Origin of the sequence: Arthrobacter sp. R4, assembly GCF_051365025.1 — a bacterium.
GTDB lineage: Bacteria > Actinomycetota > Actinomycetes > Actinomycetales > Micrococcaceae > Arthrobacter.
Genome location: NZ_JBLWIJ010000010.1, coordinates 395,218 through 452,888, shown reverse-complemented (window position 1 = coordinate 452,888; position 57,671 = coordinate 395,218). Strand labels below are relative to the sequence as shown.

49 protein-coding genes (2 of these 49 only partly in view) are annotated in these 57,671 nt (G+C 64.8%); 34 read left to right on the top strand and 15 right to left on the bottom strand.

Annotation, left to right across the window (positions count from 1 at the left end):
* Window positions 1-571, bottom strand: partial view of an amino acid transporter gene (locus tag ACLKOZ_RS07935; protein WP_436474109.1) — the 5' end (the start) only. The gene continues 1,406 nt to the left of window position 1, outside the view; 571 of the gene's 1,977 nt are visible here — the first part of the coding sequence; it begins with the start codon at window positions 569-571; its stop codon lies beyond the left edge, outside the window.
* A 178-nt stretch (window positions 572-749) separates the two neighbouring features.
* Between ACLKOZ_RS07935 and ACLKOZ_RS07930 the strand changes: the two genes are divergently transcribed.
* The 8 genes from ACLKOZ_RS07930 (at window position 750) to ACLKOZ_RS07895 (ending at window position 7,533) form a co-directional block, all read left to right on the top strand.
* The gene (locus ACLKOZ_RS07930) at window positions 750-2,708 is read left to right on the top strand and encodes a DUF4118 domain-containing protein (protein WP_436474107.1); all 1,959 of its coding nucleotides are present in this window, start codon (window positions 750-752) and stop codon (window positions 2,706-2,708) included.
* Complete coding sequence (locus ACLKOZ_RS07925) at window positions 2,705-3,424, top strand: response regulator (protein WP_436474105.1); 720 nt, start codon at window positions 2,705-2,707, stop codon at window positions 3,422-3,424. The genes ACLKOZ_RS07930 and ACLKOZ_RS07925 overlap by 4 nt, the downstream gene beginning before the upstream one ends.
* Before the next feature lie 121 nt (window positions 3,425-3,545).
* Window positions 3,546-3,977: a VOC family protein gene (locus ACLKOZ_RS07920; RefSeq protein ID WP_337352502.1), complete on the top strand. Its 432-nt coding sequence runs from the start codon at window positions 3,546-3,548 to the stop codon at window positions 3,975-3,977.
* A 57-nt stretch (window positions 3,978-4,034) separates the two neighbouring features.
* Complete coding sequence (locus ACLKOZ_RS07915) at window positions 4,035-4,718, top strand: hypothetical protein (RefSeq protein ID WP_436474102.1); 684 nt, start codon at window positions 4,035-4,037, stop codon at window positions 4,716-4,718.
* A 15-nt stretch (window positions 4,719-4,733) separates the two neighbouring features.
* Complete coding sequence (locus tag ACLKOZ_RS07910) at window positions 4,734-5,243, top strand: HAD domain-containing protein (protein ID WP_436474100.1); 510 nt, start codon at window positions 4,734-4,736, stop codon at window positions 5,241-5,243.
* Between the two features lie 152 nt (window positions 5,244-5,395).
* On the top strand, window positions 5,396-6,649 hold the full coding sequence (locus tag ACLKOZ_RS07905) for an anion permease (RefSeq protein ID WP_436474099.1): 1,254 nt from the start codon (window positions 5,396-5,398) through the stop codon (window positions 6,647-6,649).
* A complete protein-coding gene (locus tag ACLKOZ_RS07900) occupies window positions 6,646-6,867 on the top strand; it encodes a hypothetical protein (RefSeq protein ID WP_436474098.1) in 222 nt (73 codons plus the stop codon). Before ACLKOZ_RS07905 ends, ACLKOZ_RS07900 begins: the two co-directional genes overlap by 4 nt.
* A 108-nt stretch (window positions 6,868-6,975) precedes the next feature.
* Window positions 6,976-7,533 (top strand): dihydrofolate reductase family protein, encoded by a 558-nt coding sequence (locus tag ACLKOZ_RS07895; protein WP_436474096.1) that lies wholly within the window; start codon window positions 6,976-6,978, stop codon window positions 7,531-7,533.
* 14 nt (window positions 7,534-7,547) lie between these two features.
* Here ACLKOZ_RS07895 and ACLKOZ_RS07890 read toward each other — a convergent pair whose 3' ends face one another.
* On the bottom strand, window positions 7,548-8,027 hold the full coding sequence (locus tag ACLKOZ_RS07890) for a PaaI family thioesterase (protein WP_436474094.1): 480 nt from the start codon (window positions 8,025-8,027) through the stop codon (window positions 7,548-7,550).
* A 193-nt stretch (window positions 8,028-8,220) separates the two neighbouring features.
* Between ACLKOZ_RS07890 and polA the strand changes: the two genes are divergently transcribed.
* The 5 genes from polA to rpsA all read left to right on the top strand — a co-directional run bounded on the left by polA (window position 8,221) and on the right by rpsA (window position 15,531).
* Window positions 8,221-10,863, top strand: a complete 2,643-nt coding sequence (gene polA / locus ACLKOZ_RS07885) for a DNA polymerase I (protein ID WP_436474271.1) — start codon at window positions 8,221-8,223, stop codon at window positions 10,861-10,863.
* Window positions 10,864-10,978: 115 nt separating this feature from the next.
* Complete coding sequence (locus ACLKOZ_RS07880; protein ID WP_436474092.1) at window positions 10,979-11,524, top strand: GyrI-like domain-containing protein; 546 nt, start codon at window positions 10,979-10,981, stop codon at window positions 11,522-11,524.
* A 72-nt stretch (window positions 11,525-11,596) separates the two neighbouring features.
* Window positions 11,597-12,883 (top strand): GNAT family N-acetyltransferase, encoded by a 1,287-nt coding sequence (locus tag ACLKOZ_RS07875; protein ID WP_436474269.1) that lies wholly within the window; start codon window positions 11,597-11,599, stop codon window positions 12,881-12,883.
* Window positions 12,884-13,157: 274 nt separating this feature from the next.
* The gene (locus ACLKOZ_RS07870; protein WP_436474090.1) at window positions 13,158-13,874 is read left to right on the top strand and encodes a polysaccharide deacetylase family protein; all 717 of its coding nucleotides are present in this window, start codon (window positions 13,158-13,160) and stop codon (window positions 13,872-13,874) included.
* Window positions 13,875-14,055: 181 nt separating this feature from the next.
* On the top strand, window positions 14,056-15,531 hold the full coding sequence (gene rpsA, locus ACLKOZ_RS07865; protein WP_305940977.1) for a 30S ribosomal protein S1: 1,476 nt from the start codon (window positions 14,056-14,058) through the stop codon (window positions 15,529-15,531).
* 189 nt (window positions 15,532-15,720) lie between these two features.
* Here the strand turns inward: rpsA and ACLKOZ_RS07860 are convergent, their stop codons facing one another.
* Both ACLKOZ_RS07860 and ACLKOZ_RS07855 read right to left on the bottom strand, forming a co-directional pair.
* On the bottom strand, window positions 15,721-16,215 hold the full coding sequence (locus tag ACLKOZ_RS07860; RefSeq protein ID WP_436474088.1) for a GNAT family N-acetyltransferase: 495 nt from the start codon (window positions 16,213-16,215) through the stop codon (window positions 15,721-15,723).
* Entirely contained in the window at window positions 16,199-16,891 is a 693-nt protein-coding gene (locus tag ACLKOZ_RS07855) for an IMPACT family protein (RefSeq protein WP_436474087.1), read from the bottom strand. The genes ACLKOZ_RS07860 and ACLKOZ_RS07855 overlap by 17 nt, the downstream gene beginning before the upstream one ends.
* Before the next feature lie 86 nt (window positions 16,892-16,977).
* On the opposite strand from ACLKOZ_RS07855, the gene coaE reads away from it, so the two are divergent.
* From coaE to ACLKOZ_RS07835, 4 genes are all read left to right on the top strand, one after another.
* On the top strand, window positions 16,978-18,216 hold the full coding sequence (coaE, locus tag ACLKOZ_RS07850) for a dephospho-CoA kinase (RefSeq protein ID WP_436474085.1): 1,239 nt from the start codon (window positions 16,978-16,980) through the stop codon (window positions 18,214-18,216).
* 44 nt (window positions 18,217-18,260) lie between these two features.
* Window positions 18,261-20,360 carry an excinuclease ABC subunit UvrB gene (gene uvrB, locus ACLKOZ_RS07845; protein WP_436474083.1) on the top strand — a complete coding sequence of 700 codons (2,100 nt, stop codon included), beginning with the start codon at window positions 18,261-18,263 and terminating at the stop codon, window positions 20,358-20,360.
* Between the two features lie 224 nt (window positions 20,361-20,584).
* Entirely contained in the window at window positions 20,585-21,628 is a 1,044-nt protein-coding gene (locus ACLKOZ_RS07840) for a TerC family protein (RefSeq protein WP_436474081.1), read from the top strand.
* A 110-nt stretch (window positions 21,629-21,738) separates the two neighbouring features.
* Complete coding sequence (locus ACLKOZ_RS07835; protein ID WP_436474080.1) at window positions 21,739-23,079, top strand: MFS transporter; 1,341 nt, start codon at window positions 21,739-21,741, stop codon at window positions 23,077-23,079.
* Here ACLKOZ_RS07835 and ACLKOZ_RS07830 read toward each other — a convergent pair.
* From ACLKOZ_RS07830 to ACLKOZ_RS07820, 3 genes are read right to left on the bottom strand one after another with little or no spacing between them, the layout of a single operon-like run.
* Complete coding sequence (locus ACLKOZ_RS07830; protein WP_436474078.1) at window positions 23,065-24,453, bottom strand: alpha/beta fold hydrolase; 1,389 nt, start codon at window positions 24,451-24,453, stop codon at window positions 23,065-23,067. The genes ACLKOZ_RS07835 and ACLKOZ_RS07830 overlap by 15 nt on opposite strands.
* The gene (locus ACLKOZ_RS07825; RefSeq protein WP_436474076.1) at window positions 24,446-24,946 is read right to left on the bottom strand and encodes an N-acetyltransferase family protein; all 501 of its coding nucleotides are present in this window, start codon (window positions 24,944-24,946) and stop codon (window positions 24,446-24,448) included. The genes ACLKOZ_RS07830 and ACLKOZ_RS07825 overlap by 8 nt, the downstream gene beginning before the upstream one ends.
* Before the next feature lie 20 nt (window positions 24,947-24,966).
* Window positions 24,967-27,513 (bottom strand): DEAD/DEAH box helicase, encoded by a 2,547-nt coding sequence (locus ACLKOZ_RS07820; RefSeq protein WP_436474074.1) that lies wholly within the window; start codon window positions 27,511-27,513, stop codon window positions 24,967-24,969.
* A 356-nt stretch (window positions 27,514-27,869) separates the two neighbouring features.
* Here ACLKOZ_RS07820 and ACLKOZ_RS07815 point away from each other — a divergent pair, with 356 nt between their 5' ends.
* The 16 genes from ACLKOZ_RS07815 to ACLKOZ_RS07740 all read left to right on the top strand — a co-directional run bounded on the left by ACLKOZ_RS07815 (window position 27,870) and on the right by ACLKOZ_RS07740 (window position 46,384).
* Window positions 27,870-29,603, top strand: a complete 1,734-nt coding sequence (locus ACLKOZ_RS07815; protein ID WP_436474267.1) for an ABC transporter ATP-binding protein — start codon at window positions 27,870-27,872, stop codon at window positions 29,601-29,603.
* Entirely contained in the window at window positions 29,600-31,495 is a 1,896-nt protein-coding gene (locus ACLKOZ_RS07810; RefSeq protein ID WP_436474072.1) for an ABC transporter ATP-binding protein, read from the top strand. The genes ACLKOZ_RS07815 and ACLKOZ_RS07810 overlap by 4 nt, the downstream gene beginning before the upstream one ends.
* Window positions 31,492-31,872 (top strand): GntR family transcriptional regulator, encoded by a 381-nt coding sequence (locus tag ACLKOZ_RS07805; protein WP_436474070.1) that lies wholly within the window; start codon window positions 31,492-31,494, stop codon window positions 31,870-31,872. Before ACLKOZ_RS07810 ends, ACLKOZ_RS07805 begins: the two co-directional genes overlap by 4 nt.
* 45 nt (window positions 31,873-31,917) lie before the next feature.
* The gene (uvrA, locus tag ACLKOZ_RS07800) at window positions 31,918-34,845 is read left to right on the top strand and encodes an excinuclease ABC subunit UvrA (protein ID WP_337347299.1); all 2,928 of its coding nucleotides are present in this window, start codon (window positions 31,918-31,920) and stop codon (window positions 34,843-34,845) included.
* Between the two features lie 90 nt (window positions 34,846-34,935).
* Window positions 34,936-35,652: an HAD hydrolase-like protein gene (locus ACLKOZ_RS07795; RefSeq protein ID WP_436474067.1), complete on the top strand. Its 717-nt coding sequence runs from the start codon at window positions 34,936-34,938 to the stop codon at window positions 35,650-35,652.
* On the top strand, window positions 35,639-36,307 hold the full coding sequence (locus ACLKOZ_RS07790) for a lysophospholipid acyltransferase family protein (protein WP_337347301.1): 669 nt from the start codon (window positions 35,639-35,641) through the stop codon (window positions 36,305-36,307). The genes ACLKOZ_RS07795 and ACLKOZ_RS07790 overlap by 14 nt, the downstream gene beginning before the upstream one ends.
* A gap of 55 nt (window positions 36,308-36,362) precedes the next feature.
* Window positions 36,363-38,369 (top strand): excinuclease ABC subunit UvrC, encoded by a 2,007-nt coding sequence (gene uvrC, locus ACLKOZ_RS07785; protein WP_436474064.1) that lies wholly within the window; start codon window positions 36,363-36,365, stop codon window positions 38,367-38,369.
* A 71-nt stretch (window positions 38,370-38,440) separates the two neighbouring features.
* Window positions 38,441-39,364 carry an RNase adapter RapZ gene (gene rapZ, locus ACLKOZ_RS07780; RefSeq protein WP_436474062.1) on the top strand — a complete coding sequence of 308 codons (924 nt, stop codon included), beginning with the start codon at window positions 38,441-38,443 and terminating at the stop codon, window positions 39,362-39,364.
* On the top strand, window positions 39,364-40,383 hold the full coding sequence (locus ACLKOZ_RS07775) for a gluconeogenesis factor YvcK family protein (protein WP_436474060.1): 1,020 nt from the start codon (window positions 39,364-39,366) through the stop codon (window positions 40,381-40,383). The genes rapZ and ACLKOZ_RS07775 overlap by 1 nt, the downstream gene beginning before the upstream one ends.
* A gap of 9 nt (window positions 40,384-40,392) precedes the next feature.
* Entirely contained in the window at window positions 40,393-41,373 is a 981-nt protein-coding gene (gene whiA, locus ACLKOZ_RS07770) for a DNA-binding protein WhiA (RefSeq protein WP_066284919.1), read from the top strand.
* Window positions 41,374-41,511: 138 nt separating this feature from the next.
* The gene (locus ACLKOZ_RS07765) at window positions 41,512-42,138 is read left to right on the top strand and encodes a superoxide dismutase (RefSeq protein WP_056339769.1); all 627 of its coding nucleotides are present in this window, start codon (window positions 41,512-41,514) and stop codon (window positions 42,136-42,138) included.
* A 262-nt stretch (window positions 42,139-42,400) separates the two neighbouring features.
* Window positions 42,401-43,411: a type I glyceraldehyde-3-phosphate dehydrogenase gene (gene gap, locus ACLKOZ_RS07760; protein WP_436474057.1), complete on the top strand. Its 1,011-nt coding sequence runs from the start codon at window positions 42,401-42,403 to the stop codon at window positions 43,409-43,411.
* Between the two features lie 10 nt (window positions 43,412-43,421).
* Window positions 43,422-44,648 (top strand): phosphoglycerate kinase, encoded by a 1,227-nt coding sequence (locus tag ACLKOZ_RS07755; protein WP_436474055.1) that lies wholly within the window; start codon window positions 43,422-43,424, stop codon window positions 44,646-44,648.
* Between the two features lie 101 nt (window positions 44,649-44,749).
* Complete coding sequence (gene tpiA, locus ACLKOZ_RS07750; RefSeq protein ID WP_337347307.1) at window positions 44,750-45,565, top strand: triose-phosphate isomerase; 816 nt, start codon at window positions 44,750-44,752, stop codon at window positions 45,563-45,565.
* Between the two features lie 51 nt (window positions 45,566-45,616).
* Entirely contained in the window at window positions 45,617-45,874 is a 258-nt protein-coding gene (gene secG, locus ACLKOZ_RS07745) for a preprotein translocase subunit SecG (RefSeq protein WP_337347308.1), read from the top strand.
* Window positions 45,875-45,988: 114 nt separating this feature from the next.
* Entirely contained in the window at window positions 45,989-46,384 is a 396-nt protein-coding gene (locus ACLKOZ_RS07740) for an RNA polymerase-binding protein RbpA (protein WP_337352484.1), read from the top strand.
* On the opposite strand, the gene pgl is transcribed toward ACLKOZ_RS07740, so the two are convergent.
* Genes pgl through tkt form a run of 6 tightly spaced genes read right to left on the bottom strand, consistent with a single transcriptional unit; the run spans window position 46,337 to window position 54,577 of the window.
* Window positions 46,337-47,155: a 6-phosphogluconolactonase gene (gene pgl / locus ACLKOZ_RS07735; protein ID WP_337352483.1), complete on the bottom strand. Its 819-nt coding sequence runs from the start codon at window positions 47,153-47,155 to the stop codon at window positions 46,337-46,339. The genes ACLKOZ_RS07740 and pgl overlap by 48 nt on opposite strands.
* A complete protein-coding gene (locus ACLKOZ_RS07730) occupies window positions 47,145-48,086 on the bottom strand; it encodes a glucose-6-phosphate dehydrogenase assembly protein OpcA (RefSeq protein WP_436474051.1) in 942 nt (313 codons plus the stop codon). The genes pgl and ACLKOZ_RS07730 overlap by 11 nt, the downstream gene beginning before the upstream one ends.
* Entirely contained in the window at window positions 48,083-49,654 is a 1,572-nt protein-coding gene (zwf, locus tag ACLKOZ_RS07725) for a glucose-6-phosphate dehydrogenase (RefSeq protein ID WP_436474049.1), read from the bottom strand. The genes ACLKOZ_RS07730 and zwf overlap by 4 nt, the downstream gene beginning before the upstream one ends.
* Window positions 49,655-49,669: 15 nt before the next feature.
* The gene (locus tag ACLKOZ_RS07720) at window positions 49,670-51,304 is read right to left on the bottom strand and encodes a glucose-6-phosphate isomerase (protein ID WP_436474047.1); all 1,635 of its coding nucleotides are present in this window, start codon (window positions 51,302-51,304) and stop codon (window positions 49,670-49,672) included.
* A 6-nt stretch (window positions 51,305-51,310) separates the two neighbouring features.
* Window positions 51,311-52,426, bottom strand: a complete 1,116-nt coding sequence (gene tal, locus ACLKOZ_RS07715; RefSeq protein ID WP_337351255.1) for a transaldolase — start codon at window positions 52,424-52,426, stop codon at window positions 51,311-51,313.
* Window positions 52,427-52,450: 24 nt separating this feature from the next.
* Window positions 52,451-54,577 carry a transketolase gene (gene tkt, locus ACLKOZ_RS07710; protein ID WP_436474044.1) on the bottom strand — a complete coding sequence of 709 codons (2,127 nt, stop codon included), beginning with the start codon at window positions 54,575-54,577 and terminating at the stop codon, window positions 52,451-52,453.
* 512 nt (window positions 54,578-55,089) lie between these two features.
* Between tkt and ACLKOZ_RS07705 the strand changes: the two genes are divergently transcribed.
* Window positions 55,090-56,052, top strand: coding sequence for a heme o synthase (locus ACLKOZ_RS07705; RefSeq protein ID WP_337348336.1), 963 nt, complete (start codon window positions 55,090-55,092; stop codon window positions 56,050-56,052).
* Window positions 56,053-56,338: 286 nt separating this feature from the next.
* On the opposite strand, the gene ACLKOZ_RS07700 is transcribed toward ACLKOZ_RS07705, so the two are convergent.
* Both ACLKOZ_RS07700 and ACLKOZ_RS07695 read right to left on the bottom strand, forming a co-directional pair.
* Window positions 56,339-57,283 carry a COX15/CtaA family protein gene (locus tag ACLKOZ_RS07700; RefSeq protein ID WP_436474042.1) on the bottom strand — a complete coding sequence of 315 codons (945 nt, stop codon included), beginning with the start codon at window positions 57,281-57,283 and terminating at the stop codon, window positions 56,339-56,341.
* Window positions 57,284-57,290: 7 nt separating this feature from the next.
* Window positions 57,291-57,671, bottom strand: partial view of an ABC transporter permease gene (locus ACLKOZ_RS07695; RefSeq protein ID WP_436474040.1) — the final stretch only. 390 nt of this gene lie beyond the right edge of the window; the window shows 381 of its 771 coding nt (coding positions 391-771); its start codon lies off the right edge, out of view — the gene reads right to left on this strand; the stop codon is at window positions 57,291-57,293.

The window sequence follows — 57,671 nt, the reverse complement described above, 5'->3', positions numbered from 1 at the left end:
ACCCGCGAAGGAAGACAGCGGCGAGCAACGCAAGCAGCACCAGCGTCACTGCCACCTCCTGGCCGTGCAGGAACTCTGGAGCAAACGGGTTTTCGATCAGGTGCGCGGTGGCATCGGCAGCGGAGAGGGTCATGGTGATCATGAAGTCCGTCGCGGCAAAACCGAGCAGCACCAGCACCAGCAGCTTTCCGCCCCACCGGGGCAGCAGCCGTTCCAGCATCGCGATGGACCCCTCACCGCGGGGGCTCTCTCCCGCCACCCTCCGATAAACCGGCAGGGCCCCCAGCAAGGTCACAGCAACCAGGACCAGCGTGGCCAGGGGAGAGATGGCACCGGCCGCCAGTGCCGCGATGGCCGGCTGGTACCCGAGGGTAGAGAAGTAGTCCACGCCCGTCAGGCACATCACCTGCCACCAGTGGTGCTTCTTCTCCTCATCCGCCGCGACGCCACCTGGGCCCTGGTGTGCGCCCTTGGAGTCCTGCAGTCCGAACAGCAGCCAGCTGCCAAGGGCCGCCTTCCGCGTCGGGCGGAGGGCCGACGGGTCGGCCGGGGGCCTGCTCATGGTGGTCATGTAAGCCTTTCAGTCCGCAGCACGGCGCCGCGGGCACAGCCGAATCTAGTACCGGCCAGAGCCACGGGACCCGGATTCCCCAGCATCTTGACGCATCCTTAACACCGCTATGACCAACACCACAGCGCGTGCGGCCGGACGGTGAAGGCGTGCAGGATCCTGGTGGGAGAATGGCCGCATGGCACGGGAACGGATAGTCATTGGCCTCAACGGCAGCGACGATGCAGAACTGCTCGTCCGCCGCGCCGCCAGGATCCTGGAAAGGAGCGACGGCGGCGAACTGGTGGCCGTCCACGTCCGCACCGCAGAGGATGCGCCGGGAGAATCGCCGCAGGCGCTGGAGGCCCAGCGGCGGCTGGTCGTCGAACTGGGCGGAAGCTACCACACGCTCTCGGCACCTGACCCGGCATCGGCCCTGCTCGACTACGCCCGCAAGTCCGATGCAACCCACATCGTGGTCGGCCAGTCCCGCCGCAGGCCGTTGGCCGGCCAGCTGTCCGGGCTCCTGTCCGGCGGCAGCGTGGAAACCAGGGTGGTCCGCGGCGCGGGGGACATTGACGTCCAGGTAGTGCCCCGCTCCGCGCCCGTGCACGCCCCACGGCGCAGGACGCCCACCCTTGGCCGGGCCAGGGCCGGCGCCGGCTTTGCGCTCGCAGCTGCCCTTCCGGTCCTGTTGCAGGTGCTGCTGGCCGCGTTTGACCACAGCGTTGCCACCGCCGTCCTGATCCAGCTTGCGGGCGCCGTCGCGGTGGCGCTGGTGGGCGGTTTGTGGCCCGCCGTCGTCGGCGCGCTGTGGAGCAGCGTGCTCGTGAACTATTTTTCGACGCCGCCGATGGGGGATCTCGCCATCAGTGATCCGCAGGACTTCCTCTCCCTGGGCATCTTTGTCGGCGTGTCCGTGGCTGTCGCCGGTGTGGTGGACAGATCCGCCCGCCGGTCCAAGGAAGCCGCCCGGGCCCAGGCCGAGGCCGCCACGCTGGGTGATCTCGCCTTGGGCGCCTCCCGCTCGGAGGACACCCTGGAAGGCCTGCTGGCAGAAGCCCTGGACGTTTTCAGTGCAACCGGCGCCGGCGTGTTCAGCAGCCACGCCGGGAAAGCGGAAGGCGCTGGACCGGCGTCGGAACTTTCAAGGGGCGGGGGCCCGGACGCTGACGGCCGGGTATGGCGGTTGGTGGCCGGTGCCGGGGACACGGCCGGGTGGGAGCCGGGTGTTGCCGGCGCGCCGGGCAGCACTGCAGAGCCGGTCGACGCCGATACCCGGCTCGTGCTTTTCGGCCGGCAGGTGCCGGCGTCGGAAAGCAGGCTGCTGGGTGCCTTTGCGGTCCATGTCAAAGCCCAGCTGGAGCGCCGCCAGTTGGCCGTAAGTCGCCGCGAGGTGATGCGCCTGGCCGAAGGGAACACCATGCGCACTGCCATCCTGCGGGCTGTTTCCCACGATCTGCGGACGCCCCTGGCCGGAATCAAGCTCGCCGCAGGTGGACTGCTGCAACGGACAGTCACTTATACCGCTGCTGAGGAGAGGGAGTTGCTGGAAACCATCGATGAGTGCACCGACCGGCTGGACCAGCTAGTTGATAACTTGCTGGATATGTCAAGGATTACCGCCGATTCGGTGATGCCCACGCTTGGGCCGGTTCGGTGGAGCGACGTTGTTTCCCCGGCCCTCCGTGGGCTGCCGGAGGGAACCGTCCGGGTTGAGCTGCCGGCCAACATGCCTGCCGTGGAAGCCGATCCGGTGCTGCTGGAACGCGTCATCGCCAACATCGTCGAAAACGCCGTCAAGTACGCGCCCGGATCCGGTATCACCATCACCGGCGCTTCTGACGGAATGGGTGCAGACACCCTGGATGGCTATCCCTCCGGTGAGTTGCGGATCATCGACCACGGCGTCGGCATACCCGCCCAAAAAGTGCTGGATATGTTCCGGCCGTTCCAGCGGCTCCACGACCTTCCCCAATCCACGGGCGTGGGCCTGGGCCTGGCCGTCGCGGACGGATTCATCAAGGCCATGGGCGGCACGCTGAGCGCACAGGAGACTGCCGGCGGGGGATTGACTATGGTCATCACGTTGGCTCTTTCCACCGGCGAAGCGGGCGCGCGCCATGCTGCAGGCCAGCCGCGGCAGGATGCCACGTGAACGCGGCCCAGACACACTCTTCCGGCACGCATCGGGGCCAACGGACCAGCGTCCTCGTGGTGGACGACGACCCCCACCTGCTGAAGGCGCTCCGGATCACGCTCCAGGCCCATGGTTATGCCGTGGATACAGCGGCCGACGGCGGCAGCGCCTTGCGTGCCGCATCGCACCGGCCGCCGGACCTGATGGTTTTGGACCTCGGGCTGCCGGACCTGGACGGAGCGGAGGTACTCCGGGAACTCCGCCGCTGGAGCAGCCTGCCGGTGCTGGTGCTGTCCGCCCGCCATGGCTCTTCGGATAAAGTGGACGCCCTCGACGCCGGCGCGGATGACTACATCACCAAACCCTTCGGTCTGGACGAACTCCTCGCCCGGCTGCGCGCGCTGCTCCGCCGTGTCCCCGAGCCCGAATCGGCACCCACCGTGGCGGCCTCTTCCTTCACTGTGGACCTTGCCCAGCGGCGCGTCACCAGGGATGGCGACGCTGTGCGGCTGACACCCACCGAATGGAGCATCCTGGAGTTGCTGGTCCGGAACCCGGCCCGGCTGGTAACTCAGCAGCAGCTCCTGCTGGACGTCTGGGGGCCTGCTTACCAGAAGGAAGCAAACTACCTGCGCGTGTACATGGCGCAGCTTCGCCGGAAGCTGGAGACCGACCCCGGAAACCCGCGCCACCTGCTCACCGAACCCGGCGTGGGGTACCGGTTCGTGCCTTGAGCCACGCCGTCGGCCAACAGGGAAACCGGCGGCCAGGGAACCCTATGAAGCCGGGTGGAATTGGGGCAGTATGTTGACTGTTCCTTTCCGATTCCGTTCCGTACCGCAAGGAGATTTGTCCATGCCAACGACGCTCAACCCCTACCTTGGATTCCGCGACAACGCCCGGGAGGCGATGACCTTTTACCAGTCCGTGTTCGGCGGCGACCTTGCCCTGAGCACGTTCGGCGAATTCCAGGCCAGCGAAGATCCGGCAGAGGCCGACAAAATCATGCATGGCATGCTGACCACCGATAAGGGCCTGGTACTGATGGGGGCAGACACCCCCAACGGCATGGACCTCGCGCAGGGCAGCTCCATCTCGGTTTCCCTCAGCGGCGATGACGAAGCAGAGCTCCGCGGCTACTGGGACAAGCTGTCCGGCGACGGCGGCTCTGTGACCGTTCCGCTGGAACCGGCACCTTGGGGCGACATCTTCGGCATGTGCACGGACAAATTCGGTACCGCCTGGTTGGTAAACGTCAATAACCCCCTGGCGGCTCCCGCGTCCTAGGCAGGCCCGAAGCCATAGTCCTTGAGCAGCTGCCTCGCGCGGTGCGACGATAGAAGCGTGCAGCCCATCCTGGATTTTATGGCCCATTACTGGTGGCTGGTCTTTCCGCTCAGTGGTGTCATGGGCGGTTGGGCCAAGGCGTGGCAGAACTCCACCGAGCGCAGGCACCAGCGCCGGGTGGAGCTCTACAAGCTGAGGAATCTGACGCTGCAGGCAGAGCAGGTAGCCGAGACCGAAGTGGCCATGCTGATGGCCAGCCACGACGCCGTGAACAAACGCTGGCTGGACTACGAGCTCGATGTAGGCAAGCTGATCGATTTTCCCTTGATGACTGATGTCCGCGAACCCCTGACCGTGGCGTTCCTGCGGGCGAAACGCGAAGCCGACGGGCTTCGGCCTGCCGCGGCTAAAGAACTCACGATGCCCTCCCGGCTCGAGGCGTACCGCTCGGCCGTCAACGGCTATGAAGTAGCTTTTTCCGTAGCCGAACGCGAGGCCAGGCGCATCAAGGATTCGAACTTTTCAGGCCCTGAGCGTGAACGGCTGGCTACAGCCAGGAAGCTGCTTCGTCTCGCGGAAGACAGCGCAGCCACGCCGGCAGAGCGTCAGGCAGCGTACAAGCGGGCTCGCCGCGAACTGGACGGTCTGATTGTCCTTCCCGACGCCACGGTGACAGCTCTCGAGGAGAAAGTGGCGCCCATGCTGGACTCCGGCCACGCCCCGGACTACCCACAACGCTAGAGCTGCGGTGCGGCTGTGCGGAACGTCACCCTCTACTTGGATGTGGACGGAGTCATCTGCCCTTTCGGCCCCGCCGGCAGGAGCGAATGGGGCAGCGAATGGTGCCAGGCGGATGCCGGTTTGCTGCCCGTGGCCTATGCACAGGAACTGGTGGACGGGCTCAATGACCTCGCCGCGAGGCCGGACGTTGCGTGCATTTGGCTTACCAGCTGGGAGGAGATGGCGCCGGAATACCTGTGCCCCGCCATTGGACTGGACGGCGGCCGATGGCCATACCTGACCGCTGACGGTGGCAATACGGGGGAGCGGTGGTGGAAGCTTGCGGCTCTCCAGGCGGACCTGGAACGTAGTAGCCCGGACCGCATTGTCTGGATCGACGACCAGCTCCGGTTCGAGAAAGAGGCACAGCAATGGGCCCGGTTCCTCGGCGCTCGGATCCTCCTGGTCTCGCCCGATCCACGGCTGGGAATTTCGCCCGCGGAACTCGAATCCGTCAGCTCCTTTTTGATACCGCCGCTGTTTTGACCTGATGCCCGGTACGCGTACGATCGATAAGGTTTCACGCCGGTTGTGTTAACGCCACAGGTCATTCCACGCGAACAGCTGGTGAATTATGCTGTGCAAGGCAGCCGGGGGAAAGAAACTGCTGAACGTCGACTCTGCAGATTGGGCAACAGGTGGATATCACCTTCATGGTGGCGCTGGTCATCGCACTGGCACTATTTTTCGACTTCACGAACGGCTTCCATGACACCGCGAATGCGATGGCCACGCCTATCGCCACAGGTGCCATCAAGCCAAAAACGGCGGTGACACTCGCCGCTGTCCTGAACCTCGTGGGCGCATTCCTGTCAACGGAGGTCGCCAAGACAGTTTCCGGCGGCATCATCAGGGAAGGCTCCGACGGCGTCCAGATCACCCCGGACATCATCTTCGCCGGCCTGATGGGCGCCATCCTGTGGAACATGATCACCTGGCTCAAAGGCCTGCCGTCCAGTTCGTCCCATGCACTGTTCGGCGGACTGATCGGCGCGGCCATCGCGGGGATCGGGTTCAACTCCGTCAATCTGGAGACACTCCTGCAGAAGGTCATCCTGCCGGCCATCTTCGCCCCCCTCATCGCTGGGATTGTGGCCTACATCTGCACCAGGCTCGCCTATGCCCTGACCGCCCGCCACGACCCCGAAACGGGCAGCAAGCTCACGCAGAAGCGCGGCGGATTCCGCACCGGCCAGATCTTTACCTCCAGCCTGGTGGCACTGGCGCACGGCACCAATGACGCGCAGAAGACCATGGGCATCATCACCCTGGTCCTGATTGCCGCAGGAACCCAGGCGCCAGGCTCCGGCCCGCAGTTCTGGGTCATCGCCGCATGCGCCATTGCGATTGCCGTAGGCACCTATGCAGGCGGCTGGCGCATCATCCGCACCATGGGCTCCGGACTCACCGAGGTTAAGCCCGCCCAGGGTTTCGCGGCCGAGACCAGCACCGCTTCGGCCATCCTGGCCTCCTCCCACCTGGGCTTCGCCCTTTCCACAACGCAGGTTGCGTCCGGATCGGTCATCGGCTCCGGCATGGGACGCAAGGGCACCACCGTCCGCTGGAACATGGTGGGCAAGATCGCCCTGGGCTGGCTGTTCACACTCCCGGCCGCGGGCATTGTGGGTGCCTTGACGGCATTGCTCGTCAAGACCGGCGTGGTGGGTGTACTGATTGCCGCCGTAGCTGGTACGGCTGCCGTGCTGTTTATGTTCTTCTACTCCCGTAAGTCCCACGTTGGCCACCACAACGCCGTGGAGGTCGAGGAAGCCGGGCAGGCCGTCCGCTTCGCCAAGAAGAAAGCCCTCGTGCGGGCCCGCGCCCGCACCAAGGACAAGACCGCAGCTGAAGCCCCAGCCGAAGCGTCTGAGCAGAAGGATACGCAGCGATGAAGTGGTTGGAACTCCTGACCGTAGGCGGCGCCACCTTGGTGGCTGCCGTGACCGTAGTAGTCCTGTACTCGCTTGGCGTCCGGCTGACCGCCATCGCCGGTGATGCCCAGCAGGCCTCGCCGCGCGCCAAACGCTCCCTCGCGTATATCTGTTTCGGCCTCTGCGGTGTTGCCGTGCTGTTTGGTCTGTACCTGATCATCCCGTACTTCAGCAAGTAGTTTTTCTGGCGGATAGGCTCCGGCGGGGGAATAGCTAAGACTGTTGCGACGAGCCCGGACTGCGGGTGGAGTATGGGAACCCGGAGTCGAAATGACTACGCTTGAGCCATGTCCCGCTTCCAGTACTTCGTGGCCGCGTCCCTGGACGGCTTCATCGCCACCGCACATGACGACCTCACCTGGCTCCTGCAATTCGACGGCTTCGACGGCGGGCAGGACAGCTACGACACCTTCATGGAGGGCGTGGGCTGCATCGTCATGGGCGGGGAAACCTACGCCTGGCTGATGAAGCACGAACCCGGCAAATGGCCCTACCCGTCCACGCCCTGCTACGTCTTCACCCGGCACGAGCACACGGCGCCGGCCGGTTCAGACGTCACATTTGTCCGCGGCCCGGTCCGGGAATTCGTACAGGATTTCAAGGACGACGCCGGCGGGAAGAACGTGTGGGTGGTGGGCGGCGGCAACCTGGCAGCCCAGTTCGCCGCTGCGGGGTACCTGGATGAACTCATCCTCTCGGTCATCCCGGTGGTGCTGGGCGACGGCAAGCGGTTGTTGCCGCTGGAAGGCCCGACGGCGCCACTGGAGCTGACTGCTTCGCGCACCATGGGGCGGGGGGTAGTTGAGCTGCGCTACAACCTCAACCCTGAGGACACGGCTGGCTAGGATCCCCTGGCGGACTAGTCTCCCTTTTTCGCGGGCCCTTTGTCCCTGAGCATGTTTGTGATGCGGGCCGTTGACAGCCGCCTGCCCTTGTCATCGGTCATGACAACCTCGTGCGTGGTCAGCGTCCCGCCGAGGTGGACTGCGGTGCACGTACCGGTGACGGTGCCGGCCGCGACGGACCGGTGGTGGGTGGCGTTGACCTCAATGCCCACGGCATGCCTGCCGGCGCCGGCGTGCATGCCCGCCGCAAAGGATCCCAGTGTTTCGGCCAGCACAACGTGGGCTCCGCCATGCAGGATGCCTGCCACCTGGGTGTTGCCTTCCACCGGCATGGTGGCCACCGTCCGCTCGGGACTCATCTCCAGGAAGTGGATGCCCATCTTGAGCACCAGGGCACCGATTCCATATCCGCTGAGCCACTCATGCAGCTGTTCAGGGACGCCGGCTGTGACCAACTCCTCAGTAAAGGGGCCGGGCGTGAAATTGTCCATCATGGGAACTAGGCTGGCACCTGTGAGTGAAACTACCAAACCGGCCCCCTTCCCTTCCGAAACCGTTGCCCTTGAGGCTGACGCCGCCCTGCAGGACATCAAGGTCCCGCCGGCCGGGGGCCGGGTTTCCGCTACCGAGGCTCCTGTCATTCCTATTACCAGCCAGCCGCGCCTCCTGGTGCTGGACGGGCATTCGATGGCGTTCCGGGCGTTCTTCGCGCTGCCCGCCGACAAGTTTTCCACCGCCAACGGACAGCACACCAACGCGATCCACGGCTTTACCTCCATGCTGATCAACCTGATCAAGGAACAACAGCCCACGCACATCGCCGTCGCCTTCGATGTCTCAGACGAGACCACGCACCGCAAAGCCGAGTACAGCGACTACAAAGGTGGCCGCAACGAAACGCCCCGGGAGATGAGCGGCCAGATCGACCTCATCGACAAGGTCATGCAGGCATGGGGCATCAAGACCATCAAGCTGCCCGGCTACGAAGCGGACGACATCCTGGCAACGCTGTCCGTGATGGGGGAGAAGGCCGGCTACGAAGTCCTCCTGGTCACCGGCGACCGCGATGCGTTCCAGCTCATCACCGACAACGTTTTTGTGTTGTACCCCCGCAAGGGTGTCAGCGACATCCCCCGGCTGGACGCCGCGGCCATCCAGGAGAAGTACTTTGTCACGCCGCCGCAGTACTCCGACCTCGCCGCACTGGTGGGGGAGTCCTCCGATAACCTGCCCGGTGTTCCGGGTGTCGGGCCCAAGACCGCCGCGAAGTGGATCAACCTTTACGGCGGACTCGAAGGTGTCCTTGAGCACGTGGATGCGATTGGCGGCAAGGTGGGCGACGCCCTCCGGGAAAACATCGAGGACGTTAAGCGCAATCGCCGTCTGAACCGGCTCCACACAGACCTCGAACTGCCGGTGACCCTGGAAGACCTTGCGGACCCGCGGCCGGACGAAGCTGCACTTGAGCAGTTGTTCGACGAGTTGGAGTTCAAAACCATCCGTGCCCGGCTCTTCGCGCTGTACGGCAGCGAGGACCTGGAACCGGCGGAGCGCGAGAACGTCGAAGTGCCGGAGTATAAAACCCCGTCCAACGCAGCAGAATTGGGTGCTTTCCTCGCTGCCGGTGCCGGGAAACGCTCGGCCGTCGCCGTTGACCTTGTTCCCGGCCGGATCGGCGAAGACGCCGCAGCCATTGCCATTGTCCGTGACGATGCCGCTGTATACATCGACCTCGCCGGCCAGGACGCCGCAGCCGAAAACGTCCTTGCGGACTGGCTGCGGGACGCGTCGTCGCCCAAGGTCATGCACGGCTACAAGGCTGCCCTGAAGGCGCTGTCCAGCCGCGGCCTGGGTCTGGAAGGGGTGGTGGATGACACGTCCATCTCCGGCTACCTCATCCAGCCGGACCGCCGCACCTATGAACTGGCCGAGCTCGCCCAGCACCACCTGAACGTCAGCATCTCCTCCGAGACTGCCAAGGCAGGCCAGCTTGAACTGTCGTTCGACGGCGATGACGCCGCCGCCGCTGACGCACTGGTCCAGGTGGCCGCCGTCGTCCAGGCGCTGAGCCGATACTTCGAATCGGAACTTGCCGAACGCCAGGCCGCGGACTTGCTGGCCACCCTGGAATTGCCTGTCAGCAGGGTGCTGGCCGACATGGAGCTCGCCGGCATCGCCATCGATATGCACCGCATGGATGAGCAGCTCGCTGACCTCGCCAAGGTAATTGACAACGCCCAGGAACTCGCGTTCGCGGCGATCGGCCACGAGGTCAACCTCGGTTCGCCCAAGCAGCTCCAGACTGTTCTGTTCGAGGAACTGCAGTTGCCGAAGACCAAGAAGATCAAATCGGGCTACACCACCGATGCCGCGTCGCTGAAGAACCTGTTGGAAAAAACCGGGCATGAATTCCTGGTCCAGCTCATGGCCCACCGCGAGTCCTCGAAGCTGCGCCAAATGCTGGAGTCGCTGAAGAAGTCCGTCACGGAAGACGGCCGGATCCACACCACCTACGCGCAGAACGTCGCAGCCACGGGCCGGATCTCTTCCAATAACCCCAACTTGCAGAACATCCCCATCCGCAGCGAGGAAGGCCGGCGAGTCCGCGGCATCTTTGTGGTCAGCGAAGGCTATGACTGCCTGCTGTCCGCCGACTACTCGCAGATCGAAATGCGCATCATGGCGCACCTTTCGGGGGACGCCGGCCTGATCCAGGCCTACAAGGACGGCGAGGACCTCCACCGCTTTGTGGGCTCCAACATCTTCCACGTCCCCACCGACCAAGTCACCAGCGCCATGCGTTCGAAGGTCAAGGCCATGTCGTACGGCCTCGCCTACGGCCTGACGTCCTTTGGCCTCTCCAAGCAGCTGGAAATTTCCGTCGACGAGGCCCGGACACTCATGAAGGACTACTTCGACCGGTTCGGCGCCGTTCGCGACTACCTCCGCGGGGTGGTGGACCAGGCCCGGATTGACGGCTACACCGCCACCATCGAGGGCCGCCGCCGCTACCTCCCGGACCTCACCAGCACGGATCGCCAGCTTCGCGAGAACGCAGAACGCATCGCGCTGAACTCGCCCATCCAGGGCTCGGCGGCGGACATCATCAAACGCGCCATGCTGGGTGTGCACGAGGAACTGGCCGCCCAGGGCCTGAAGTCCCGTATGCTCCTCCAGGTCCATGACGAACTGGTGCTCGAAGTGGCTACCGGCGAGCGGGAAGTGGTGGAGAAACTCGTCACCGAACAGATGGCCGGCGCCGCGGACCTCAGCGTCCCACTCGACGTACAGATCGGCGTGGGTCCGAGCTGGTACGACGCCGGGCACTAGGAACGCCAGCGGCACAGGCCAGGGGCAGGGGACCGAAGGGCGGGGCGCGATGGACAAGTACGACGTCAGGAAATAGTTCAAGGAACTGTACGCGCCCCGCGCCCGGGACTTCGCGGTGGTTACCGTACCCCCGCTGAACTACCTGATGCTGGACGGCCAAGGTAACCCCGGAACTGCGCCCGAGTACGCCGCTGCCCTGGAAGCGCTGTACTCGGTCTCCTATGCCGTGAAGTTTGCCAGCAAGCACGCAGGCCGGGACTACGCCGTCGGGCCGCTGGAGGGTCTATGGATGGCCGACGATCCCGGGGCCTTCACCCGCGGCGACAAGGACAGTTGGAAGTGGACCATGATGATCCCGCAGCCCGACTGGATCGGACCCGCCGACCTCCAGGACGGCATCGCAAAGGCCGCTGCGAAGAAGGTGCCGCGGCTGGACCGGCTCCGGCTTGAGACGCTCGACGAAGGGCTTTCGGTGCAGATCCTGCACATCGGCAGCTACGACGACGAGGCTCCCACCCTGCACCGCCTGCACCATGAGTTCATGCTGGCCAACGGCTTCGGGTTCGCCGGGCCGCACCACGAGATCTACCTCAGCGACGCCCGGAGGGTGGCGCCGGAAAAGCTCAAAACTATCCTCCGCCAGCCCGTGCGGAGGATCTGACCCACCTCGCGACCGTGTGTTGTTGCTGGCCAGGGGCCCGATGGGTTGGTTAGGCTCGGCAATGTGGCTGAACTGAGTGGAAACTACGAAATCCGGCGCTTCGACGCCGTCTCCAAAGATGAGCACGGATACGCCGAAGCGGAAAAGTGGGTCAGGGCAGTGGCCTTTGGCTTCCACGAGTCCACCCGGAGCCCGGAGCACGTGGCGAAGTCCCTGGCGACCTACCAGGCTGACCGCCGTGTCCTGACCGGCGCATACCAAACGGGGGAGGTGGCTCCCGGTTCCCTCCCCGCGGATGTCCCGGTCGCCACCTTCGGGACGCTCCGCAAGACCCTCAACATCGGCTTCGGCCGGATGCTGGAAACCCAGATGGTGACCGCCGTGACCGTGCGCACCTCGCATCGGCGCCGCGGCCTGCTGCGGAGGATGATGTCCGAGGACCTGGACCTGGCCCGCCGCGACGGCATCGCGATGGCCGCCCTGACCGCCTCTGAAGGGTCTATCTACGGACGGTTCGGCTACGGCGTGGCCAGCTTCGAACGCACCGTAAAAGTGGACACAACCGTGCGGTTTCAACTGAACCACCAGGCTGCCGGCACTGTGGAAGTCGCCGAACCCACAGTGCTGCTGGACGTGGCACCGCAAATCTTCGACCGTGTCCACCGCGTGACGCCGGGATCGATCGGCCGCCAGGAGTGGTACCGCCAGCTGGCTTCGGGGTCCCTTGGCCGCGACGGAAAGGAGGATCCGGCTGTCAAGGTGGCGTTGCACTACGGTCCTGGTTCCACCGTGGACGGCTATGTCTCCTACAAATTCCTGGGCTGGGATACAACGCCCTACACCGTCGAGGTGGTGGACCTCGTGGCCGCCACCAACGAGGCGTACCTCGAACTCTGGCAGTTCCTGGGCGCCATCGACCTGGTGGAACGGGTCACCTGGGCGGAGGCGCCGATGGATGATCCGCTGGCCTGGGCGCTGGCCGATCCCCGCTGCATCGAGTCCTCGGACGGCCGGGACATGCTCTGGCTCCGTATCCTGAATGTTCCTGCGGCACTTGAAGCCCGGCATTATCCCGTGGACGGCAGGCTGGTCCTGGACGTCCTTGATCCGCTTGGCCTCACGGCTGGGACGTACGCCTTGGAAGTCACAGGCGGCGAGGCCGCCGTCGTACGCCTTGAGGAGGAAGAGGCAGACCTGACGCTGGATGTCTCCGCCCTGTCATCAATTTACCTCGGCGGGGTCTGCCCGGTTACGCTGTCGGCGGCTGGGCGGATCCGCGAACACAAGCAGGGCGCGGCGCTCCAGGCTCGTGGCATGTTTGCGGTTGAGCGGTCCACGCATTGCCTGACCCACTTCTAGGGGCTCCTGCCGGATTCAAGGACAATTCATGGGGGATATTGGGGCGCCGGGGCTGACAGGCCGCCGGGCACTTTTGCTTGGCGTTACGTCGGGCGTTTTCGCGGCGGTTTCGGCATGTGCCGCGCCGTCCGCAACCGTGACCGGCGGAGCGGCCAGTCCGGTTCAAGCACAGAACCTGGCCGCGGCAGCCTCGCCGATGCCGACTATGCCTGGACAGCCCGTGCCAGTGCCGACAGAGGGCCCGCCAACCCAGGCACCACCAAGCCCGCCGGTCGTGGTGCAACCGCCGTCCAAGGCCCAGGTCGTGGCGGAGTTCGCCGGCAGGCGTCCTACCGAGTGGGGACTGGAGGTGACCGGCGTGGTGACCAGGTCCGCCACGCAGACAACGGTCATCACCCTGGATGCCTGCGGCGGCCCGGGAGGTTCCGGAGTTGACCAGGAGCTCCTTGCCACCCTGCGGCGGCTGAACATTCCGGCCACCCTGTTTGTTAACGCCCGCTGGATCCACACGAACCGCCAGCTCGCCGCCGAACTCGGCGCAGACCCGCTGTTTGAACTGGCAAACCACGGCTGGCTTCACCGGCCGCTGTCCGTCAACGGCAGAACCGCCTACGGCATCCCCGGCACCGCGAGCGTCTCGGACGCTTACGACGAACTGACAGGCTGCCAGGACGTGCTCACCGAGGCCGCCGGTCAGCCATCACGCTTTTTCCGGGCAGGTACGGCCTACTTCGACGACGTGGCAGCCGTGATGACCCGCCGCCTGGGCATGCTGCCTGTGAATTTCAGCATCAACGCCGACGCCGGCGCCACCATGCCACCGGCAGCAGTCGCTTCGGCCCTGTCTGCCGCAGGACCCGGAGACATCGTCATTGCACACTTCAACAAGCCAGGCAGCGGCACCGCAGCCGGCTTCCGGCAGGCGCTGCCGCGGCTGCAGGACGGGGGTACCGCGTTTGGCTGCCTGGGCGACGTGCTGCCCGCGCTTTGACCCGTGTTGGCCCCTACGACTAGAATAAACGGGCGTGTACTACGTGCACGTTTCTAGAATCCACAAAATCAGGATGACCCGGCGGATCCTTGTGATTTGCCGAGACCTGCGCCTGCGTTCCATAACGCGGGCGCGGTGGTTTGCCTGACCGACTAACTATCCACAACGGAGCCCCTACTACATGACCATCACCTCCACCGAGAAGCCCGGTACCCCCGTAGTCGCCATTAACGACATCGGTACCGCTGAGGACTTCCTCGCAGCAGTCGACGCCACCATCAAGTACTTCAACGACGGAGACCTCGTCGAAGGTACCGTCGTCAAAGTCGACCGCGATGAAGTTCTGCTCGACATCGGTTACAAGACCGAAGGTGTCATCCCCTCCCGCGAGCTTTCCATCAAGCACGATGTTGATCCCGGAGACGTCGTCTCCGTTGGCGATCAGGTCGAAGCCCTGGTGCTCACCAAGGAAGACAAAGAAGGCCGCCTGATCCTCTCCAAGAAGCGCGCTCAGTACGAGCGTGCCTGGGGCGACATCGAGAAGGTCAAGGAAGAAGACGGTGTTGTCACCGGTACCGTCATCGAGGTTGTCAAGGGTGGTCTTATCCTCGACATCGGTCTGCGCGGCTTCCTGCCCGCATCCCTCGTCGAGATGCGCCGTGTGCGCGACCTTGCTCCGTACATCGGTCAGCAGATCGAAGCCAAGATCATCGAGCTGGACAAGAACCGCAACAACGTTGTCCTGTCCCGCCGTGCATGGCTCGAGCAGACCCAGTCCGAGGTCCGCTCCACGTTCCTCAACAAGCTGGAAAAGGGCCAGGTCCGTCCCGGCGTCGTTTCCTCCATCGTCAACTTCGGTGCCTTCGTGGACCTGGGCGGCGTAGACGGCCTCGTCCACGTTTCCGAGCTGTCCTGGAAGCACATCGACCACCCGTCCGAGGTTGTCGAAGTTGGCCAGGAAGTCACCGTCGAGGTTCTCGAGGTCGACCTGGACCGCGAGCGTGTTTCACTGTCGCTCAAGGCTACGCAGGAAGATCCGTGGCAGACCTTCGCCCGCACCCACGCCCTCGGCCAGGTTGTTCCGGGTAAGGTCACCAAGCTCGTTCCGTTCGGTGCGTTCGTTCGCGTCGAAGACGGCATCGAAGGCCTCGTTCACATCTCCGAGCTGGCTGTCCGCCACGTTGAGCTTGCTGAGCAGGTTGTCTCCGTTGGCGACGAGCTGTTCGTCAAGGTCATCGACATCGACCTCGAGCGCCGCCGCATCTCCCTCTCCCTCAAGCAGGCTAACGAGGGCGTTGACGCCGAGAGCACCGAATTCGATCCGGCTCTCTACGGCATGGCCGCTGAGTACGACGAAGAGGGCAACTACAAGTACCCGGAGGGCTTTGACCCGGAGTCCAACGAGTGGCTTGAAGGCTACGAGAACCAGCGCGCCGCCTGGGAGCAGCAGTACGCTGACGCCCAGACCCGCTGGGAAGCACACAAGAAGCAGGTTGCCCAGCACGCTGCCGACGACGCTGCAGCTGCAACGTCCGGTGACAGCGATTCCGGCACCACCAGCTACTCCTCCGAGCCCGCTGCGGCCGAGACCGGTGCAGGTACGCTTGCTTCGGACGAGGCTCTTGCCGCTCTGCGCGAGAAGCTGACCGGCAACTAATTGCCACCGGCCCCTTCCCGGGCCAACACCATGGGCCCCTGCATTGAGCAGGGGCCCGTGGTGTTTAATGCGTGTGCGATCGACGGGAATGCGCAACTTTTGGCGGCGTCAGCCACGGCTTGCCCTGCAGCTGCGGGCTGAGGGCATCGGCCGGGCGGCAAAAGTGACGCAATCCGGTCGGGGTTACCGCTAAAGTACGACGGCGGCCCTCACCGCGCCGCCGTCGTCGTAAGTCAGCTGGGCGCCCGCCGCGGCGAGTAGGCGTTGGGCGCCAATGTTGCCGGCCGTTGTCTGGGCAATGACCTGTTCCAGCCCGGCACGGCGCGCTTCCGCCAGCACCAGGTCGAGTGCGGCGGCCCCCACCCCGTGCCCGCGGAATCCGCGGCCCAGCCAGATGCCGGTTTCGGCTACACCTTCTGCAGCGCGTTTCAGCCTTATCGAGCCTGCGGGACTGCCGTCGCACAGCACAGCCCAGCTCTTTTCCCTGGCCGGCCCGTCCAGGCCGGAGTAGGCAGCACGGTGATAGGCACGGAACCACTCGATCCGTTCGGTGGTCCACCCGGTCGCGTTGCCCAGGGGCGGAGTGACTTCATCAGCCGTGGCGTAGCAGGTGGCCAGTGCAAGGAGCTGCTCCAGCATGGGTTCGTCGACTTCGGCCAGTCGGACCTCAGGGGAGCGGGACATCGATCCACTCCGTTCCTGTGGGTGTGAGCCCGGCCTTCCCGGCGGTGAGTGACAGGACACGTTCGGCGGCTGCCGCGATTTCGGCTGGTTCGTCGGCTATGGCCAGGCGAAGCACGGTGTCCCGCGCGCCGTAACTGGTTTCCGCCATCACATATCCCGCCGCCCGCAGGTCATTCTCCAGCCGGCCGGCGGCGGCGTGCGGAACGGACGATTCGCAAATCCGCAGCCGTCGGCGCCTGACCAGCGGAGCCACGTCCAAAGCAGAGGACACGGACTCTGAGTAGGCACGTACCAGTCCGCCTGCCCCCAGGAGGATGCCGCCAAAATAACGCACGACGACGGCGCTGACGTCGCTGAGGTCCGTTGCGCCCGGTGCGCTTTCCCTTTTGATGAGTGCTTCCAGCATGGGGATGCCGGCTGTGCCGGACGGTTCGCCGTCGTCATTGGACCGCTGGATCCCGCGATCCGGTCCGAGGACGAAGGCAGAGCAGTGGTGGCGGGCATCGTGGAATTCGCGCCGCAGCCCGTTCACCAGGTCGCGTGCCGCTTCCTCGGTATCTGCACGGCGGAGCACCGTGATGAACCTGGACCGTTTGACCTCAAGCTCGTGCCGGAACTCTTCTCCCGCGGCAAGGGTGGTGTAGGACGTTGCCCGGCTGTCTTGCTCTTGCACCATCCGAGTCTAGGCCCCACCACCCCTTCACCCCGTGACGCCCGGCCAGGGAACCCCGGCGGCGTGGGGCCCACTAGTAGGCTGGTGGGGTGCTGAAGATCGGTTTGACGGGCGGCATCGCCTCGGGGAAGTCAGTGGTGGCCTCTCGCCTGGCTGAGCTCGGTGCCGTGCTCGTGGATGCCGACGCACTGGCCAGGGACGTCGTCGAACCGGGAACACCGGGCCTGGCACGGGTGGTGGAGGCGTTTGGGCAGGACATGCTCGATGGTACCGGCCGGCTGGACCGGGCCCGGCTTGGGGCCGTGGTGTTCGGGAACGACGCGCAACGGGCCGTACTGAACGGCATTGTCCATCCGCTGGTCCGCGAAGCTGCCGCCGGCATCCTTGCGACAGCCCCGGAGGATGCCGTGGTGGTCCAGGACATACCGCTGCTTGTCGAGACCGGCCAGGGCAGCGACTTCCACTTGGTCGTTGTGGTGGACGCGCCAGACGATGTCCGTGTCCGGCGGATGCAGGAAAACCGGGGGATGACCTCCGAGCAGGCACGTTCCCGGATGGCAGCGCAGGCCTCCCGGGATGAGCGGCTGGCTGCGGCCGACGTGGTCTTGGACAACTCTGGCCCGGTCGACGCGCTGTTGGCCCAGGTGGACGGGCTCTGGGAAGGGCGGCTCGCGCCGTTTGCCCGGAACATCATGACGGCGACGCCGGCCGAACGCCCGGGCGGGCCGGTACTGCACGGTCCGCGCCCAGAGTGGCCCCGGGACGCCGAGCGGCTAATGGCCAGGATCCGCGCGGCAATCCGGAAACATGCCGGAGCAGACGGTATCGCACCAGTGGGGTTGGACCATATCGGCTCCACGTCGGTCCCCGGCCTGGACGCCAAGGACGTGCTCGACCTCCAGCTCACCGTCCCGGCCCTGGCCGTGGCGGCGCAACTGGAACCGGTCCTGGCGGCCGCCGGTTATCCCCGTGTGCCGGCCATCAGCGCCGACGTGCCCAAACCAACCCACCCGGACCCCTCCGCGTGGCCAAAGCGCTTCCACGCCAGCGCCGACCCCGGCCAGGCCGTCAACTTGCATGTCAGGGTTGCAGGCTCTCCCGGGTGGCGGTTCGCCCTGTGTTTCCGTGACTGGCTCCGGGCCGTCCCGGATGCGGCGGCCGACTATCTGGCCCTCAAGCGCCGCCTGTCCGAGGTGCACGCCAGCGACCCAACCACCGCCGCCTACGCTGCCGCCAAAGAGGCTTGGTTCGCCGCGGCGGAAGGCCCGATGGAACGGTGGGCCGCGGCCACCGGGTGGGCGCCGCCGTCGTACCCTGTTCGCCGGTAACTGATCCGGCTGCCTCTGTCGGTCCCCGGTTGTAGATTAGATGCATGAGCCTTGCCCAGGAGATCAACCGCGTCGTCGCTCCGTTCGAAGTCATCAGCGAGTTCAAGCCGGCCGGCGACCAGCCGGCAGCGATCGCGGAACTGACGGAGCGGATCAAGAACGGCGAAAAGGATGTTGTCCTGCTGGGCGCCACCGGTACCGGCAAGAGCGCCACTACGGCCTGGCTCATCGAACAGATCCAGCGGCCCACCCTGGTGATGGTGCAAAACAAGACCTTGGCCGCCCAGCTCGCCAACGAATTCCGCGAACTGTTGCCCAACAATGCTGTGGAGTACTTCGTTTCCTATTACGACTACTACCAGCCTGAGGCGTACGTAGCGCAGACGGACACCTTCATTGAGAAGGATTCCTCCATCAACGAGGAGGTGGAGCGGCTTAGGCACTCCGCCACCAACGCCCTGCTGACCCGCCGGGACGTGATCGTGGTCGCCACGGTGTCCTGCATCTACGGCCTGGGCACTCCGGAGGAGTACATCGCGGGCATGGTCACGCTCCGCAAGGGTGCGCAGATGAACCGCGATGACCTCCTCCGGAAGTTCGTCTCCATGCAGTATGCCCGCAACGATATGGACTTCCACCGCGGCACCTTCCGGGTCCGCGGCGACACCGTGGAAATCATCCCGATGTACGAGGAACTGGCCATTCGGATCGAGTTCTTCGGCGACGAGATCGAAAACATCCATACGCTTCACCCGCTGACCGGCGAGATGATCCGGGACGAAGAGGAGATGTACGTCTTCCCGGCCTCACATTATGTGGCCGGTCCCGAGCGGATGGCACGGGCCATCAAGCGGATCGAGGACGAACTCGCCGAGCGGCTGGAGGTCTTGGAAAGCCAGAACAAGCTGGTGGAAGCCCAGCGACTCAGGATGCGCACCACCTACGACCTCGAAATGATGCAGCAGATGGGCTTCTGCAACGGCATCGAGAACTACTCGTCGCATATTGACGGCCGAGCCCGAGGCACCGCGCCGCACTGCCTCATCGACTACTTCCCGGACGACTTCCTGCTGGTGATCGACGAATCCCACGTCACCGTGCCACAGATCGGTGCCATGTACGAAGGCGACATGTCCCGGAAGCGGAACCTTGTGGACTTCGGCTTCCGGCTGCCATCGGCCATGGACAACCGTCCGCTCAAGTGGGATGAGTTCCTCGAACGCGTGGGCCAGACCGTCTATCTGTCCGCTACGCCCGGCAAATACGAGCTCGGCAAGGCTGACGGCTTTGTGCAACAGATCATCCGGCCCACCGGGCTGATCGACCCCGAGGTAGTGGTCAAGCCCACCAAGGGCCAGATTGACGACCTCCTGGGCGAGATCAAGACGCGGACGGCGAAGAATGAACGCGTCCTGGTCACCACGCTGACCAAGCGGATGGCGGAGGACCTCACCGACTACCTGCTGGGCCACGGCATCAAGGTCGAATACCTGCACTCCGATGTAGACACCCTGCGGCGGGTTGAACTGCTCAGGGAACTCCGGATGGGCGTCTTCGACGTCCTGGTAGGCATCAACCTGCTCCGCGAAGGACTGGACCTGCCAGAGGTCTCGCTGGTGAGCATCCTGGACGCGGACAAGGAAGGTTTCCTGCGGTCCTCCACCTCCCTTATCCAGACCATTGGGCGTGCGGCCCGCAACGTGTCCGGCCAGGTTCATATGTACGCAGACCGCATCACCGACTCCATGGCCCACGCCATCGACGAGACCAACCGGCGCCGCGCCATCCAGGTGGCCTACAACACGGAAAAGGGCATTGATCCGCAGCCCCTGCGGAAGAAGATCGCCGACATCACCGACCAACTGGCCAAGGAGGACGCCGATACCCAGGAGCTGCTCAACAACAACAGGCTGGCCAAGGGTGCCAAGCGCGGAAAGTCCGCCGCGAAGGGCGCAGCCCAGGTCCGTGCAGATGGCCTCGCCGCGGCTCCGGCAGAGGACCTCGTGGGTTTGATCGAGCAACTGACCGAACAAATGCACGGCGCCGCCGCCGAACTTCAGTTCGAGGTAGCCGCCAGGATCCGCGACGAAGTGAGCGAACTCAAGAAGGAGCTCCGCCAGATGCAGGCTGCCGGCCACGCCTGACGCGGCTGCCCGGTGCCGCACCGCCGGCCAGGTCATGTTCGAATCCGGGGTGCCCCCTGCTGTACAGTTAACGTCACGTAGGGGAGTATCCCGAGCGCTACGATCGTCAACACGCCAGGCATGGTTGCCTGGCCGGGCGTAGCGGGCCACCACATCAGCACCAAGTGCGCAGGATGGCCGGAGAGACTTACACCGCTTCTCTGTACCCTGCGAAAGGCTACCCTGTGCTCGAATTGCCCGTGTGGTTCGAGGTTGGCTCTCTAGTCGCCCTCGGCCTGATCCTCCTCATCGACCTCTTGCTGGTTATCCGGCGGCCCCATGAACCTTCCATGAAGGAAGCCGGCCTGTGGGTGGCGTTCTACGTCACGCTTGCCCTGGTGTTCGCCGGCGCCATGTTCGCCTTTACCGGAGCCGAGTTCGGCGGCCAGTTCGTGGCCGGCTGGGTCACCGAATACAGCCTGAGCATCGACAACCTGTTTGTCTTCATCATCATCATGGCCCGCTTCTCCGTACCCCGGAAATACCAGCAGGAAGTCCTGATGGTGGGCATCATCATCGCGCTGATCCTGCGCGGGATCTTCATCCTCCTCGGCGCCATCGTGATCGAGCAGTTCAGCTGGGTGTTCTACATCTTCGGCGCGTTCCTGCTCTGGACTGCGTGGAAGCAGGCCCAGGATGAGGGTGAGGACGAAGAGGACAAGGAAAACCCGCTCATCGCCCGGATCCGCAAGGTCATCCCGATGTCGGAGAAGTTCGACGGCGGGAAGCTTCGCACCACGGTTAACGGCAAGAAGGTGTTTACCCCGATGCTGATCGTGTTCATCACCATCGGCCTGACTGACCTTCTCTTCGCTGTTGACTCCATCCCCGCAATCTTCGGCCTCACGCAGAGCCCGTTCATCGTGTTCACGGCCAACCTGTTCGCCCTGATGGGCCTGCGCCAGCTGTACTTCCTGCTGGGTGGCCTGATGAACCGCCTCATCTACCTGAAGCACGCACTGTCCTTCATCCTGGCGTTCATCGGCGTGAAGCTGGTCCTGCACGCCATGCACGTGAACGAACTGCCGTTCATCAACGGTGGCCACCACATCGAATGGGCGCCTGAGATCCCCACGTTCGTCTCCCTGGCCGTCATCGTGGGCACCATCATTGTTGCCGTGGTTGCCAGCCTCGTCAGTTCCAAGGCAAAGACAGCCCACCTGGACCCGCGCCTCGAGGAAGACGCCAAGAAGAGCCTCAGGGACGCCGACCTCACCGACGCCGAATAGCGCTCCGCTTCTCCACCGTCCAGTCCAGTAATCCCGGCCGCAGCGCGGCCGGGATTACTGGCTTAAAACTGGCACTGTAGGACCGGGCCGCCGAGGACTATGCTCGGACCATGGCTGGCACTGTGATGACCGAAAGTGGAGTGCGCCAGGTGCAGAGGCGCACCGTGACGCTGCTGAGCGTGGCCCAGGTTTTCGCCGGCATCGGCACGGGGGCCACCGTTTCCATCGGCTCCATCCTTGCCGTGGAGCTCTCAGGCTCCACGGCCTGGGCAGGCTCCGTTGCCACCGTCATGACGCTCGGCGCAGCGCTGGCCGCGCTGCCGCTCGCCTCCCTCGCAGACCGTCGGGGCCGCCGGATCGGCCAGGTCACGGGGCTGTCCGCGGCACTGCTGGGCACGGTCCTGATGGTGCTTGCCGTGGTGTCCGGGCAGTTCATCCTTCTCGTGCTGGGGGCCGCGGGCATTGGCGTGGGCACCGCGGCCAGCCTCCAGGCGCGCTTCGCCGCCGTCGACCTCGCTGATGCCGAGCACCGTGGCAGGGCGCTGTCCGCCGTAGTGTGGGCAGTCACCGTCGGAGCTGTCGCCGGGCCGAACCTGGTCCAGCCGGGTGCAGTGGTGGGCCAGGCACTCGGGCTGCCTCCCATTGCGGGTCCTTTCGTCATTTCTGCAGCTGGCCTCCTTGTGGCTACGGTGTTGCTTTTTGCCGGCCTCAGGCCTGACCCCCTCCTCCTGGCCCGGGAGCTCGTCGCACAGCAGGAGGCCGGCCAGCCGCCGGTGACTCTCCAGGCTCCGCCTGCACAGGCCCGAAGCGGCGGTTCACTCGTCCGCGGCATGCGTGCGATCCGCCAGTCGAGGGCAGCCTGGCTGGCACTGGCCGCCGTCGTCGGTGCCCATGCGGTCATGGTGGGGGTGATGTCCATGACGCCGCTGCACTTGCAGGAACTCGTCGCAGGGCCGGGCCATGCCGGGCACGCCGCCACGGGCGATGTGCTGGTAATCATCGGGTTCACGATCTCCCTGCACATCGCGGGGATGTTTGCCCTATCGCCAGTGATGGGGTGGCTGACAGACAAGGCCGGCAGGACGGAGACGATCATGATCGGCTTCGCCACACTGATCGCGGCTGTCGCAGTGGCCGGGTTCGGCCAAGCGTCCACGGCGGCAGTTGCCGTGGGGCTAGTGCTGCTGGGTGTGGGCTGGTCTGCTTCCACTATTTCCGGTTCCACGCTCCTCGCCGAAAGCGTCGGCCAGGAGTCCCGCGTGATGGTCCAAGGCGTGTCCGACATGCTGATGGGAGCCGCCGGGGCGGTTGGCGGGGCAACTTCTGGCCTGGTCCTTAGCGGGGCAGGCTACCTGGGGTTGAACCTGGTGGGCGCCGTAGTAGGGGCGGCGGTCCTGGCGGCTGCCTCCGTGACACTCCTGGCGCAGCGACGCAAGTCAGTGCCGGGCTGAACGCACCATACCGAGCAAACGGCCGAAGATGCCCTCGCCGTCGTCTGCTATGCCGTCATGGTGGAAGTCGGCTGTCTCCCAGACCTGGAGGCCGCGGACGGCGGCCGCCGTTTCCAAGGAAAGGCTGCGATCCACGTAGATGTCATCACGGTAGACCGCGGCGGCAACCGGGACGCTGTTGGCAGCCAGCTGGGTGCTATCGTACAGCGGCTTCCAGTCCGACTTGGCAGCCAGCAGTTGGGCGACGTGCCGCAGCGGCTGCAACGCCGGATCCTGCTCGAAGTACCACGGGTAGACCATTTCCCCCGTCAGCAGCAGGGGCTGGGCATCAGGATCGAACTCCGGGAACTCCTCGAGCACGCGCCAAGCGGCCCAGCCGCTGGCGTGCCCCTGGCCGTAGATGGATTCGTGCATTAGTGCATAGAGGGGGTTGGCCAGGCGGGACACAATACCCTGCACCTGCTCAAGGAACGTATCGGAGAGCCTGGCTCCGTTCGGTGACCCGGTGAACGCATCCTCCAGCAGGTAGTGCAGGCCATCCACCCTGGTGTTGCCGCCCAGGAAGGCGCCCACCATCTGGAACCGTTCCACCGTGAGGCGGCTGCCGTCGGGCAGGATTTCCTTGTTCTTGCGAAGGTGGGCGGCAATTCTTTCCACCGTCCTGCGGTCCTCCGGGTACCAGCTGAAATATTCGGTGTTGCGCTCGGCGACGCGACGGAAGGTGGCCCTGTAGACGTCGTCCGTGTGGCCGGACAGCGGGGCCAGCCCACCAGTGATCAGCGCTTCCTTGAGCCCCTCGGGCGCGAACGACAGATAGGTGAGGGCGCAGAATCCGCCGTAGCTTTGGCCATAAATGCTCCAGGGGCCAGAGCCGAGGGCAGCACGGATGAGCTCCGCGTCGGCCACGATCGAATCCGCCCTGAAGTGCTCAAGATAGCCCGCCTGCTCCTCAGCCGTCCCGTGCAACGGCAGCGTGTTCCGGTCAAGGGGGGTGGAGAGCCCGGTTCCGCGCTGGTCCAGCATCAGGATCCGGAAATCCCTGGCCGCCGCCTTGTTCCAGCCGCCCAGTGACGCGAGCCGGTTGCCCCGGCCACCGGGGCCGCCCTGGAGGAACAGCAGCCAGGGCAGTTCTTGCGCCTCAGCCTCGGTGTGGGCCGACGAGACGTACTCACGGGCGAATACCGTGATGGTCTCCGGAGCCGTCCCGCCCGTGGCGGGCGCCGGCTCCCCGGTGCCTCTCCCCGTCCCGAAATGATCCAGCGGGACAGTGAAGTAGTGCTCGGCGGTGCGCATGCCACGGAATTCATGGCGCGCCCGTACCGTGTGCCGGACCGGCGTTTTGGTCCTCGCGGCCGTGGCGGCCCGCTCAGCCATGGATGGCCGCTGCTGTGCTGCTGCCGAAGTGCTCCAGGGCGTCACCAGTCAGCCGGAACGTGGACCAGCCGTCCATAGGACGCGCCCCGAGGCCCCGATAGAAGTTGATGGAGGGCTCGTTCCAGTCCAGGACGCTCCACTCCACCCTGGCGTAGCCGTTTTCGACGGCGGTGGCGGCCAGGTGCTGCAGGAGCGCCTTGCCGTGCCCCTCACCACGGGCGTGCGGGCTGACATAGAGGTCTTCAAGGTAAATGCCGTGCACACCTTCCCACGTGGAGTAGTTAAGGAACCACAGCGCAAACCCCTGGACCTCGCCCGCCGCGTTTTCGGCCATGGTGGCAAACACCCGGGGATTGTCCCCGAAAAGGGCCTCGGCCAGCTTTTCCGGGGTGTTGCGGACGGCGTCCGGTTCCTTCTCGTAGATGGCCAGTTCGTGGATCATCTGCAGGATCGCGGGGACGTCGTGCCGGGTTGCCGGGCGGATTACACTCATGGTCCGAGTTTACTAGGGACCTAGAGCCGGTTGACGTCTGTCACTCGGACCATTGCCGTGCCGGTTTCGTCGGACGCGGCCAGGTCCACCTCCGCAGAAATTCCCCAGTCGTGGTTACGTGCCGGGTCATCAAAGATCTGCCGGACCTTCCACAGCCCCGGTTCCTCGGTGATGATCAGCAGGCCCGGGCCGCGGGCATCCGGCCCGGTACCGATGTCGTTGTGCTCGTCGAAGTAGTCGTCCAGGACGTCCTCCCAACGCTCGGCATCCCAGCCTGCACCGCCGTCGAGCTCGCCCAGCGCTGCGGCGTCCTCATCGGCGAACAGTTCCACCCTGCGGAACATTTCGTTGCGCACCATCACCCGGAAGGCCCGGATGTTGGATGTCAGCGACGGCGGCGGGGGAGGCGGTGCATCGTGCGGTGTGGGCGCTGCCCCGGACGTCAGTTCCTCCCATTCGTCCAGCAGGCTCGAATCGACTTGCCGGACCAGTTCGCCGAGCCAGGCGATGAGATCTTCGAGGTCCTCGCGGAGGAGATCCTGCGGTACGGTCTGGCGCAACGCCTTGAAGCAGTCGGCGAGGTAGCGAAGGACAATGCCTTCGGAGCGCGCCAGCCCGTAGAACTGGACAAATTCGCCGAAGTTCATGGCACGCTCGTACATATCCCGGACCACGGACTTCGGTGCCAGCTCAAAGTCGCCCACCCACGGCGCAGCCTTGCGATAGACCTCGAAGGCTTCACCCAGGAGCTCCGCGAGCGGCTGCGGATACGTGACCTCCTCCAGCATGGCCATGCGCTGGTCGTACTCAATGCCGTCGGCCTTCATGGCGGCGATGGCTTCGCCGCGTGCCTTCTTCTGCTGGGCGGACAGGATCTGCCGGGGCTTCTCCAGCGTCGCCTCAATCACGGACACTACGTCCAGGGCGTACGACGGCGAATCCGGGTCCAGCAGTTCCAGTGCAGCGAGGGCGAACGGCGAGAGCGGTTGGTTCAGCGCAAAGTTGGCCTGCAGGTGGACAGTGAGCCTGACGGTCCTGCCGTCAGCGCCCTGCTCCGGGGCGGGTATCTGCTCCACCACCTCGGCGGCAAGCAGTTCCCGGTAGATCCCCAGGGCCCTTTTCATGAGCTGGAGCTGTGAGGACCGGGACTCGTGGTTCTCGGTCAGGAGCCGCCGGGCGGCCTGGAACGGGTCGCCCGGACGCTCCATCAGGTTCATCAGCATCGCGTGGGTCACACTGAAGCTTGAGTTCAAGGGATCGGGGACGGACTCGACCAGGCGCTTGAACGTAGGCTCACCCCACGACACAAAACCTTCCGGCGGCTTCTTCTTGACCACCTGGCGGAGTTTCTTCTGGTCATCGCCGAACTTGGCCGTGGCCTTGGCCATTGCCTTCACGTTTTCCGTCACGTGCTCCGGCGCCTGAACCACCACCGTCCCGGCGGTGTCATAGCCTGCGCGTCCTGCCCGGCCGGCAATCTGGTGGAACTCACGTGAGTTGAGCAGCCGGGTGCGTACGCCGTCGTACTTGCTCAAAGCCGTGAGCAGCACGGTGCGGATGGGCACGTTGATACCCACGCCCAGCGTGTCGGTTCCGCAGATCACCTTTAGCAGACCTGCCTGGGCAAGCTGTTCAACGAGCCTCCGGTACTTCGGCAGCATGCCCGCATGGTGGACGCCGATGCCATGCCTGACAAGCCTGTTGAGGGTCTTGCCAAAGCCTGCCGCAAAACGGAAGTTGGCGATCAGCTCCGCGATCTTGTCCTTCTCCTCGCGGGTGCACACGTTGATGCTCATCAGGGTCTGGGCGCGGTCGATCGCCTCGATCTGGCTGAAGTGCACCACATACACAGGAACTTGCTTGGTGGAGAGCAGTTCCTCGAGGGTCTCGTGGACCGGCGTCTGGTGGTAGTAGTAGTGCAGCGGGATGGGACGCTCGGCGGAACTGACGGTGGTGGTGGGCCGTCCGGTGAGTTCGGTGATGCCGTCCTCGAACCGGCTCACGTCGCCCAGCGTCGCGGACATCAGGAGGAACTGGGCCTGGGGGAGCTCCAGCAGCGGCACCTGCCACGCCCAGCCGCGCTGCGGATCCGAGTAGAAGTGGAACTCGTCCATGATTACGGCGCCAAGGTCCGCACCTGCCCCTTCGCGGAGGGCGATGTTCGCCAGGATCTCGGCCGTGCAGCAGATGATGGGTGCGTCCTGGTTCACGCCCGAATCACCGGTGATCATGCCAACATTCTCGGCGCCGAAAATGTCGCACAGGGCAAAGAACTTCTCTGAGACAAGTGCTTTGATGGGCGCTGTGTAGTAGCTGCGCTGTCCGCGGGCCATTGCCTGGAAGTGCGCTGCGATGGCGACGAGGGACTTTCCGGAACCGGTGGGCGTTGCGAGGATGACGTTGGCGCCCGTGGCGAGTTCCATGATGGCCTCGTCCTGGGCAGCGTACAGGGCAAGCCCGCGGCTTTCGGTCCATTCCAGGAATTGTGTGTACAGGGCGTCCGGGTCAAGGCCTGCGCCCGTGGGGTTTGAGGCGGGCAGGACGGGCAGCTGGTCAACGAGTTTCATTGTTTTCCAGCTTAGTGCCCGGGAGCCGCCGCAGATCCTGGCGAGGGCGGGTCAGGCTCGCGGTACCGGTGCGAACAACAGACCATGGAGACATCCGAGGATACGGATATGGGAGGCCTACCCAGCCACGGAACAAGGGACAGCGCTCCCGTTCCGAAGAATCTTCGCGGTAGCCCGCAAGAACGCCTAGGCCTGGAATTCCATTCGCTGTAGATTGCTTACGGCACGCGTCACGCCGCGTGACAACAGAACGAATGTGATGTGGCTTACAATGACGGAGCGGCTGTTGGGGGAGGGGCATCCTGTTCCCGATTGGCCTCCAGACGACTTGTGGAGGTGCAGTGCTTATCGGCTTGATGATCCGGCTGCTCGCCGCCCACAAGGTCGCTGTCGCAGCCATCGTCTTCCTGCAGTTGGTCCAAACCCTCGGCAACCTGCTGCTGCCCACCGTCAATGCCGCCATCATCGACGACGGCATCGTCCCTGGAGACACCAATGTCATTCTCAGGCTCGGCGCAGTCATGGCCGCCATTGCAGTTGTTCAGGCGGCGGCAGCCCTGGCGGCCGGGTATCTTGGGGCCGTGGTGGCAATGCGGCTCGGTGCGCAGTTGCGCCAGGAGGTTTTCGGCAAAATCCAATCGCTCTCATCCCAGGAAATCGCGTCCTTCGGCGCTCAGAGCCTGGTGACCCGGACCACCAACGACACCCTGCAGATCCAATCGTTCGCCGTGCTCGTCTTCACCATGCTGGTGGCGGCACCGGTCATGGGCGCGGGCGGGATCGTCCTGGCACTGCAGCAGGATGTGGTGCTTTCCTCGATCGTCATTGTGGTGGTGCCGGTGCTGATGGCCATCATGTACGTCATCGTGCGCCGCTTGGTTCCGCTGTACCGTGATGGACAGGAGCTCCTGGACCGGACCGGCGAAGTGCTGCGGGAACAGATCATCGGAGCGAACATCATCAGGGCCTTCGTCCGGCAGGACCACGAGACCCAGCGCTTTGCGCAGGCGAACGGCAGGCTGACACGGAACAACCTCCAGTCTGCCCTGCTCGTGGCAGGCATGCTGCCGCTGATCATGATCGTCGTGAACCTTTCCTCGGTCGCCGTTATCTGGTTCGGCGGACACCGGGTCCAGGCCGGTGACATGAAGCTGGGCGCCCTGACAGCTTTCATCGCGTATATTCTGCAGATTTTGCTGGCCATCATGATGGCCATGTATGTCCTGATGACCGGGCCCCGGGCTGCCGTGTGTGCCGAGCGGCTGCGGGCCGTTCTTGACACCTCCCCTTCGGTCGCGGACCGTCGCCCGGAAGTCCCCACAGGCACCGACCGGCCAGCGTTCGACGGCGGTGATCTCGCCTTCCGCGACGTCTCCTTCTCCTACCCCGGCGCCGAGGCCCCGGTGCTGGAAGCGGTCTCCTTCACGGCCCGGCAGGGCAGTATCACCGCAATTGTGGGTTCGACGGGCAGCGGGAAATCTACCCTGATCAACCTGCTGCCTCGTTTTCTTGACGCCACGTCCGGCCACATCACCCTCGCGGGACGGGACATCCGGTCCATGCCCCTGGATGTCCTCCGCCAGAACATCGCCTTGGCGCCGCAGCGGTCCCACCTTTTTACCGGGACCATTGCCGACAACCTGAGGGTCGCGGCCCCGGACGCCGCTGAAGCCGAGCTCTGGGACGCGCTGGAGACTGCCCAGGCGGCGGAATTCGTGCGGGAACTTCCACTGCAGCTCCAGGCTCCGGTGGGCCAGGGGGGAACAACGCTCTCCGGCGGCCAGCGCCAGCGTTTGTGCGTTGCCAGGGCGGTGCTTCGCCGCGCGCCCCTCTATCTCTTTGATGACAGCTTCTCGGCGCTGGATTTTGATACTGAAGCCCGGTTGCGCGACCGCCTTGAAACGGCGCTGGGACACGCCGTCGTGATTATCGTGGCCGAACGGATTTCCACTGTCGCGGGTGCGGGCCAAATACTGGTGCTCGACGACGGCCGCCTGGTGGCCGGGGGTACGCACGGCGAGCTGCTGGAAACTTCCCCCACGTACCGTGAGATCGCAGGGTCCCAGTTGGCGTTGGGGGACATGCCATGACCGCGCCGCTGCCGGGTGGGGAGGCGGGGCTGCGTTTCTGGCCCACTGCCCGCAGGCTGCTCGGACTGCTGCACCCCTTCCGGTGGGCCATGGCCGGCGCCATTGCCGCGACCTGCATATTTGCCGGGCTGAATGTTGCCGCCCCTAAGTACCTGGGCGACGCCACGGACATCGTGGTGGACGGAGTGATGGCCGGCACCCTGGACTCGCGTGCACTGGGCAGCGTGCTCGGGGCAGTCTCACTGATGTACGTGGGCGCCTCGCTATTTAACTGGATCCAGGGCTCACTTACGGCCAGCTCCGTCCAGGGCGTGATGTACCGCCTGCGGGCCGCGGTGGAGGACAAGCTGAACCGGTTGCCGTCAACCTACTTCCAGGAAAAGTCGCGGGGCGACGTCCTCAGCCGGGCCACGAATGACATCGACAATATCGCCCAGGCCCTTAGCCAGGCACTCACCCAATTGATCATGTCGGTCCTGATGCTGTGCGGCGCACTGGCAATGATGCTCTGGATCTCACCGGTCCTCGCCTGCATAGCCCTGCTGTCCGTTCCGCTCTCCACGGTGATTACCGTGCTGGTGGCGCGCCGGTCCCAATCGCATTTCTCCCGGCAATGGACCGAGACAGGCGAACTGAACGCGCACGTTGAGGAATTCATCACGGGGCATGAGGTCATCAAGGCCTTTGGCTACCAGGAGCAGGCAGCTGCTGTGTTTGCTGCCAGCAATGACCGCCTGGCCAGGGCTGCGACCAAGGCCCAATACTCGTCGGGCCTGGTCCAGCCGCTGATGATCCTGGTGGCCAACCTCAATTACATCGCAGTTGCCGTCGTGGGAGCGCTGCAGGTCACTGCCGGAGCAATGACTATCGGCGGAATCCAGGCTTTCATCCAGTTCAGCAGGCTTTTTACCCAGCCCGTGGGCCAGATCGGCGGCCTGCTGAGCGTCATCCAGTCCTGCATGGCATCCGCAGGACGGGTTTTCGACCTCCTCGACGCCGTGGAGCTGCCTTCGGAACGCCGGGGGAAGCAGTCCACAACAGAACCGGCCGGCCGCATCGTCTTCGATAACGTTACGTTCGGCTATCGCGAGCGGGTCCACGCCGTGCGCGGGCTGTCCTTCACGGTAGAACCAGGCCAGACGGTTGCGATCGTAGGCCACACCGGGGCTGGAAAGACCACAGTGGTCAACCTCCTGATGCGGTTCTACGAGTTAGGGTCAGGGCGCATCACCATGGGCGGAACCGATATCGCGGCCATGCCCCGGGATCTTCTGCGCTCAGCCTTTGGCGTGGTACTTCAGGATGCCTGGCTTTTCGCCGGAACCATCCGGGAAAACATCGCTTATGGACGCCTCGGAGCCACGGAGCACCAGGTCGTTGCCGCCGCGGAATCGACGCACGTGGACCACTTCGTCCGGGCCTTGCCCGCTGGCTACGACACCATGCTTCACAACGGCGGGGACCCGCTGAGCCAGGGCCAGCGCCAGCTGATTACGATTGCCCGCGCCCAGTTGGCGGGCAGGAGCGTGCTGATCCTCGACGAAGCCACCAGTTCCGTGGATTCCCGGACCGAAGTGCTGATCCGGCAGGCCATGCAGAGGCTCCGGCGCGGGAAAACCAGTTTTGTGATCGCGCACCGTTTGTCCACAGTCCGGGACGCTGATCTAATTCTGGTCATGGACCACGGACGCATCGCGGAGCAAGGCACGCATCACAGCCTGCTGGCCGCCAACAGCTATTACGCCCGGCTTTACGCTGCCCAGTTCGCTGGCCACCCCAATGGACGCAAGAACGGTGGCGCCAAGGAAGGGGCCGCAGGCCTCCCTCCCTTGGAGAGTCGGCCGCTGGAGGCTGACGCCATGGGTGCAGGTGCATTGGAGGCGGGCATTTGACCGCGGCGTCGCCCTTTCCCGGGGAATGGAAACCGAACCAGGGCAGCACGGTGGCGCTCTTCGAACAGCTCCGACTGCAAGTGATCAAGCTGGCGGACAGCGGAGCGTTGCCGCCGGGCACCAGGCTTCCGGCGGTGCGGAGCCTCGCAAGTCAGCTCGACGTCGCCCCTCATACCGTCGCCCGCGCCTACAAGGAACTCGAGGCGGCTGGAGTGGTTGCCACCAGGGGGAGGAACGGTACGGTGGTCTGCGCGCGGGACGAACGCTGGGGAACCCTCTCCGCCGCCGCGGCTACGTACGCGTCCGCTGCCCGGGCGCAGGGGGCTACGTTCGCAGAAGCCGTACAGCTCCTCGCGGCCGCCTACGATGCTGAGTAGCACGCTGCATGGATATTCGAAGAAGTTTTCGATTAGCATTAGTGGGTGCCTAAAGCCGTAGCTGAAGAAACAGCAGTCGAGTCCGTTCCCGCCACCATTGAAAAGTCCATCGTCAAGCCTGTACGTCCGGACCTCTCCCGCCTGGTGGTGAAGGGTGCGCGCGAACACAACCTGCGCAACGTGGACCTGGACCTTCCCCGCGATGCCATGATCGTCTTCACCGGCTTGTCGGGCTCCGGGAAATCCTCCCTTGCCTTTGACACCATCTTCGCCGAGGGGCAACGGCGTTACGTCGAATCGCTGTCAGCCTACGCCCGGCAGTTCCTGGGGCAGGTGGACAAACCCGACGTCGACTTCATCGAAGGTCTCTCGCCGGCAGTCTCCATCGACCAGAAATCGACCAGTAAGAACCCGCGGTCCACCGTGGGGACCATCACCGAAATCTACGACTACATGCGCCTGCTGTGGGCCAGGGTGGGCCGGCCGCACTGCCCCGTGTGTGGCGAGCCCGTAGCCAAGCAGACGCCGCAGCAGATCGTGGACCAGTTGCTGGAGCTCGAGGAAGGAACTCGCTTCCAGGTCCTCGCCCCGGTGGTTCGCGGACGCAAGGGCGAATTCGTGGAGCTGTTCAAGGAACTCACAGCGAAGGGTTACTCGCGGGCGCGCGTGGACGGTGAACTGGTCCAGCTCAGTGACGCCCCGAAGCTGGGCAAGCAGTTCAAGCACACCATCGAGGTAGTAGTGGACCGGCTGGTGGTCAAGGAAGGCATCAGCCAGCGCCTGACAGATTCCATCGAGACAGCCCTCGGCCTCGCCGAAGGACGCGTACTGGCAGAATTCGTGGACCTCGACGCCGATGATCCTGGCCGGCTGCGCGCGTTCTCCGAGAACCTGGCCTGCCCCAACGAGCACCCGCTTGCCATTGACGAGATCGAACCCCGTTCCTTCTCCTTCAACAATCCCTTTGGCGCCTGCGCCGCCTGCAGTGGCATCGGCACCCGGCTCGAAGTGGACGAGGAACTGATTGTCCCCAACCCGGAGCTTTCCCTCTCCGAGGGTGCCATCGCCCCATGGTCCCTGGGCACGGCTACCACTGAGTATTGGAACCGGCTGTTGGAAGGCCTGGCGAAGGAACTGGGCTTCTCCATGAAGACACCGTGGGAGAAACTGGGCAACGACGTCCGCCAGACGGTCCTGCACGGCAAGGACCACAAAGTGGTGGTCCAGTACAAAAACCGGTTTGGGCGGGAGCGAAAATACAGCACCGGCTTCGAAGGCGCCATCCAGTACGTCCACCGCAAGCATGGCGAAACGGACTCCGATTGGGCCCGCGACCGCTACGAAGAATACATGCGGCAGATTCCGTGCCCCGCCTGCAACGGGGCGCGGCTGAATCCTGCCTCCCTCTCGGTCCTCATCAACGGCAAGTCCATCGCCGACGTCGCCGCCCTGCCGATGCGCGACTGCGCGGACTTCCTGAACAACCTGGTACTGACCGGCCGCGAAGCACAAATCGCACATCAGGTGCTCAAGGAAATCCAGGCCCGGTTGACCTTCCTGCTGGACGTGGGGCTGGAATACCTGAACTTGGAGCGCCCGTCCGCAACTCTGTCCGGCGGCGAAGCGCAGCGAATCCGGCTGGCCACGCAGATTGGATCGGGGCTCGTGGGCGTGCTCTACGTCCTCGACGAGCCATCCATCGGGCTGCACCAGCGGGACAACCGCCGGTTGATCGACACCCTCACCCGGCTGCGGGACATGGGCAACACCCTCATCGTGGTTGAGCATGATGAAGACACCATCCACGTGGCGGACTGGATCGTGGACATAGGACCCGGCGCCGGCGAGCACGGCGGCCAGGTGGTGCACTCCGGGTCCTACCAGGACCTGCTCAAGAACACGGAATCCCTGACCGGCGACTACCTGTCCGGCCGAAAGCAGATCGAGGTGCCCAAAAAGCGCCGCAAGTACGACAAAAAGCGTGAGCTCAAAGTTGTGGGCGCCCGGGAAAACAACCTGGTCAACGTGGATGCCGCCTTCCCGTTGGGCCTGTTCACGGCCGTGACCGGCGTCAGCGGGTCAGGCAAGTCCACGCTCGTCAACGAAATCCTCTACAAGGTGTTGGCCAACAAACTCAACGGAGCCAAGCAGGTGGCCGGCCGGCACAAGCTGGTCCAGGGCCTGGAGCACCTTGACAAGGTGGTGCATGTGGACCAGAGCCCCATCGGCCGCACCCCGCGGTCCAACCCGGCCACCTACACCGGCGTCTTCGACAACATCCGCAAGCTGTTCGCGGAGACCACCGAGGCGAAGGTCCGCGGCTACCTTCCGGGCCGGTTCTCCTTCAACGTCAAGGGCGGACGCTGCGAAGCCTGCTCGGGCGACGGCACGCTCAAAATCGAAATGAACTTCCTCCCGGACGTTTATGTGCCCTGCGAGGTCTGCCATGGTGCCCGGTACAACCGGGAAACCCTGGAAGTCCACTACAAGGGCAAGACCATCGCCGATGTGCTGAACATGCCCATCGAGGAAGGGGCGGAGTTCTTTGCCGCCTTCTCGCCCATCGCACGGCACCTGAACACGCTGGTGGACGTCGGCCTGGGCTACGTACGCCTGGGACAGCCTGCCACAACGCTCTCCGGTGGCGAGGCCCAGCGGGTCAAGCTGGCGGCGGAACTGCAGAAGCGGTCCAACGGCCGCAGCGTCTACGTCCTTGACGAGCCCACCACGGGCCTGCACTTCGAGGACATCCGCAAGCTCCTGATGGTTCTGCAGGGCCTCGTAGACAAGGGCAATACCGTCATCACCATCGAGCACAACCTGGACGTCATCAAGAGCGCCGACTGGATTGTGGACCTTGGCCCGAACGGCGGCTCGGGCGGCGGCCAGATCGTGGCCACCGGAACCCCGGAACAGGTAGCCAAATCGACGGAGAGCCACACGGCAGCGTTCCTCGCTGAAATTCTGGGCTAACGGCGTCGGCGCCGGCCGAAGCATTCCCGAAATATTCCCTGACGGGTATGCGAGTTTCAGGCTGGACAGGTGTCGTGAGAAACTAAGCCGGTGACTCAAACAACAGTGCCCGTGATCTTCGACCTGGACGGCACTCTTGTCGATCCGGCCGGTGGGATAACAGACGGAATCGCTTCGGCCCTCCGGGAGCTGGGGCTCCCGGTCCCCGGCCAGGAGCTCCTGGACGCGATGATCGGTCCCAAACTGAGCGACTCGCTCCTGACCGTGGCTCAGGTTCCGGCGGACAAGCTCGATGACGTCATCCGCCTCTACCGGCAGTACTACCTGGCGCAGGGCATTGCCCAGGGCCGGCTCTACCCGGGAATCCTGGATGTGCTGGACAGTTTCGCTGCCGCAGGCCGTCCGGTGGCTGTGGCCACCCAGAAGCCTGAGGGCCTGGCCCGAATTGTCCTTCAGCACCACGGTATTGCCGGCAAGTTCAGCTTCATCAGGGGTTCAGCCGATGACGAGTCCGCGGCCGCCGCGGGTCCGGTGGGCAAGGCAGGGATTATTGCCGCGGCGCTGGGCGACCTCACCACCCAGCACGCCGTCATGGTGGGTGACCGGGCCCAGGACGTGGCGGGTGCTATCGCCAACGGCCTTGACTGCATCGGCGTGAGCTGGGGATTCGCGCCCGACGGCGAGCTGGAGAACGCAGGCGCAGTCGCCGTCGTGGACACCGCCCCGGACCTGGTGGCGGCCATCGAACGGCTGGAAGCCATCCACACCGCAGCCATGAGTGAGGTGCACAACGATGGCACTGTTTGAGGCGGTCCGCTGGACCTTTCGCGGGCTCGTCGCGGGTACCTGCCGGCCCACCGTCGTCGGCCTTGAAAACGTCCCCAAAGAAGGGCCCTTCATTGTGGCGCCGAACCACCTCTCGTTTTTTGACAGCGTCATCGTCCAGGCACTGATGCCGCGGCCCGTGGCCTTCTTCGCCAAAGCCGAGTACTTCACCACGGGTGGCGTCAAGGGAAAGGTCATGAAATCTTTCTTCGAGTCCGTGGGGTCCATCCCCGTGGAGCGCGGCGAGCAGGCAGCCAGCGTCCAGGCGCTCAAAACCCTCATGGACATCCTGGAGGACGGCAAGGGCATCGGCATCTACCCGGAAGGCACACGGTCCCGGGACGGCATCCTCTACCGCGGTCGCACCGGCGTGGGCTGGCTTGCGCTGGCAACCGGAGCCCCGGTGGTCCCCGTCGGCCTGATTGGCACGGAGAACCTGCAGCCGGCGGGTGAAAAGGGTTTCAAGCCGCATCACTTCACCATGAAGGTGGGTGAGCCGCTCTATTTCGACAAGACCGGCCCCGACCACTCCCTTCCCGCCCGCCGCCAGGTGACTGACCGCATCATGGATGCGATCGCCGAACTCAGCGGGCAGGAACGCTCCACCAGCTACAACCAGAGCAAAGCAACGGATTAGGAGCCGCGTGCTTCAGGTGGCCCAAGCCACCGCGCCGCCTCAGTAGACTGGATAGGTGGCAAATCCAGCAAGTTACCGGCCCCAAACGGGAGAAATTCCCACCAACCCGGGGGTCTACAGGTTCCGTGACCCCCACGGCAGGGTCATCTACGTCGGCAAAGCCAAAAGCCTCCGGTCACGGCTGAATTCCTACTTCGCGAACCCGGCCGGCCTGCTGCCCAAGACCTATGCCATGGTGCACGCGGCGTCCAGCGTGGAGTGGACCGTTGTGGGCAGCGAGCTGGAATCCCTGCAGCTCGAGTACACCTGGATCAAGGAGTTCAAGCCCCGGTTCAACGTGGTCTTCCGGGACGACAAGACCTACCCGTACCTGGCCCTCACCATGAGCGAAAAGCTGCCCAGGGTCCAGGTCATGCGGGGTGACAGGCGAAAAGGCACCCGGTACTTCGGCCCTTACACCGCCGGTGCCATCAGGGAAACCATGGACACCCTCCTGCGCGTATTCCCGGTGCGCAGCTGCTCAGCCGGTGTCCTTAAGAGGGCCCAGGCAAGTGGCCGGCCGTGCCTGCTTGGTTACATCGACAAATGCTCGGCGCCCTGCGTGGGCCGCATCTCCCCGGAGGACCACCGGGCCCTGGCTGAGGACTTTTGCGCGTTTATGGGCGGCGAGGCCAAGCGCTTTATCTCCCGGCTCGAAAAGGAAATGGCTGCCGCCGTAGCGGAGCTCGACTATGAGCGCGCCGCACGGCTGCGTGATGACATCGCCGCACTGCGCAAAGTCTTCGAGCGGAATGCAGTGGTCCTGGCGGAGGACACTGATGCCGACGTCTTCGCACTTCACGAGGACGAACTCGAGGCCGCCGTGCAGGTGTTCCACGTCCGGGGCGGCCGCGTCCGCGGCCAGCGGGGCTGGGTGGTCGAAAAGGTCGAGGATTCAACCCTTCCGGATCTCGTGGAGCACTTGCTGCAGCAGGTCTACGGCGAGGACGGCGACAGCCACGGCCGGCTCCCGAGGGAAGTGCTGGTCCCTGTTGTCCCCAGCAACCACACCGAGCTGACGCAATGGCTCGGCGGGCTGCGGGGCGCCAAAGTCGACATCCGGGTACCCCAGCGCGGCGATAAGGCTGCCTTGATGTCCACGGTCCGCGAGAACGCCGAGCATGCCCTCAAACTGCACAAAACCCGGCGTGCCGGTGACCTCACCGTCCGCTCCCAGGCGCTCCAGGAGCTACAGGAAGCACTGGACTTGCCCGTGGCGCTGCTGCGCATCGAATGCTATGACGTCTCGCACGTCCAGGGCACCAATGTGGTGGCTTCCATGGTGGTGGTTGAGGACGGCCTGCCCAAAAAGTCCGATTACCGAAAGTTCTCCGTTACCGGCGACGCAGCTACCGATGACACCGCCGCCATGCACGACGTCCTGACCAGGCGTTTCAGGCACTACCTCACGGACAAAACGGCACAGCTGGAAGCTTCTGCCCTTTCCGGGCACCAAGCTGCGCTCAATGCCGCCGGGGACGCGGCGGTACTGGACACCACTACCTCTGCTCCGAAGGCAAAGTTCGCCTATCCGCCCAACCTGGTAGTGGTCGACGGCGGCAAGCCCCAGGTCAACGCGGCCGCCCGCGCCCTCGCCGACCTCGGCATCGACGACGTCTACGTCGTGGGCCTGGCGAAACGCCTTGAGGAAGTCTGGCTGCCGGACAGCGACTTCCCGGTGATCCTCCCCAGGACATCAGCGGGGCTGTACCTGCTGCAGCGAATCCGCGATGAGGCCCACCGCTTCGCCATCACCTTCCACCGCCAGAAGCGCGGGAAGGCCATGACGGTCTCGGCACTGGATGGCGTGCCAGGGCTGGGTGAGTCCAAGCGCAAAGCATTACTGGACCATTTCGGTTCGGTCAAGGGGGTCAAGGCGGCCTCTGCGGGGCAGCTTTCGGAGGCAAAGGGCATCGGCCCGGCGCTGGCTGCTGCCATTGTTGCCCACTTCGGCTCCGACGCCGAGGCTGCCGACCTGGTCCCGGCAGTGAACATGGCCACCGGCGAAATCCTCGAAACTTAGCTAGGGTAAAGGTCGGGGATTCCGCCTTTGCGGTTCCCCGCCAACATGAGGACAGGAACGGGGCGGAATCAATGGCAGACTCGACGGCGGGATCCGGGACGGAGCAGGACGGGCTGACGCCGGTCAAGCCCCTTGAAGCGGAACTGCTGGTGGTCACCGGGATGTCCGGAGCGGGACGCAGCACGGCGGCGGACGCGCTGGAGGACCATGGCTGGTACGTCGTGGAGAACCTTCCGCCGCAGATGCTGGGGACCCTCGCGGAACTGGTCTCGCACGCGCCCCAGTCCATTCCCCGGCTGGCCGTTGTGATGGACGTCCGCAGCAAGGGTCTGTTCGCCGATATCCGCGCTGCCCTCGGCGCGCTGGCCGCCAGCGGTGTCACCTTCCGGGTGTTGTTCCTGGACGCGAACGACGACGTCCTGGTCCGCCGCTTCGAACAGGGCCGCCGGCCGCATCCCCTCCAGGAAGGCGGCCGGATCCTTGACGGCATAGCAGCCGAACGTGAGCTGCTGACGGAACTGCGCGACAGCGCCGACGTCGTGCTGGACACGTCCAACTACAACGTCCACGGCCTGGCCACGGCCATCACCGAACTCTTCAGCGAGACCGGCCCGGTGGCCCTGCGGCTCAACGTCATGAGCTTCGGCTTCAAATACGGCCTTCCGGTCGATTCCAACTACGTGGCCGACGTCCGCTTTATTCCGAACCCGCATTGGGTGCCCCAGCTGCGCCCCCATACGGGGCTGGACAAGGACGTCAGCGAGTACGTGCTGGAGGCCGAGGGGGTTAAGAATTTCGTGGACCGCTATGTGCTGGCATTGGAACCTGTCCTCGACGGCTACCGCCGGGAAAACAAGCACTACGCCACGATCGCCGTCGGCTGCACGGGTGGCAAGCACAGGTCTGTAGCCGTCGCCGTCGAACTTTCCAAGAAACTGGCCCAATATCCCAGGGTCACCGTAACAACCACCCACCGGGACCTGGGCCGCGAGTAATGGGGATGATTACCGGCCCGCTGCCTCTGGTTCCGCCTTCTGGCGGAACGGGATCCAGCCAGAAGGACAAAGGTCCCACCGTCGTCGCACTCGGGGGAGGCCACGGCCTGTTCGCTTCCCTCTCCGCCTTGCGGCTGCTCACCTCCGAGCTCACCGCGATCGTCACAGTGGCGGACGACGGCGGCTCGTCCGGGCGTCTGCGCGAAGAGTACGGCGTGCTGCCGCCCGGGGATTTGCGCATGGCACTGTCCGCGCTATGTGACGATACCGACTGGGGCCGAACCTGGCGCGACGTGATGCAGCACCGCTTCCGGCCGGGGGAGGGCCGTGGCGGCTCACTGGACGAACACGCCATGGGCAACCTGCTGATCGTCACACTCTGGGAACTGCTGGGCGACGCCGTCGCCGGACTGAAATGGGCCGGCGCGCTGCTGGGAGCACGCGGCCAGGTACTGCCGATGTCCACCGTCCCGCTCACGATTGAAGGCGACATCCGCCTCGCGTCCCCGGATGGCACGACGGCACTGCAGACCATTGTCGGCCAGGCCCGCTGTGCCGTGGCCGGTTCGCTGGAACAGGTCAGGCTGCTCCCCGAGGCAGCGCCCGCCTGCGTTGAGGCTCTGACCGCCATCGAGCTCGCCGACTGGGTGATCCTCGGCCCAGGGTCCTGGTACACCTCCGTGCTGCCGCACCTGCTGCTGCCGGAAATGCGGCAGGCGCTGTGCGGGACAGCCGCCAAACGGTGCCTGACCATGAACCTGGCCACGGACACCAAGGAGACGTCCGGTATGACCGCCGCCGACCACCTCCACGCGCTGCGCAAATACGCCCCGGACTTCAGCGTCGACGTCGTGCTCGCCGATCCGGCCTCCGTTCCTGACAGGCAGGAGTTCGAAAAGGCAGCCGGGATGATCGGTGCCGAGGTCGTCTTGGGTAAAGTAGGGGCGTCGGGCCGCCGACCCGTCCATGACCCCTTGCGTCTGGCAACGGCGTACCACGACATTTTTGGGAACAGTTAGGAAGGTGCCATGGCACTGACAGCATCGGTCAAAGAAGAACTGTCCCGTCTGGACATCAAGAAATCATCGGTCCGCAAAGCCGAGGTCTCCGCGATGCTCCGGTTCGCCGGCGGACTGCACATCATCTCCGGCCGGATCGTGATCGAGGCTGAAGTGGACCTGGCGTCCACGGCACGGCGACTCAGGGCCGCCATCGCGGAGGTCTACGGACACCAGAGCGAGATCATCGTTGTCTCCGGTGGCGGGCTCCGCAAGGGCAGCCGCTACGTTGTCCGGGTTGTGCGCGACGGCGAAGCGCTGGCCCGGCAGACCGGGCTCCTGGACGGCCGTGGCCGGCCCGTACGGGGGCTGCCTTCCGCCGTCGTTAACGGATCGGCAGCGGACGCCGAAGCCGTGTGGCGCGGCGCCTTCCTCTCCCACGGATCCCTCACCGAACCTGGCCGTTCCTCGTCCCTGGAAGTGACCTGCCCCGGGCCGGAATCGGCATTGGCACTCGTGGGGGCCGCCCGTCGCCTGGGTATCCAGGCCAAGGCCAGGGAAGTCCGGGGAGTGGACCGCGTGGTCATCCGCGACGGCGACACCATCGCTGCCCTCCTGACCCGCATGGGTGCCCACGACGCACTCATGGTTTGGGAAGAACGCCGGATGCGCAAGGAAGTCCGCGCCACGGCCAACCGGCTGGCAAACTTCGACGACGCCAACCTCAGGCGCTCCGCACAGGCCGCCGTGGCTGCCGGCGCACGGGTCGACCGTGCGCTGGAGATCCTGGGGGACGACGTTCCGGACCACCTCAAGTATGCCGGCGAGCTCAGGGTCGCCCACAAGCAGGCCAGCCTGGATGAACTTGGCCGCCTGGCGGATCCGGTGATGACCAAGGACGCCATCGCCGGGCGGATCCGCCGGCTGCTGGCCATGGCCGACAAACGCGCCCTGGACCTTGGCATCCCCGGGACGGACGCCAATGTGACGCCGGAAATGCTGGACGAGTAGCAGCCCCCTAGAATCAAGACCATGTGACGGAAATGCCCGCCAACTCCGCCGCAGCAATCTTCCGGATGCCCGCCATCCGGATGCACAATCCGAGAGAGTTACCAACCGGACAGTCAGTCCACGACATTGGAGGATTTTGTGACCGAGTACGTATTGCCTGAACTCAGCTACGACTACGCCGCCCTTGAGCCGCACATCTCTGCGCGCATCATGGAGCTGCACCACAGCAAGCACCACGCTGCCTACGTTGCAGGGGCCAACAACGCCCTGGCCCAGCTGGCAGAGGCGCGTGACAAGGGCGACTTCGCCAACATCAACCGCCTTTCCAAGGACCTCGCGTTCCACACCGGCGGCCACATCAACCACTCGGTGTTCTGGAACAACCTGTCTCCGGACGGTGGCGACAAGCCCGAAGGCGAACTGGCTGCGGCCATCGACGACGCCTTCGGCTCCTTTGACGCATTCCGCGCCCAGTTCAGCGCTGCGGCGCTCGGCCTGCAGGGTTCCGGCTGGGGTTTCCTGGCCTACGAGCCCATCGGCGGAAACCTGGTCATCGAACAGCTTTACGACCAGCAGGGCAACGTGGCACTGGGCACTACCCCGCTGCTGATGCTTGACATGTGGGAGCACGCTTTCTACCTGGACTACGTCAACGTCAAGGCTGACTACGTCAAGGCTTTCTGGAACATCGTGAACTGGGCCGACGTCGCCAAGCGGTTCGACGCAGCACGCACCAACGCCACGGGCCTGATCACCCTCCCGTAGTGACTGGCGCAACATGTGCCTGTAACAAACTTCACATTTCGGCGCTTTAGGGCCGGAATGTGGAAGGTCCGCCCCCGCACTTGCGGGGGCGGACCTACTTAAACGTAAGATGGATCACGGAAGGCGGTTAGCCTTCAGCAACGTGGCTGGTCGCCCTCCAATCTGTTAATCATCTCTGCCCAATGGCGTGCGGGATCTGTTAGTTGGCTTGAACGCCCGCTCAACTAGTTGTGCTTAAGCAAGCACCAAGGAGACTGAAAAAGTGACGACCCGTATTGGTATCAACGGCTTTGGCCGTATCGGCCGCAACTACTTCCGCGCAGCACTCGCACAGGGTGCGGACCTCGAGATCGTTGCAGTCAACGACCTCACCAGCCCCGAGGCCCTGGCCCACCTGCTCAAGTACGACTCCGTCGGCGGCCGCCTGACCGAAACCGTCGAGGTCAAGGACGGAAACATCGTTGTCAACGGCAACATCATCAAGGTCCTCGCCGAGCGCGACCCGGCCAACCTCCCGTGGGGCGAGCTCGGTGTCGACATCGTCATCGAGTCCACCGGCTTCTTCACCAAGGCCGCTGCCGCCCAGAAGCACATTGACGCAGGCGCCAAGAAGGTCCTGATCTCCGCTCCGGCATCCGACGAGGACATCACCATCGTGATGGGCGTCAACCACGAACTCTACGACTCCGCTGCGCACCACATCATCTCCAACGCGTCCTGCACCACCAACTGCCTCGGCCCGCTGGCCAAGGTCATCAACGACGAGTTCGGCATCGAGCGCGGCCTCATGACCACGGTCCACGCCTACACCGCCGACCAGAACCTGCAGGACGGCCCGCACAACGACCTCCGCCGTGCCCGCGCTGCCGCCATCAACATGGTCCCCACCTCCACCGGTGCGGCCAAGGCAATCGGCCTGGTCCTCCCGGAGCTCAAGGGCAAGCTGGATGGCTACGCCATCCGCGTCCCGGTCCCCACCGGCTCCGCAACCGACCTCACCGTCACCGTTGGCCGCGAGACCACCGTCGAGGAAGTCAACGCTGCGCTGAAGAAGGCTGCCGAGTCCGACGCGTTCCAGGGCATCCTGACCTACACGGACGCTCCGATCGTTTCCTCGGACATCGTAGGTGACCCCGCGTCGTCCATCTTCGACTCAGGGCTGACCAAGGTCATCGGCAACCAGGTCAAGGTTGTTTCCTGGTATGACAACGAATGGGGCTACTCCAACCGCCTCGTGGACCTGACGGAGCTCGTCGCATCCAAGCTGGGCTAGGGTTAGACACATGACATTTCACACCCTCAACGAACTGATCGCTGAAGGTGTCCGCGGGCGGTACATTCTTGTCAGAAGTGACCTGAATGTGCCGCTCGACGGCTCTACAGTGACTGACGACGGCCGGATCAAGGCCTCCCTTCCAGTCCTGACGAAGCTCACGGACGCCGGTGCCCGCGTGCTGGTAACAGCCCACCTCGGACGGCCCAAGGGCGCTCCGGAAGAGAAGTACTCCCTCAAGCCTGCCGCGTCCCGGCTGGCCGAACTCGCAGGGTTCAAGGTCTCCCTCGCCGACGACACCGTCGGCAGCTCCGCGAAGGAACAAGCCGCTGCACTGCAGGACGGTGAGGCGCTTGTCCTGGAGAACGTCCGCTTTGACGCCCGCGAAACCTCCAAGGACGACGCCGAACGGGCCGCCTTTGCGGATGAACTGGTCTCCCTCACCGGGGACAACGGCGCCTTTGTTGATGATGCTTTCGGCGCTGTGCACCGCAAGCACGCCAGCGTGTATGACGTCGCCACCCGGCTTCCATCGTTCCAGGGTGACCTCGTGCACACCGAAGTGGAGGTGCTGCGCAAGCTCACGGCCGACACACAGCGTCCCTACGTGGTGGTGCTCGGCGGTTCCAAGGTCTCCGACAAACTCGCCGTCATTGACAACCTCATTGGCAAGGCTGACACCATCCTGGTGGGCGGCGGCATGCTGTTCACCTTCCTCGCCGCAGAAGGCCACAAAGTGGCTGGAAGCCTCCTGGAGGAGGACCAGATCCCCGTTGTCCAGGACTACCTGAAGCGGGCAGCGGACGCCGGCACCGAGTTTGTTGTTCCCACTGACATCGTGGTGGCCAGCAAGTTCGCTGCAGACGCCGATCACGAGACCGTCCCGGCGGACGGCATCGAGGGCAGCAGCTTTGGTGCCCAGGGAATTGGCTTGGACATCGGACCCGACTCCGCCGCAGCTTTTGCGGACCGGATCAAGGGCGCCAAGACGGTGTTCTGGAACGGCCCCATGGGTGTCTTCGAATTCGAGGCCTTCTCCGGCGGCACCCGGGCAGTGGCACAGGCCCTGACCGAAGCCGACGCGTTCACCGTGGTGGGCGGCGGGGACTCCGCTGCCGCCGTCCGGACGCTCGGTTTCTCCGATGACCAGTTCGGACACATTTCCACCGGCGGCGGCGCCAGCCTGGAATACCTTGAAGGCAAGGACCTTCCCGGACTGACTGTCCTGGACCGCTAAGTCATCACGCCTGCCAACTTGGACTGCCAAGTCCTCCGGCCGGCAGGGAGCCCGCGGGTTCCCTGCCGGCCGAATACATCCTCAGAACTTTTGGAGAATACGTGACTACGTCAACGAATGGCTCTTTTGACCGTACGCCCTTCATCGCAGGCAACTGGAAGATGAACATGGACCATGTCCAGGGCATCACCCTCCTGCAGAAACTGGCCTGGACCCTGTCGGACGCCAAGCACGACTACAACCGCGTTGAGGTTGCTGTCTTCCCGCCGTTCACGGACCTTCGCGGCGTGCAAACGCTCGTCCAGGGCGATGAACTGGACGTTGCCTACGGCGCACAGGACCTGTCCCAGTTCGATTCCGGAGCCTACACCGGGGACATCTCAGGCCAGTTCCTGGGCAAGCTCGGCTGCAAGTACGTGCTCGTGGGCCACAGTGAACGCCGCACCATCCACCTGGAGTCGGACGAGGTCCTCAACGCCAAGGTCAAGGCGGCGTACAAGCACGGCATCGTCCCCGTGCTTTGCGTCGGCGAAGGCCTCGAAATCCGCCAGGCCGGTACCCACGTCGAGCACACGCTGACCCAGCTCCGCGCCGACGTCGCAGGCCTCACACCGGAACAGGCCAGCGAGCTTGTAGTGGCCTATGAGCCCGTCTGGGCCATCGGCACCGGAGAAGTGGCAGGCCCGGAAGATGCACAGGAAATGTGCGCCGCCATCCGTGCCGAACTGGCCACGATTTTCGGTGACGACGTCGCTGCCAAGATTCGCCTCCTCTATGGCGGCTCGGTCAAGGCCAGCAACGTTGCCGCGATCCTCAAGGAACGTGACGTCGACGGCGTGTTGGTGGGCGGCGCGAGCCTCGACCCCGCTGAGTTTGCTAATATTGTCAGGTTCGAGAGTCACCTGCTGACGGATTAGTCCAGTACGCAGCGTAAGCTCCCGTAATTCCCAATCTTCCGAAAGGCCGTCGTGGACGTTCTTCATGTCATTCTGCAGATTCTCCTGGGCATCACCAGCCTTCTGCTGACGCTGCTCATCCTCCTGCACAAAGGACGGGGCGGTGGCCTGTCGGACATGTTCGGTGGCGGCATGAGCTCCGGACTGAGTTCCTCCGGTGTTGCGGAACGGAACCTGAACAGGTTCACGATCATCCTGGGCGTCACGTGGGGCATTGTCATCATCGCCCTCGGCCTCATCATGAGGTTCAGCGGCTCCGGCGACTCCTGAGGTCCGGAAGCAACTGATCCCCTTCCGGCACTGCCGCCAGGGGAAACTGCGAACTAAACTGTGGCTGTTGGCTCCCAACAGCCACAGTTTCGTTTAAGCGGTCAGGAGTCCCGAATGGTACATACTGCTTCAGGCTTCCGCGGCACCCGTGTGGGTGTCACGGAGGGAGCCGGCCCCAGGCACCAGTCCGAAGACCTTCACGGTGAAAGTCTCCCTCGTATCCGCGTGTCCTACTGGTGCGCCAAGGGACACGAGACCACCCCCGTGTTTATCAAACTTCCGGAGGACCAGATACCGGTGATGTGGGACTGCCGAAGGTGTGGCGCCCCGGCGTCCAGGGACGGCAGCGAAGCCGCAGGCCTGGACACCCCCGAGGAGGGTTTCAAGAGCCACCTCGAATACGTTAAAGAAAGACGCTCCGACCAGGACGCGGAAGACGTCCTGGCCGGAGCGCTCGAAAGGCTACGCGCCCGCGGCGTCCTTGCGGACGAGCTGCTGCGGGACACGTGAGGCTGCGTTCTCGTCGATAAGCCATAGAGTCCGGGCGGTGCCCCTCGGGCCGGCTGCGGGGACCTGTACCGGGTTTGCACCGGCCAGGGCCAGGCCCACCGCACCGGCCTTGTCCTCACCCGCGACCACCATCCAGACTTCGGCTGCCGTGTTAATGGCAGGCAACGTCAGTGAGATACGCATCGGCGGCGGCTTGGGGGAGTTGCGCACGCCGACGACAGTCAGCGACTTCTCCCGGATACCGCCCTGCTCCGGAAACAGGGATGCCACATGCGCGTCGGGCCCAACGCCCAGCAGGACAACATCCAGCCGCGGAACAATGCCCGGCTCATCCGGACGGTCATCCGACATGTCTGCAGCGTGCTCGGCCTGGGCTGCTTCCCGGAGCCTGCGCGCGTAATCCTCTGCAGCCTCCTCGGGAGTGTCAAAATCGTCGGACGACGCCGGCTGGTTGATCCTCGCGGGATCCACCGGGATGTGGGACAACAGTGCGTCGAACGCCTGCTTGGTGTTCCGGTCGGCGTCGTCGGCGGCAACAAACCGCTCGTCACCCCACCAGAAGTTCACCCTCGACCAGTCGACCGCGGGCGCAGCCGGGGAGTCAGCAACAGCCTTCAAGGTACCGATGCCCACCGTGCCGCCGGTCAGGACCACGGTGGCTTCACCGTGTTTGTCCTGTACATCCACGAGTTTGGTGATCAGGCGGGCTGCGATGGCAGCCATCAGGACGGACGAATCAGGATGAATGCTTACTCTTGGGTCAACGCTCACTGGGTCGGACGCTCCTTAGATTTGTACGTGGCAGTCCAATAGTAATCACTTCTCCGAAGACCTCGTCGGGGTCGAGGCGGCGGAGTTCTTCGGCGAGGCAGTCGCGGAGGCTGCGGCGTGGCAGGGAGATGCGTTGGGCGGGTTGGCCTGGTTGGGTGAGTTCGGCGATGGAGAGTCCGGGGCGGAAGAGTTGGACGTCGCCGCCGGGGCGGGTGAGGCGGACGCGGCGGATGCCGGTCCCGGCGGGGTCCGCGACGATGGTGACGGGGGCGTCCAGTGACAGGGTGAGCCAGGCTGCGAGCAGGATGGTGGAGGGGGAGTCGGAGGCTCCTTCGACGGCGACGGCGGTCACCGGGGAGGAGTCGACCTGGTCCAGGACGGCGGCGAGCTGGATCCGCCAGTTGGTCAGCCGGGTCCAGGCGAGGTCGGTGTCGCCGGCCTTGTACGTGGACCGGATGTTTTCCAGCGCCAGTTGGGGGTCCGGTTCGTTGGCCGAGTCCGTGATCCGGCGGTGCGCGATCCGGCCGATCGAGGTTTCGCAGGCGTTCTCCGGCGCCCCGTGCGGCCACCAGGCCACGATCGGGGCATCCGGGAGCAGCAGGGCCGCGACGAGTGATTCGGACTCGTGCGCGAGTTCGCCGTAGCCGCGCAGCACGATGACTTCGGACGCGCCGGCGTCCCCGCCGACCCGGATCTGCGCGTCGAGCCGGTCCGGGGCGGACGCTCCGGCGTCGGCGAGCACGATGATCCGGCAGGGGTGTTCGCGGCTGGCCTCGTTCGCGGCTTCGATCGCTTCTTCCTCGAGCCCGGACTTGGTCACGACCACCAGGGTCAGGACCCGGCCCAGGGCGATCACGCCGCCCTGTTCACGCAGCGACATGATCTTCTTGGAGATCTTCGAGGTAGTGGTGTCCGGCAGGTCTACAATCATGGCCTTCTCCAGGTTCGTCCGTCACGGGCCAGCAGCTCATCAGCGCTGGCGGGGCCCCAGGACCCCGGGGCGTAGGGTTCGGGCTGTTCGTTCAGGGTGGCCCAGTAGTCCTCGAACGGGTCCAGGATCTTCCAGGACAGTTCCACTTCCTCGTGCCGCGGGAACAACGGCGGCTCACCCAAAAGCACGTCCAGGATCAAACGCTCATACGCCTCCGGAGAGGACTCGGTGAACGAGTGCCCGTAGCCGAAGTCCATCGTCACGTCCCGGACTTCCATCTGCGTGCCCGGGACCTTGGACCCGAACCGGATCGTCGCGCCCTCATCGGGCTGGACCCGGATGACCACAGCGTTCTGCCCGAAGTCATCCTCGCCATGGTCACGGAACAACAGGTTCGGCGCGCGTTTGAACACCACCGCGATCTCCGTCACCCGCCGGCCCAGCCGCTTGCCCGCGCGCAGGTAGAACGGCACCCCGGCCCAGCGCCGGGTATGGATATCCACCCGGATCGCGGCGAACGTCTCGGTGGTCGAATCAGCCGGGATGCCCTCTTCCTCCAGATAACCCTGGACCTGCTCCCCGCCCTGCCACCCGCCGGCGAACTGGCCCCGCGCCGAATGCGTGGACAAATCCTCCGGGAGCTTGACCGCGGCCAGGACCTTTTCCTTCTCCGCCCGCAAATCATCGGCGTTAAACGAAATGGGTTCCTCCATCGCGGTCAGCGCCAACAACTGCAGCAGATGGTTCTGGATCACATCCCGCGCAGCACCCACACCGTCGTAATACCCCGCCCGGCCACCGGTGCCGATGTCCTCGGCCATCGTGATCTGGACATGGTCCACATAATTCGCGTTCCACAACGGTTCGAACAACTGGTTCGCGAAACGCAACGCCAGGATGTTCTGCACCGTCTCCTTCCCCAGGTAATGATCAATCCGGAACACCGCGTCCGGCGGGAACACCGACTCCACAATGTCATTCAACGCCCGCGCCGACTCCAGGTCATGCCCGAACGGCTTCTCGATCACCACCCGCCGCCACTTCTCCCCATCAGCCTGCGCCAGGCCATGCTTGGACAACTGACGGCAGACCTGCTCAAAGGCCTTCGGCGGGATCGAGAGGTAAAACGCGTGATTACCCCGCGTCCCGCGCTCCTCATCCAACAACGCAATCGTGTCACCCAGACGCTCAAACGCGTCATCATCATCAAACTCGCCCTGGACAAACCGGACACCCTCGGACAACTGGTTCCACACCGCCTCATCAAACGGCGTCCGCGCATAAGCCTGCACCGAGGACTTCACCTCAGCAGCGAACTCCCCATCACTCCACGCCCGCCGCCCGAAACCCACCAACGCGAAACTCGGCGGCAACAACCCCCGGTTCGCCAGGTCATACACAGCCGGCATCAGCTTCTTACGCGCAAGATCACCAGTCACCCCAAAAAGCACCAACGACGACGGACCAGCAATCCTGTTCAAACGACGATCACGCGGATCCCGGAGCGGATTGCGCCCTGATTTTCCGGCACGCGACCCGGAGGTCCTGCCGTATTCAGTTTCTGGCATGGTTGCTTTTGTACCTTAGCTTTCGGTAACGGAGGCTGACCGGGCGGACAGCGCAGCGACGATGTCCTGCAGCTGCGCCACACCGGCGGCCCGATCAGTCAGGTGCAGGCGCAGCACAGGCCGGCCGTGCTCACCCAGGACCTGGGCATCGCCCGCGGCCTGCGCAGCAATCAGTTCCCCGAATGTGAAGGGACGATCCGGGATGGACAGGTCCTCTGTGGGAGCTGCGGTGACCTGGAGGAAGACCCCGATGGCGGGGCCGCCCTTGTGGAACTGGCCCGTGGAGTGCAGGAAGCGCGGGCCCCAGCCAAACGTCACCGGACGGCCGCTGGCTGCGGCGAGCTCGTCCCGCACGCTCTCGAGCTGGGCAAAGGCGAGCCGGTCGAAGTAGGCCTGGACACTGAGGTAGCTGTCGGCCTCGAGCGTACCCAGCAGCGCACGGACGGCTTCTTCAGCGGTTGCTGCGGAGCCGAGCCAGTCTCGGCCGCGGACCTCGATGGCGCCGTCGACAAAAGCCGCAGGCGTGGGTTCGGGCTGGGCATCCAGCAGACCCCGCGCGGCGACCTTGGCGGCTTCCACGTCGGGCTGGTCGAACGGGTTGATGCCCAGAAGGCGCCCGGCCACGGCAGTCGCGAACTCCCACACCATCATCTGGGTGGCGAGGCCACCTGCAATGGCCACTTCGTTTTCACCGAGTTCGACGTCGGCATCCGCGGCTACCAGCCGCACCACGAGGACGTCGGCCGCACCGGAGGTGACCTCCGGTGACGCGGGACCGGCGACTACGGGCAGGACGCCGGTGCCCAGCTTTCCGGTGGATTCCGCGATGAGCTGTTCGGCCCAGTCCGCAAAGCCCACAATCCCGGATCCGTCTTCTGCGATGACAATCTTGTTCCGCAGCGGGCTGGTTCCGCCGAGGGCCGTCCCGAGCGCCAGGCCGATGTTCTCGGCGGCGTCGTCATTGAGGATCTCGGCGGCTTCCTCGGCCTCATCCAGGAAAGCCTGGATGTCAACGCCGGCCAGGCCGGACGGGACCAGGCCGAAGGCGGTGAGGGCCGAGTAGCGGCCGCCCACGTTGGGGTCGGCGTTGAAAACAGCGCGGTAACCTGCCTCGCGGGACGCCTTATCCAGCGGGGAACCCGGATCGGTAACAATGATGATCCGGCTCTTCGCATCGAGCCCGGCCTCGGTGAAGGCGTGCTCGAAAATCCTGCGCTGGGAGTCGGTCTCCAGGGTGGAACCGGACTTGGACGAGACCACAATGGCGGTCTCGGCCAGCCGGTCCGCCAGCGCAACACGGACCTGGTCCGGGTCCGTGCTGTCCAGCACAGTCAGCTCGACGCCAGCGGTGCCCGCTATGACCTCCGGAGCGAGCGATGATCCGCCCATGCCGCAAAGCACGATCCGGGTCACGCCCTCTGCCTTCAGGGCGTCGCGGAGTTCCAAAATGTCCGCAACCAGCGGCTGGGAGACGGTGGCCGCCTCAACCCAGCCGAGGCGGACAGCCGACTCTGCTTCGGCGTCGGGACCCCACAGCGTGTGGTCCTTGGCGAAGATCCGGGTGGCAATACGGTCCTCGACGAGGGTCGGGAGGTGCTGCTCGAGTGCCTGTTGTGCGGCACCGGTGGCGTCGTAGCTGAGTGTGCTCATGGTGGGTTAGGAAGCCTTCCGTGCAGAGGCGAGGGCGCCCTCGACGTCGGCCAGCAGTTCCTTCCAGCTGGCCACGAACTTGTCAAGGCCTTCGGATTCGAGGATCGCGACGACGTCGTTGTAGGAGATGCCCAGGGCGTCCAGTGCGTCGAGCGTGGCATTGGCCTCGGCGTACGTCCCGGAAACGGTGTCGCCGGTGACGACGCCGTGGTCGAACGTGGCGTCGAGGGTCTTCTCCGGCATGGTGTTGACAACGCCGGGGGCAACGAGCTCGGTGACGTAGAGGGTGTCCGGGTACGCCGGGTCCTTGACGCCGGTGGAGGCCCAGAGCGGGCGCTGGGGGAGGGCGCCGGCTTCGGCCAGCAGGGCCCAGCGCTCGGTGGCGAAGAGCTCTTCGTAGACCTGGTAGGCCAGGCGGGCGTTGGCGACGCCGGCCTTGCCCTTGAGTGCCTTGGCTTCGTCGGTGCCGATGGCGTCAAGGCGCTTGTCAATTTCGGAGTCCACGCGGGAAACGAAGAACGACGCGACCGAGTGGATCTTGGAGAGGTCGTGGCCGTTTTCCTTGGCCTGCTCCAGGCCGGACTGGAAGGCGTTGATGACGGCGCGGTAGCGCTCCAGCGAGAAGATCAGGGTCACGTTGACGCTTATGCCTTCGGCGAGGGTGGCGGTGATGGCTTCCAGGCCCTCGAGCGTTGCCGGGATCTTGATGAGGACGTTGTCCTTGTTGACCTTCTTGTACAGGTGCTTCGCTTCGGCGATGGTGCCGGCGGTGTCCCAGGCAAGGCGCGGATCGACTTCGATGGACACTCGGCCGTCAACGCCCTTGGTAGCGGCGGCGACCGGAGCGAACAGGTCGCAGGCGTCGGCGACGTCGGTGGTGGTGATCTCGAAGATGGTGTCTTCGACGCTGGCGCCGGCAGCGGCCTGGGCCGCAATGGTGGCGTCGTAGTCCGTGCCGGCAGTGATGGCGGCGTGGAAGATGGACGGGTTGGTGGTGACACCAACAACGTTCTTCTCTTCGATGAGCTTGCGCAGTGTCCCGGTTTCGAGGCGGCTGCGGGAAAGGTCATCGAGCCAGATGGAGACTCCGGCGTCGGAGAGCTGCTGAGTGGGGGTAGTCATTTTTTGTATCTCCTGGATTAGGGTTCAGGCCTGCAGGCCAGCGAGGGAGTCCTTGGCGGCGGCGGCGACAGCCTCCGCAGTGATGCCGAACTCCTGGAAAAGGCGCTTGTAGTCAGCGGAAGCGCCGTAGTGCTCGAGGCTGATGGAGCGGCCGGCGTCGCCGACGAACTCCCTCCAGCCCAGGGCCAGACCGGCTTCGACGGATACCCGGGCCTTGACGGCGGCGGGGAGCACGGACTCGCGGTAGGCGGCGTCCTGCTTGTTGAACCACTCGACGCACGGCATGGAGACAACGCGGGCGGCGATACCTTCGGCCTGGAGCGCTTCGCGGGCCTGTACGGCCAGCTGGACCTCGGAGCCGGTGCCGATGAGGATGACGTCGGCAGGAACGGTGGCGCCGTCCTTGGATGCTTCGGCAAGGACGTACCCTCCCTTGGCGACGCCGGCTACGGAACCGAAGGTGTCGCCGTCGGCTTCGCTTTCACCGCGGGCGTAGGTAGGGATGTTCTGGCGGGTCAACACGATGCCGGCCGGGTTTTCGTGGTTCTCCAGCATGGTCTTCCATGCCGCAGCGACCTCGTTGGCGTCACCGGGGCGGACAACGTCCAGGCCCACGATGGCGCGCAGGGAGGCCAGCTGTTCCACCGGCTGGTGGGTGGGGCCGTCTTCGCCCAGGCCGATGGAGTCGTGGGTCCATACGTACAGCGACGGGACACCCATGAGGGCGCCGAGCCGGATGGCGGGCCGCTGGTAGTCGGAGAAGATCAGGAACGTGCCGGAGAATGCGCGGGTGTTGCCGTGCAGGGCGATGCCGTTCACGATCGAGGCGGCGGCGTGCTCACGGATACCGAAGTGCAGCACACGGCCGTAGGGGTTGCCGGACCAGGCGTCGGTCTGCTTGGAGGCAGGCACGAACGACGGCGAACCTTCGATGGTGGTGTTGTTGGACTCGGCGAGGTCGGCGGAGCCGCCCCAAAGTTCCGGCAGGACCGGGCCCAGCGCGTTGAGCACCTTGCCGGACGCGGCGCGGGTGGAGACGTCCTTGCCGGCCGGGAAGACCGGAAGTGCGGCGTCCAGGCCCTCGGGCAGTTCGCGGGCTTCGATGCGCTGCAGCAGTTCGGCGTTCTCCGGGTTGGCTGCCTGCCAGGCGTTGAAGGACTCTTCCCATTCCTTGCGGGCAGCTGCACCGCGGTCAACCACGGAACGGGCGTGGGCCAGGACTTCCTGGTCGACATCGAAGGACTTGGCGGGGTCGAAGCCCAGTACTTCCTTCAGGGCCGCAACTTCCTCGGCGCCCAGTGCGGAGCCGTGGATCTTGCCGGTGTTCTGCTTCTTCGGTGCCGGGTACCCGATAATGGTGCGCAGCGAAATGATGGAGGGCTTGGAGGTTTCGGCCTTGGCGGCGAGCAGCGCCGAATACAGCTCCTGCACGTCTTCGACGTACTCGCCGGTCTTGGTCCAGTCCACGCGCTGGGTGTGCCAGCCGTAGGCCTCGTAGCGCTTGAGGACATCTTCGGTGAAGGAGATGTCGGTGTCGTCTTCGATGGAGATGTGGTTCTCATCGTAGACAACAACGAGGTTGCCCAGTTCCTGGTGGCCGGCCAGCGAGGAAGCCTCGGCCGTGACGCCTTCCTGGAGGTCGCCGTCGGACGCGATGACCCAGATGGTGTGGTCGAACGGGCTTTCGCCGGCGGGAGCATCGGCGTCGAACAGGCCGCGTTGGCGGCGCTGGGAGTAGGCGAAGCCTACGGACGACGCCAGGCCCTGACCCAGCGGGCCGGTGGTGATTTCCACACCGGCGGTGTGCTTGTACTCCGGGTGGCCCGGGGTCAGGGAGCCCCAGGTGCGGAGGGCCTCAAGGTCCTTCAGCTCCAGGCCGTAGCCGGAGAGGAACAGCTGGATGTACAGCGTCAGGGACGTGTGGCCCGGGGACAGGATGAAACGGTCGCGGCCGATCCAGTCAGGGTTCCGGGGATCGTGGCGCATCAGCTTCTGGAAGAGAAGGTAGGCGGCAGGCGCCAGGCTCATGGCCGTGCCCGGGTGGCCGTTGCCAACCTTCTCCACGGCATCTGCGGCCAAAACGCGGACGGTGTCCACCGCGCGCTGGTCCAGGCTGGTCCAAGACAGTTCTTGCTCTTCAAAATGTGGCACGAAAACCGGGCCCCTCTCTAGTGCTGACGGCGGGCGGTACACGGGGTCCGTACGGGGGCACGCTGGGGTGCCCGCTTTGGTGTGTACCAGCCGTTCACCGTCGAAACGTTGATCTATCACTCAGCCACATGTCGAATCTGGGAATGCGGTTTCCACCGCTTCTTCTCTGCGTGCTGATCTGGTGACAGCTTAGCTCTATTCCATCCTGCGGGAGGCCCAAATCTCACGTTTTGGACGCAATTTCCCCTTATGTGAATCACCGTTCCGTGAGGTTGAGTTAATCTGCTCGAATCGGCCTGCGAGCGATCATCAGGGCCTATTGAAGGGGCTTCTGTTACAAATGCGCACGGTATGATATTTGGAGGCTGACGCCGGGTGGCCGTGCTCCTTAAGGGGTTCACGGCGGTCCAAAGGGTGTTGCCGGGACTTTCTTCTGATGACCATTGGCGGGCTGCCCGGATAACGGCCGCACCGACAGCTGCACCGCCAGACAGACTTGCCAAACAGAACGGGTGACCGCCACCGTGAGCACAACCGATACGCCGCTGAACGCTTCCCGCACCCGAGGGGGAACCGGGCTGGCCCGCAAAGCCAAGGCGTATCTGGCGCTCACCAAGCCTCGCGTCATCGAACTGCTGCTGGTCAGCACGCTGCCCACCATGATCTACGCCGAACGCGGCTTCCCCTCCATAGGCCTGATCCTGGCCACGCTGGTCGGCGGTGCATTCGCGGCCGGCAGCGCCGGGGCGTTCAACTGCTACATCGACCGCGACATCGATAAGCTGATGCACCGAACCGAAAACCGGCCGCTCGTCACGGGCGAGGTCACGCCCCGTGAGGCCCTCATTTTCTCGTGGCTCCTTGGGGCTGCCGCCATTGCGATCCTATGGTTCGGCGCCAACCCGCTGGCCGCCTGGCTTGGCCTGGGCGCCATCTTCTTCTACGTGGTCATCTACACCATCATCCTCAAGCGGCGCACGGCACAGAACATTGTGTGGGGCGGGGCAGCGGGCTGCTTCCCGGTGCTGATCGCCTGGGCCGCCGTGACCAACTCGGTGGAGTGGCCGGCCGTCATCCTGTTCATGGTGATCTTCCTCTGGACGCCGCCGCACTACTGGCCGCTGTCCATGCGCTACGGCGAGGACTACCGCAACGCCAACGTGCCCATGCTCGGCGCCATCGCCGGCGCCAAGGTGGTTTCGGTCCAGGTGGTCCTGTACGCCTGGGCCATGGTTGTCTGCTCCCTGCTGATGGTTCCGGCCGGCGGCGCAGGCTGGGTCTACACAGCTACGGCGGTCCTTGCCGGTGCCTGGTTCCTGTACGAGTCACACTCCCTGTACAACCGGGCGCAGCGGGAGGACATCTCGGACAAGCGCGCCATGAAGGTCTTCCACGGTTCCATCAGCTACCTGACCCTGCTCTTCATCGCCCTGGCGGTGGACCCGTTCGTCGGCCCGGCAGTGATGGCTGGCTAACTACCAGGACCCTTTCCCTCTTCCTGCAGGAATTTCCAGCACCCTCTCTCATCACTGGTGGGGGAGGGTTTTGCGTCTGTGCAGGATCTGACAGAGCTTCCGGCACGAATCCAACGATGCTCCATCACCTGTGGCTGCCATTACTACCTTTTAGGGACCACAGCTGATAGAGCAACGGCGGGCAACCCGCAGGAAGTGAGAGAGCGTTCCGTTAACCGAGGGCGCCCCGGCTCGTAGGAACCAGGGCGCCTCATGGTTGGGAAAGCGGGTTAGCCGTGGTGCCCGACTACGTCACAGGGCTGGAACGGGCGATGTCGGCGGCGTTGGTTGCCGCACTCATCAGCAGTGCCGCCCCGAGCATGTGCGTCCCCACCAGCAGCGCCGGAATGCCGTTGTAGTACTGCGTAAAACCGATCACGGCCTGCAGCAGCGTCACCGCCAGGAGCAGGATCACCGATGTCCGGAAGGGACCGGGAATCCGGCGCATGAGGACCACGACGAGAGCGAAAAGCGTTCCGGCGGTGATGAGGTAGGCCGGAACCGCGTGGATGTGGGAGAACAAGTCCCAGTCGAGGCCGTTTCGCGGCGCGTCCGCATCACCGGCGTGGGGGCCGGCCCCCGTGACCACTACTCCAAGCATCACGGCCATTGCAGAGAAAAGCGCGACGGCGGCGCCCACCGGGCGTAAGACGCCTGGCAATGCGGGCAGGGAGCGAGTGGCAAACCGGCCGGTCCGCCCGTAAGCCCGGTTGACGAGCAGTGTGGCAACTACCACCAGCGCCATGGACACAAGGAAGTGCAGTCCCACCACCCAGGGGTTGAGGTTGGTCAGCACGGTAATGCCGCCGATCACAGCCTGCGCTGGAATGCTTGCCAGCAGGCCCAGCGCCAGCAGGAAGAGGTCGCGGCGTTCCTTGCGCAGGTTCCACAAGTACACCAGCATCAGGACTGCGACGGCGGCGAGGGCGAAAGTCAGCAGCCTGTTGCCGAATTCGATGAACCCGTGGATTCCCATCTCCGGTGTGTTGACCAAGGAGGTGTCCGTGCAGCGCGGCCAGGTGGGGCAACCGAGCCCCGACGCCGTCAGCCGAACGGCGCCGCCTGTGACGACCAAGGCCGTCTGTCCGATCAGGGACGCCACTGCCAGGCGCCGGACCCGGGCATCAACGGTACGGGGCAGCCGGGACGCCAGGCGTCCGGCGAACTGGGGGAGGCGTGAAGCCGTGCTCACGAATATCTCAATTCCACTTGAACCAACGGATGGCTGCTGCTCCGGCAATAACTGTCCAGACCAACAGGATAAGGGCGGCACCGCCATCTACAGTGCCGAGCAGGAAGGCCTCGCGCAAGGCCTCCCCAAGTGCGCCCGAAGGCAGATAGTGAACTATCCCCTGTGCGGGGGCGGGCAGCCGTTCCGCGGGAATGACGATGCCTCCCAACGCGCCGAGCAGGATCCACAGCAGGTTAGTGATCGCCAGAGTGGCTTCCGGCCGAACGGTACCCGCCACCAGGAGGCCAAGGGCGGTAAAAGCCGCGGCGCCCAGGACCAGCAGCGCAAGGCCGGGAAGCCAGCCTGCTGCCGGCGGGCTCCAGCCGAGGGGAAGTGCCACGGCGGTGAT

Excerpts from the sequence above, each read along its gene's own strand:
- ACLKOZ_RS07830 (WP_436474078.1), bottom strand. The coding sequence starts at position 24,453 with ATGGCTGAGCGGGCCGCCACGGCCGCGAGGACCAAAACGCCGGTCCGG.
- rapZ (WP_436474062.1), top strand. The coding sequence starts at position 38,441 with ATGGCAGACTCGACGGCGGGATCCGGGACGGAGCAGGACGGGCTGACG.
- whiA (WP_066284919.1), top strand. The coding sequence starts at position 40,393 with ATGGCACTGACAGCATCGGTCAAAGAAGAACTGTCCCGTCTGGACATC.
- ACLKOZ_RS07835 (WP_436474080.1), top strand. The coding sequence starts at position 21,739 with ATGGCTGGCACTGTGATGACCGAAAGTGGAGTGCGCCAGGTGCAGAGG.
- ACLKOZ_RS07930 (WP_436474107.1), top strand. The coding sequence starts at position 750 with ATGGCACGGGAACGGATAGTCATTGGCCTCAACGGCAGCGACGATGCA.
- rpsA (WP_305940977.1), top strand. The coding sequence starts at position 14,056 with ATGACCATCACCTCCACCGAGAAGCCCGGTACCCCCGTAGTCGCCATT.
- ACLKOZ_RS07820 (WP_436474074.1), bottom strand. The coding sequence starts at position 27,513 with ATGAAACTCGTTGACCAGCTGCCCGTCCTGCCCGCCTCAAACCCCACG.
- ACLKOZ_RS07810 (WP_436474072.1), top strand. The coding sequence starts at position 29,600 with ATGACCGCGCCGCTGCCGGGTGGGGAGGCGGGGCTGCGTTTCTGGCCC.
- ACLKOZ_RS07790 (WP_337347301.1), top strand. The coding sequence starts at position 35,639 with ATGGCACTGTTTGAGGCGGTCCGCTGGACCTTTCGCGGGCTCGTCGCG.
- uvrB (WP_436474083.1), top strand. The coding sequence starts at position 18,261 with ATGAGCCTTGCCCAGGAGATCAACCGCGTCGTCGCTCCGTTCGAAGTC.
- ACLKOZ_RS07730 (WP_436474051.1), bottom strand. The coding sequence starts at position 48,086 with ATGATTGTAGACCTGCCGGACACCACTACCTCGAAGATCTCCAAGAAG.
- ACLKOZ_RS07920 (WP_337352502.1), top strand. The coding sequence starts at position 3,546 with ATGCCAACGACGCTCAACCCCTACCTTGGATTCCGCGACAACGCCCGG.
- polA (WP_436474271.1), top strand. The coding sequence starts at position 8,221 with ATGGCGTTCCGGGCGTTCTTCGCGCTGCCCGCCGACAAGTTTTCCACC.
- ACLKOZ_RS07740 (WP_337352484.1), top strand. The coding sequence starts at position 45,989 with ATGGTACATACTGCTTCAGGCTTCCGCGGCACCCGTGTGGGTGTCACG.
- ACLKOZ_RS07855 (WP_436474087.1), bottom strand. The coding sequence starts at position 16,891 with ATGGTGCAAGAGCAAGACAGCCGGGCAACGTCCTACACCACCCTTGCC.
- tal (WP_337351255.1), bottom strand. The coding sequence starts at position 52,426 with ATGACTACCCCCACTCAGCAGCTCTCCGACGCCGGAGTCTCCATCTGG.
- ACLKOZ_RS07860 (WP_436474088.1), bottom strand. The coding sequence starts at position 16,215 with ATGTCCCGCTCCCCTGAGGTCCGACTGGCCGAAGTCGACGAACCCATG.
- ACLKOZ_RS07900 (WP_436474098.1), top strand. The coding sequence starts at position 6,646 with ATGAAGTGGTTGGAACTCCTGACCGTAGGCGGCGCCACCTTGGTGGCT.
- ACLKOZ_RS07720 (WP_436474047.1), bottom strand. The coding sequence starts at position 51,304 with ATGAGCACACTCAGCTACGACGCCACCGGTGCCGCACAACAGGCACTC.
- ACLKOZ_RS07825 (WP_436474076.1), bottom strand. The coding sequence starts at position 24,946 with ATGAGTGTAATCCGCCCGGCAACCCGGCACGACGTCCCCGCGATCCTG.
- ACLKOZ_RS07815 (WP_436474267.1), top strand. The coding sequence starts at position 27,870 with ATGATCCGGCTGCTCGCCGCCCACAAGGTCGCTGTCGCAGCCATCGTC.
- ACLKOZ_RS07755 (WP_436474055.1), top strand. The coding sequence starts at position 43,422 with ATGACATTTCACACCCTCAACGAACTGATCGCTGAAGGTGTCCGCGGG.
- ACLKOZ_RS07775 (WP_436474060.1), top strand. The coding sequence starts at position 39,364 with ATGGGGATGATTACCGGCCCGCTGCCTCTGGTTCCGCCTTCTGGCGGA.
- ACLKOZ_RS07890 (WP_436474094.1), bottom strand. The coding sequence starts at position 8,027 with ATGATGGACAATTTCACGCCCGGCCCCTTTACTGAGGAGTTGGTCACA.
- zwf (WP_436474049.1), bottom strand. The coding sequence starts at position 49,654 with ATGCCAGAAACTGAATACGGCAGGACCTCCGGGTCGCGTGCCGGAAAA.
- ACLKOZ_RS07895 (WP_436474096.1), top strand. The coding sequence starts at position 6,976 with ATGTCCCGCTTCCAGTACTTCGTGGCCGCGTCCCTGGACGGCTTCATC.